The 54,597-nt window shown below is 72.4% G+C and carries 54 protein-coding genes and 2 pseudogenes (1 of these 56 running past the window's edge); 19 read left to right on the top strand and 37 right to left on the bottom strand.

What is annotated here, in order from left to right; genetic code table 11:
• From ACFYVL_RS08850 to ACFYVL_RS08795, 12 genes are all read right to left on the bottom strand, one after another.
• Nucleotides 1-130, bottom strand: partial view of a hypothetical protein gene (locus ACFYVL_RS08850; RefSeq protein WP_389242243.1) — the 5' portion only. Its footprint begins 299 nt before the window's first position; only the first 130 of its 429 coding nucleotides appear in the window; the start codon lies at nt 128-130; its stop codon lies beyond the left edge, outside the window.
• An 84-nt stretch (nt 131-214) separates the two neighbouring features.
• Entirely contained in the window at nt 215-799 is a 585-nt protein-coding gene (locus ACFYVL_RS08845) for a response regulator transcription factor (RefSeq protein ID WP_389242241.1), read from the bottom strand.
• Nucleotides 796-1,368 carry a DUF6624 domain-containing protein gene (locus tag ACFYVL_RS08840; protein ID WP_389242239.1) on the bottom strand — a complete coding sequence of 191 codons (573 nt, stop codon included), beginning with the start codon at nt 1,366-1,368 and terminating at the stop codon, nt 796-798. Before ACFYVL_RS08840 ends, ACFYVL_RS08845 begins: the two co-directional genes overlap by 4 nt.
• Nucleotides 1,365-2,516, bottom strand: a complete 1,152-nt coding sequence (locus ACFYVL_RS08835) for a DUF6082 family protein (protein ID WP_389242237.1) — start codon at nt 2,514-2,516, stop codon at nt 1,365-1,367. Before ACFYVL_RS08835 ends, ACFYVL_RS08840 begins: the two co-directional genes overlap by 4 nt.
• The gene (locus ACFYVL_RS08830) at nt 2,486-3,379 is read right to left on the bottom strand and encodes an aminoglycoside phosphotransferase family protein (RefSeq protein WP_389242235.1); all 894 of its coding nucleotides are present in this window, start codon (nt 3,377-3,379) and stop codon (nt 2,486-2,488) included. Before ACFYVL_RS08830 ends, ACFYVL_RS08835 begins: the two co-directional genes overlap by 31 nt.
• A complete protein-coding gene (locus ACFYVL_RS08825; RefSeq protein WP_389242233.1) occupies nt 3,376-3,957 on the bottom strand; it encodes a hypothetical protein in 582 nt (193 codons plus the stop codon). Before ACFYVL_RS08825 ends, ACFYVL_RS08830 begins: the two co-directional genes overlap by 4 nt.
• 154 nt (nt 3,958-4,111) lie before the next feature.
• Nucleotides 4,112-4,615 carry a winged helix-turn-helix domain-containing protein gene (locus ACFYVL_RS08820; protein WP_389242231.1) on the bottom strand — a complete coding sequence of 168 codons (504 nt, stop codon included), beginning with the start codon at nt 4,613-4,615 and terminating at the stop codon, nt 4,112-4,114.
• Entirely contained in the window at nt 4,612-4,803 is a 192-nt protein-coding gene (locus ACFYVL_RS08815; RefSeq protein WP_389242229.1) for a DUF5999 family protein, read from the bottom strand. Before ACFYVL_RS08815 ends, ACFYVL_RS08820 begins: the two co-directional genes overlap by 4 nt.
• 38 nt (nt 4,804-4,841) lie before the next feature.
• On the bottom strand, nt 4,842-5,279 hold the full coding sequence (locus ACFYVL_RS08810) for a hypothetical protein (RefSeq protein ID WP_389242227.1): 438 nt from the start codon (nt 5,277-5,279) through the stop codon (nt 4,842-4,844).
• A complete protein-coding gene (locus tag ACFYVL_RS08805) occupies nt 5,264-5,836 on the bottom strand; it encodes a GntR family transcriptional regulator (protein ID WP_389242225.1) in 573 nt (190 codons plus the stop codon). The genes ACFYVL_RS08810 and ACFYVL_RS08805 overlap by 16 nt, the downstream gene beginning before the upstream one ends.
• Nucleotides 5,833-6,003 (bottom strand): hypothetical protein, encoded by a 171-nt coding sequence (locus ACFYVL_RS08800; protein WP_389242223.1) that lies wholly within the window; start codon nt 6,001-6,003, stop codon nt 5,833-5,835. Before ACFYVL_RS08800 ends, ACFYVL_RS08805 begins: the two co-directional genes overlap by 4 nt.
• The gene (locus ACFYVL_RS08795; RefSeq protein WP_389242221.1) at nt 6,000-6,596 is read right to left on the bottom strand and encodes a hypothetical protein; all 597 of its coding nucleotides are present in this window, start codon (nt 6,594-6,596) and stop codon (nt 6,000-6,002) included. The genes ACFYVL_RS08800 and ACFYVL_RS08795 overlap by 4 nt, the downstream gene beginning before the upstream one ends.
• Before the next feature lie 309 nt (nt 6,597-6,905).
• Between ACFYVL_RS08795 and ACFYVL_RS08790 the strand changes: the two genes are divergently transcribed.
• On the top strand, nt 6,906-8,246 hold the full coding sequence (locus ACFYVL_RS08790; protein ID WP_389242219.1) for a hypothetical protein: 1,341 nt from the start codon (nt 6,906-6,908) through the stop codon (nt 8,244-8,246).
• A 33-nt stretch (nt 8,247-8,279) separates the two neighbouring features.
• Nucleotides 8,280-8,831 carry a GNAT family N-acetyltransferase gene (locus ACFYVL_RS08785; RefSeq protein ID WP_389242217.1) on the top strand — a complete coding sequence of 184 codons (552 nt, stop codon included), beginning with the start codon at nt 8,280-8,282 and terminating at the stop codon, nt 8,829-8,831.
• A 106-nt stretch (nt 8,832-8,937) separates the two neighbouring features.
• Here ACFYVL_RS08785 and ACFYVL_RS08780 read toward each other — a convergent pair.
• Together ACFYVL_RS08780 and ACFYVL_RS08775 are read right to left on the bottom strand one after the other, a co-directional pair.
• A pseudogene (locus ACFYVL_RS08780) lies at nt 8,938-9,228 on the bottom strand (transposase); the annotation flags it as partial.
• A 25-nt stretch (nt 9,229-9,253) separates the two neighbouring features.
• Complete coding sequence (locus ACFYVL_RS08775) at nt 9,254-9,556, bottom strand: hypothetical protein (RefSeq protein ID WP_389242215.1); 303 nt, start codon at nt 9,554-9,556, stop codon at nt 9,254-9,256.
• Nucleotides 9,557-9,831: 275 nt separating this feature from the next.
• Here ACFYVL_RS08775 and ACFYVL_RS08770 point away from each other — a divergent pair, with 275 nt between their 5' ends.
• On the top strand, nt 9,832-10,431 hold the full coding sequence (locus ACFYVL_RS08770) for a DUF6058 family natural product biosynthesis protein (protein WP_389242569.1): 600 nt from the start codon (nt 9,832-9,834) through the stop codon (nt 10,429-10,431).
• Between the two features lie 99 nt (nt 10,432-10,530).
• On the opposite strand, the pseudogene ACFYVL_RS08765 reads toward ACFYVL_RS08770, so the two are convergent.
• Nucleotides 10,531-10,653 (bottom strand): annotated as a pseudogene (locus ACFYVL_RS08765) (IS256 family transposase); the annotation flags it as partial.
• A 261-nt stretch (nt 10,654-10,914) separates the two neighbouring features.
• Here ACFYVL_RS08765 and ACFYVL_RS08760 point away from each other — a divergent pair.
• Entirely contained in the window at nt 10,915-11,292 is a 378-nt protein-coding gene (locus ACFYVL_RS08760) for a hypothetical protein (protein WP_389242213.1), read from the top strand.
• A 500-nt stretch (nt 11,293-11,792) separates the two neighbouring features.
• Here ACFYVL_RS08760 and ACFYVL_RS08755 read toward each other — a convergent pair whose 3' ends face one another.
• Entirely contained in the window at nt 11,793-12,761 is a 969-nt protein-coding gene (locus ACFYVL_RS08755; protein WP_389242211.1) for a pirin family protein, read from the bottom strand.
• Between the two features lie 100 nt (nt 12,762-12,861).
• Here ACFYVL_RS08755 and ACFYVL_RS08750 point away from each other — a divergent pair, with 100 nt between their 5' ends.
• Nucleotides 12,862-13,362, top strand: a complete 501-nt coding sequence (locus tag ACFYVL_RS08750; protein ID WP_389242209.1) for a carboxymuconolactone decarboxylase family protein — start codon at nt 12,862-12,864, stop codon at nt 13,360-13,362.
• Between the two features lie 4 nt (nt 13,363-13,366).
• Here ACFYVL_RS08750 and ACFYVL_RS08745 read toward each other — a convergent pair whose 3' ends face one another.
• Together ACFYVL_RS08745 and ACFYVL_RS08740 are read right to left on the bottom strand one after the other, a co-directional pair.
• Nucleotides 13,367-14,098, bottom strand: coding sequence for a DUF1275 family protein (locus tag ACFYVL_RS08745; protein WP_389242207.1), 732 nt, complete (start codon nt 14,096-14,098; stop codon nt 13,367-13,369).
• Between the two features lie 213 nt (nt 14,099-14,311).
• The gene (locus ACFYVL_RS08740; RefSeq protein ID WP_389242205.1) at nt 14,312-14,998 is read right to left on the bottom strand and encodes a TetR/AcrR family transcriptional regulator; all 687 of its coding nucleotides are present in this window, start codon (nt 14,996-14,998) and stop codon (nt 14,312-14,314) included.
• A 130-nt stretch (nt 14,999-15,128) separates the two neighbouring features.
• Here ACFYVL_RS08740 and ACFYVL_RS08735 point away from each other — a divergent pair, with 130 nt between their 5' ends.
• Nucleotides 15,129-16,058: a TIGR03620 family F420-dependent LLM class oxidoreductase gene (locus ACFYVL_RS08735; RefSeq protein WP_389242203.1), complete on the top strand. Its 930-nt coding sequence runs from the start codon at nt 15,129-15,131 to the stop codon at nt 16,056-16,058.
• 23 nt (nt 16,059-16,081) lie between these two features.
• On the opposite strand, the gene ACFYVL_RS08730 is transcribed toward ACFYVL_RS08735, so the two are convergent.
• The 6 genes from ACFYVL_RS08730 to ACFYVL_RS08705 all read right to left on the bottom strand — a co-directional run bounded on the left by ACFYVL_RS08730 (nt 16,082) and on the right by ACFYVL_RS08705 (nt 23,855).
• On the bottom strand, nt 16,082-16,885 hold the full coding sequence (locus tag ACFYVL_RS08730) for a hypothetical protein (protein ID WP_389242202.1): 804 nt from the start codon (nt 16,883-16,885) through the stop codon (nt 16,082-16,084).
• Between the two features lie 107 nt (nt 16,886-16,992).
• Nucleotides 16,993-17,499 carry a SigE family RNA polymerase sigma factor gene (locus tag ACFYVL_RS08725; RefSeq protein WP_389242200.1) on the bottom strand — a complete coding sequence of 169 codons (507 nt, stop codon included), beginning with the start codon at nt 17,497-17,499 and terminating at the stop codon, nt 16,993-16,995.
• A 123-nt stretch (nt 17,500-17,622) separates the two neighbouring features.
• Entirely contained in the window at nt 17,623-18,288 is a 666-nt protein-coding gene (locus ACFYVL_RS08720; protein WP_389242198.1) for a DUF5825 family protein, read from the bottom strand.
• A 39-nt stretch (nt 18,289-18,327) separates the two neighbouring features.
• Nucleotides 18,328-20,298 (bottom strand): RiPP maturation radical SAM C-methyltransferase, encoded by a 1,971-nt coding sequence (locus ACFYVL_RS08715; RefSeq protein ID WP_389242196.1) that lies wholly within the window; start codon nt 20,296-20,298, stop codon nt 18,328-18,330.
• A gap of 499 nt (nt 20,299-20,797) precedes the next feature.
• Nucleotides 20,798-22,576 carry a prolyl oligopeptidase family serine peptidase gene (locus tag ACFYVL_RS08710; protein ID WP_389242568.1) on the bottom strand — a complete coding sequence of 593 codons (1,779 nt, stop codon included), beginning with the start codon at nt 22,574-22,576 and terminating at the stop codon, nt 20,798-20,800.
• 7 nt (nt 22,577-22,583) lie between these two features.
• Nucleotides 22,584-23,855: an MFS transporter gene (locus ACFYVL_RS08705; RefSeq protein ID WP_389242194.1), complete on the bottom strand. Its 1,272-nt coding sequence runs from the start codon at nt 23,853-23,855 to the stop codon at nt 22,584-22,586.
• 227 nt (nt 23,856-24,082) lie between these two features.
• Here ACFYVL_RS08705 and ACFYVL_RS08700 point away from each other — a divergent pair, with 227 nt between their 5' ends.
• Nucleotides 24,083-27,043 (top strand): BTAD domain-containing putative transcriptional regulator, encoded by a 2,961-nt coding sequence (locus ACFYVL_RS08700; protein ID WP_389242192.1) that lies wholly within the window; start codon nt 24,083-24,085, stop codon nt 27,041-27,043.
• Nucleotides 27,044-27,081: 38 nt separating this feature from the next.
• Here ACFYVL_RS08700 and ACFYVL_RS08695 read toward each other — a convergent pair whose 3' ends face one another.
• Together ACFYVL_RS08695 and ACFYVL_RS08690 are read right to left on the bottom strand one after the other, a co-directional pair.
• A complete protein-coding gene (locus ACFYVL_RS08695; protein WP_389242190.1) occupies nt 27,082-27,759 on the bottom strand; it encodes a response regulator in 678 nt (225 codons plus the stop codon).
• Nucleotides 27,735-28,952, bottom strand: a complete 1,218-nt coding sequence (locus tag ACFYVL_RS08690; RefSeq protein WP_389242188.1) for a sensor histidine kinase — start codon at nt 28,950-28,952, stop codon at nt 27,735-27,737. Before ACFYVL_RS08690 ends, ACFYVL_RS08695 begins: the two co-directional genes overlap by 25 nt.
• A 186-nt stretch (nt 28,953-29,138) precedes the next feature.
• Here ACFYVL_RS08690 and ACFYVL_RS08685 point away from each other — a divergent pair, with 186 nt between their 5' ends.
• The gene (locus tag ACFYVL_RS08685) at nt 29,139-30,608 is read left to right on the top strand and encodes an alpha/beta hydrolase (RefSeq protein WP_389242186.1); all 1,470 of its coding nucleotides are present in this window, start codon (nt 29,139-29,141) and stop codon (nt 30,606-30,608) included.
• Between the two features lie 54 nt (nt 30,609-30,662).
• Nucleotides 30,663-31,316: a hypothetical protein gene (locus ACFYVL_RS08680; RefSeq protein WP_389242184.1), complete on the top strand. Its 654-nt coding sequence runs from the start codon at nt 30,663-30,665 to the stop codon at nt 31,314-31,316.
• Here ACFYVL_RS08680 and ACFYVL_RS08675 read toward each other — a convergent pair.
• Nucleotides 31,283-32,428, bottom strand: a complete 1,146-nt coding sequence (locus tag ACFYVL_RS08675) for a sensor histidine kinase (protein ID WP_389242182.1) — start codon at nt 32,426-32,428, stop codon at nt 31,283-31,285. The genes ACFYVL_RS08680 and ACFYVL_RS08675 overlap by 34 nt on opposite strands.
• 264 nt (nt 32,429-32,692) lie before the next feature.
• Here ACFYVL_RS08675 and ACFYVL_RS08670 point away from each other — a divergent pair, with 264 nt between their 5' ends.
• Nucleotides 32,693-33,073 (top strand): peptidoglycan-binding protein, encoded by a 381-nt coding sequence (locus ACFYVL_RS08670; RefSeq protein WP_389242180.1) that lies wholly within the window; start codon nt 32,693-32,695, stop codon nt 33,071-33,073.
• Between the two features lie 71 nt (nt 33,074-33,144).
• On the opposite strand, the gene ACFYVL_RS08665 is transcribed toward ACFYVL_RS08670, so the two are convergent.
• Complete coding sequence (locus tag ACFYVL_RS08665) at nt 33,145-33,528, bottom strand: hypothetical protein (RefSeq protein ID WP_389242178.1); 384 nt, start codon at nt 33,526-33,528, stop codon at nt 33,145-33,147.
• Between the two features lie 101 nt (nt 33,529-33,629).
• On the opposite strand from ACFYVL_RS08665, the gene ACFYVL_RS08660 reads away from it, so the two are divergent.
• Nucleotides 33,630-34,124 (top strand): MarR family transcriptional regulator, encoded by a 495-nt coding sequence (locus tag ACFYVL_RS08660; RefSeq protein WP_389242176.1) that lies wholly within the window; start codon nt 33,630-33,632, stop codon nt 34,122-34,124.
• Between the two features lie 216 nt (nt 34,125-34,340).
• Here the strand turns inward: ACFYVL_RS08660 and ACFYVL_RS08655 are convergent, their stop codons facing one another.
• Nucleotides 34,341-35,705: an alkaline phosphatase gene (locus tag ACFYVL_RS08655; RefSeq protein WP_389242174.1), complete on the bottom strand. Its 1,365-nt coding sequence runs from the start codon at nt 35,703-35,705 to the stop codon at nt 34,341-34,343.
• A gap of 256 nt (nt 35,706-35,961) precedes the next feature.
• On the opposite strand from ACFYVL_RS08655, the gene ACFYVL_RS08650 reads away from it, so the two are divergent.
• A complete protein-coding gene (locus ACFYVL_RS08650; protein WP_389242172.1) occupies nt 35,962-36,843 on the top strand; it encodes an aminoglycoside phosphotransferase family protein in 882 nt (293 codons plus the stop codon).
• 22 nt (nt 36,844-36,865) lie between these two features.
• On the opposite strand, the gene ACFYVL_RS08645 is transcribed toward ACFYVL_RS08650, so the two are convergent.
• Both ACFYVL_RS08645 and ACFYVL_RS08640 read right to left on the bottom strand, forming a co-directional pair.
• Entirely contained in the window at nt 36,866-37,063 is a 198-nt protein-coding gene (locus ACFYVL_RS08645; protein WP_389242170.1) for a hypothetical protein, read from the bottom strand.
• A 234-nt stretch (nt 37,064-37,297) separates the two neighbouring features.
• Nucleotides 37,298-41,527, bottom strand: a complete 4,230-nt coding sequence (locus tag ACFYVL_RS08640) for a S8 family serine peptidase (protein ID WP_389242168.1) — start codon at nt 41,525-41,527, stop codon at nt 37,298-37,300.
• A gap of 91 nt (nt 41,528-41,618) precedes the next feature.
• On the opposite strand from ACFYVL_RS08640, the gene ACFYVL_RS08635 reads away from it, so the two are divergent.
• Nucleotides 41,619-42,572, top strand: coding sequence for a hypothetical protein (locus ACFYVL_RS08635; RefSeq protein ID WP_389242166.1), 954 nt, complete (start codon nt 41,619-41,621; stop codon nt 42,570-42,572).
• 40 nt (nt 42,573-42,612) lie between these two features.
• Here ACFYVL_RS08635 and ACFYVL_RS08630 read toward each other — a convergent pair whose 3' ends face one another.
• The gene (locus tag ACFYVL_RS08630; protein WP_389242164.1) at nt 42,613-42,789 is read right to left on the bottom strand and encodes a hypothetical protein; all 177 of its coding nucleotides are present in this window, start codon (nt 42,787-42,789) and stop codon (nt 42,613-42,615) included.
• A gap of 168 nt (nt 42,790-42,957) precedes the next feature.
• On the opposite strand from ACFYVL_RS08630, the gene ACFYVL_RS08625 reads away from it, so the two are divergent.
• The 4 genes from ACFYVL_RS08625 (at nt 42,958) to ACFYVL_RS08610 (ending at nt 46,778) form a co-directional block, all read left to right on the top strand.
• Complete coding sequence (locus tag ACFYVL_RS08625) at nt 42,958-43,785, top strand: HAD family acid phosphatase (RefSeq protein ID WP_389242162.1); 828 nt, start codon at nt 42,958-42,960, stop codon at nt 43,783-43,785.
• Between the two features lie 237 nt (nt 43,786-44,022).
• Nucleotides 44,023-44,817 (top strand): VOC family protein, encoded by a 795-nt coding sequence (locus tag ACFYVL_RS08620; protein ID WP_389242566.1) that lies wholly within the window; start codon nt 44,023-44,025, stop codon nt 44,815-44,817.
• 83 nt (nt 44,818-44,900) lie between these two features.
• Entirely contained in the window at nt 44,901-45,407 is a 507-nt protein-coding gene (locus tag ACFYVL_RS08615; RefSeq protein ID WP_389242160.1) for a hypothetical protein, read from the top strand.
• A 153-nt stretch (nt 45,408-45,560) separates the two neighbouring features.
• A complete protein-coding gene (locus tag ACFYVL_RS08610) occupies nt 45,561-46,778 on the top strand; it encodes an MFS transporter (protein WP_389242159.1) in 1,218 nt (405 codons plus the stop codon).
• 119 nt (nt 46,779-46,897) lie between these two features.
• Here ACFYVL_RS08610 and ACFYVL_RS08605 read toward each other — a convergent pair whose 3' ends face one another.
• From ACFYVL_RS08605 to ACFYVL_RS08595, 3 genes are all read right to left on the bottom strand, one after another.
• Nucleotides 46,898-48,385 carry an alpha/beta hydrolase gene (locus tag ACFYVL_RS08605; RefSeq protein ID WP_389242157.1) on the bottom strand — a complete coding sequence of 496 codons (1,488 nt, stop codon included), beginning with the start codon at nt 48,383-48,385 and terminating at the stop codon, nt 46,898-46,900.
• Between the two features lie 283 nt (nt 48,386-48,668).
• The gene (locus ACFYVL_RS08600; RefSeq protein ID WP_389242155.1) at nt 48,669-48,863 is read right to left on the bottom strand and encodes a hypothetical protein; all 195 of its coding nucleotides are present in this window, start codon (nt 48,861-48,863) and stop codon (nt 48,669-48,671) included.
• Between the two features lie 294 nt (nt 48,864-49,157).
• Nucleotides 49,158-49,952 carry an SDR family oxidoreductase gene (locus tag ACFYVL_RS08595; RefSeq protein WP_389242153.1) on the bottom strand — a complete coding sequence of 265 codons (795 nt, stop codon included), beginning with the start codon at nt 49,950-49,952 and terminating at the stop codon, nt 49,158-49,160.
• Nucleotides 49,953-50,107: 155 nt separating this feature from the next.
• Between ACFYVL_RS08595 and ACFYVL_RS08590 the strand changes: the two genes are divergently transcribed.
• On the top strand, nt 50,108-51,013 hold the full coding sequence (locus tag ACFYVL_RS08590) for a helix-turn-helix domain-containing protein (RefSeq protein WP_389242151.1): 906 nt from the start codon (nt 50,108-50,110) through the stop codon (nt 51,011-51,013).
• An 88-nt stretch (nt 51,014-51,101) separates the two neighbouring features.
• On the opposite strand, the gene ACFYVL_RS08585 is transcribed toward ACFYVL_RS08590, so the two are convergent.
• Complete coding sequence (locus ACFYVL_RS08585) at nt 51,102-52,787, bottom strand: CocE/NonD family hydrolase (protein WP_389242149.1); 1,686 nt, start codon at nt 52,785-52,787, stop codon at nt 51,102-51,104.
• 262 nt (nt 52,788-53,049) lie between these two features.
• Here ACFYVL_RS08585 and ACFYVL_RS08580 point away from each other — a divergent pair, with 262 nt between their 5' ends.
• Entirely contained in the window at nt 53,050-53,796 is a 747-nt protein-coding gene (locus tag ACFYVL_RS08580) for a MerR family transcriptional regulator (RefSeq protein WP_389242147.1), read from the top strand.
• Here the strand turns inward: ACFYVL_RS08580 and ACFYVL_RS08575 are convergent.
• Nucleotides 53,778-54,203: a response regulator transcription factor gene (locus ACFYVL_RS08575; protein ID WP_389242145.1), complete on the bottom strand. Its 426-nt coding sequence runs from the start codon at nt 54,201-54,203 to the stop codon at nt 53,778-53,780. The genes ACFYVL_RS08580 and ACFYVL_RS08575 overlap by 19 nt on opposite strands.
• Nucleotides 54,204-54,597: the final 394 nt, after the last annotated feature.

Here is a 54,597-nt window from a genome sequence, read left to right as displayed (position 1 = left end):
GTTGTGCCGTGGTGGCCGGCTGGCATCCGGCGGTGAGGGCGAGCCCGGTCACGGCGACGAGCAGGGTCGGCCAGTATCCGGCATGCGGTTGTCGGTGCTTGGGCGTCGTGTGCGGGACGGGGATCGGCATGAGTGCCTTCGGGTTGGGGGAGGAGGGTGTGACTGCGGTACGCGGCAGGGGCGCCATGCGAGCAGGAGGCAAGTCGTGTGGGGATTAGGGAGTGGTGGCCGTCGGGAGGAGTACGCAGCCCGGGAGCGGAGGGGTGGTCAGCAGGCGCCATTCGTAGAGCAGGCTCACCGCGTGCGCCTGGTTGTCGGCGGCGAGGATTCGGCGGCTGGCATGGGCCCGCATATTGACTGTTGAGTAGGGGAGCCCCGTGCGGTCCGCTGTCGCGGCCAGGCTCAGTCCGGCGGCCTGCAAATGCATGAGCTGGGCTTGCCCGTTGTTCAGAACGGGGGGCGCCCCGTCGGGTTGGTCCGGGATCGGTGCGAAGGCCAGCTGATAGGCGGCGTGGACCAGCGCTGGGCGGGAGGTGATGTTGAACTTTGCGCGCAGGCGGCCCAGATAGGCGTTGAGCGTTGCGATGGAGATCGGCAAGTGGTTGAGGATCAACGTGTTGGAGTAGCCCCGCGCGACCAGGTCCAGGACGTCGTACTCGCGCGGTGACAGATCAGGACGCGGGTGGGGCAGCTGTGCGGTGAGAGGGGCATCGGCCGCCGGGAGGGGCAGCGACTGGCACGGTGCGCAGACGAGGCAGTCCTCGGCAGGGCGGTGGCCCACTTCCTTGGGCGACGTCATGCCGCTGCGCTCCCCGCCAGTACGGTGCCGGAGACAGGTACAGCCAGCTGCGCGAGGCGTTGGTGCAGTGCCCGCTGGGCGGTGTCGGCGGGCGGCAGGCCGACGCTGGCGCGGCGGGAGTCCAGCAACTCCGGTGATCCCACCGGCAGGCGGGTCAGTTGGCCCTGCTCCAGGCGGTGCTGTGTGCCGTATACCTGCTGCTGGCCGGTGACGACGCGGTACCGGTCGTAGAGGTGGGCCCAGTGCGAGAGGAGTTCCGCGTCGAGGGAGGCGGCGGTGCCGAGGGCTTGGAGTGCCCGGTATTGCAGGTGTGGTGTGCGGTCGGCGTGCAGGGCGAGGCGCCAGGCGGCTGTTGCGCCGTCGGCGCCGACCAGGGGGCGGGTCGGCCATCCGTGCTCGGCCAGGATGCGGTCGAGGACCTGAGCGTCGGCCTGGTGCTGCAGCATGCCGTGGGCCTGCTCCTGGTCGGAGAGCTGCCCCAGGAGCCAGCGCTTGCGGAACCCTTCGTCGCTCTCGGCGCGTTCGACAAGGCTGCGTGCGAGGTCGGGGCGCAGTGGTCGGCCGGTCATGCGGTGCCCTCCTCGGGGGCGCCGCAGTTCAGCGCGGTCACCACGTCGCGTGCGGTGGGCACGGAGAGCGCCCCAAGGACGACGCGGGCATCTCCGCAGCCGCGGGGGCAGTAGGGCTCGAACTCCAGGACCGGGGCGTCGCGCCCGCGGGTCACGGTGCGAAACGCTGCGGTGAGCCGGTCGAGGAGAGGCTCGGCTTCGAAGTGCTCCCCGAGGTCTTCGGGCACGACGCCGTCGGGGAGGGGCGGTGCGCCCAGGAGAGTGGCCAGCCGATCGGCGGTGACCACCGGCATCGAGCCGGTGTGAATCTCCCCGTCGATGACTTGCGCGGTCGGGAACCTCGCCAGCTTGTGGAGTTCGGCGACCCGATCGAGTTCTGCCGCCACGTCGTATGCGGGACGCAGTGCCTGGTGCACGAGGTGCGTGAGGTTGGTCGCTTCCGTCAGGCTGAGGCTGTTGAGGGCAATCGGCTCCGCCGGGTCGCCGGTCGGCACGCCGAGGTCGAGGAGGGACTTCAGGCCGGCGGCGTCCAGCTCCCGGCGCAGCGCAGCGGTGATGCCGGCGCGTTCCTGCCGGGCCTCGGGCGACGTGAGGCGGAGGTCGGTCATGTCCGTGTTTCCTTCTGCGGAGGCGGAGGCGGAGGCGGAGGCGGGGGCGGGGGAGTGCTGGGCGGTGTCGCGGTGTTCCTGCGCCAGGGCGCCGTACACGTCGTCGAGTGCCTCGTGGACACGCAGGTCCCGGTATCCGTAGGGCAGTCCGGTGTTCCAGGTGCAGGCCCACTGCCAGAAGTCGGAACCCGACGCGGTGGCGAACAGCAGTTGCGCGGCGGCTCTGATCTCGCCCAGCGACAGCAGTTGGGCCTGGTAGCCCGCCGTCCACAGCTCCACCTGCGCCTGGTGGTGTAGCAGCTGTGCCTGCCGGTCGGGGGCCACCCCCTGCAGCGGAGTCCAGCCGACGCGCAGTTCGGGGCGCTCGATCTGGGCGGCGAGCAGTTGCTGGCGGTGCGCCGCGAAGGCGAGTACCGCGTGCGCACGCTGCTGGCGTGTGTGGAGGCGCAGAGTGTGCACGGTGGCGGCGCCCAGGGCGAGGGCCAGCAGACGGCCTCGGATGTGCCGGATCATGCCCTGCTCCGGGTGGTCGTGTGCCACGACTCGTACTGGTCGGCATGGAGGTGGTCGATCATGGTGTGGGCCTCGGCGACGGCGGCATTGTCGTGGTGGGTGCGGCCTTGGCGCAGGGTGTGCAGTGCGTCCAGGGCCGCCGAACGGCGCATTGACTGGTGCTCGGCCCGGGAGAAGCCGCGGCCGTAGCCGTGACGGAAGGAATCGTCGAGGTCAGGGTGGCCGCGCAGGATCCGGTACCCGAGCCGGGCGAAGTCGGTTCGGCGCCGCGGCGCCGTACCGGTCTCTTCGAAATCGATGATCCGCAGACGCGAGCTGTCGTCGTCCCAGAGCCAGTTGTGGGGAAGCCAGTCACCGTGCGTGGTGATCGGTGGCAGTGGTGGTGGCCCCTCGGCGAGCAGCTTGTCCAGCATGAGTGCGGATTCGATCGGCAGAGTCGTCAGGAGCGGTGTCACTTGGGCAACCTCGTCCTGCCAGGTCACGCCCCCGGGCCCGGGAACAGGGGCGGCGAGGGCATGCAGCTTCGCCAGCAGTTCACCCGCCTGCCGGAAGACCTCCAGCTGTTCGTCGGCGTCGAGCCTGAGGCCGGAAACGAGGCTGCCGGGGATACGGGTGAGCACCAGAGTCCGGGACTCCTCGCACGTGGTGACAAGATCCGGCGTCCGGTCCTCGCCCAGCGCACGCGTGACGTGCTGGTAGGCGGCGACCTCCCGCTGGTAAGCGGTCGTGGTCGCATGCTGTTTCACGATCAGTCGCACCGTGACCGTGGCAGGCTCAAGCTCCCAGAGCCGGTTGCGGGCCGGGTCTGGCCAGGAGTGCTCCGCGACGATCCGGCACACCCCGGCCGCACGGGTCACCGCCGACCAGACCTCCACCGGCATCGTGTTCATGTGGCCCTCCCCGCAGGGACGGGACCGGTATTGGCCCAGCGGAACGGAGCGCCGTCACCGGCTGGGCAGGCGGGCGGGAGCAGGAGAGTGCGGCCGTCGCTCATACGGACCAGGGAGTCGTGGAGGACGCCGTGGCTCCACCCCCGGGCGACAAGGTGGGGCCGGGTGGCGCTCAGGGTGGCCTGGCGCAGCTCTTTGATCCGGAGCGTGATGGTGCTGACGCTGCGGTCGAGGACGCGGCTGAGACGCTCGTTGGTGGCGCCGCCGGCCAGCTGCCGCCACAGCTCCAGATCCTCCCGGCCGAGGTCGAGGCTGAACTCGGCCAAGTCGGGACGGGGCAGGAGTTCGGCGAGGAAGCATACGTGGATGGCCGCCTCCAGGTTGGGCACCCGCAGGCGCCTGAGGCACTCGGCGGCATGGACGTACAGCGTGTTGGGAGTGCACCGCAGCCGGGCGGCGGCGCTGGTCACGGTGTGCCCGCCGGCACGCAAGGAGAGCAGCTCCAGGTGGACGGAATCGAGAAGCGCCGGTGCGTGGGCACGGCCCCGCACGTCTGCTCTGCTGGCCTGGGCGGTCATGGTGACTCCTTGATCACGTGCATGGTCGACAGGGGGCTGTAGGGGTGTTGAGGGCCGTCCCGCGGTGCGGGTGTGGGCCACCGCACGGCGGGACGGCCGGACGAGGGGGCTACGGGCGGCAGGCATGCTTGCGTCGCTCCGCGGCGAAGGCGGTTTATGCGTTCGCCCCGCGGGCTTTACGTGGTGCTGGCCTGGGGGCGTACGCCGAAGAGGCGCTTACGTACAGCACCCGTTGGGACGTGAGGGGGCTGCTCGTGAGATAGCCCTCGTGGCGGGCCCACGAGCATCCGAGGAGAGCCACCGGGATGCTGACCTCCTCCTGGACGGCGAGATCTGCTACCGAGATCGGGTCGCCGGGACGGTAGGTGCCGTCAGCCACCCCGGTCCGCAGGAGCTGGGCAACATGGGCGACCGGGCTCGGCGCAGCGGGTGTGATGGCCACGCACGGGCGCTTCCCGCCGCGGGCCCGCACGATCAGTCCCTCGGCCCGGAGCCGGTTCAGCGCCTCGCTGAGGGACTGCGTGCCAACGCCGAGGTCCGCAGCGAGGGAGCGCAGCAACGGCAGGGCCGTACCCGGCTTGTACCTGCCGGACGCGATCCGAGCCCGGAGGGTGGCAGTCGCCGTGCCGACCTTGGTACGGGAGTCCGTGGCGCTCACGCTGCCATCTCCGTGGGCCGGTGCGGGGCGATGATCTGCCCGTTGGGCAGCAGCTCGCCGGTGTCCTCGAAGAGCAGGACACCGTTGCACAGCAGGCTCCAGCCCTGCTCCGGGTGCTGGGCCATCTGGAAGGCGGCCTCCCGGTCGGAGGACTCGGCGGACGGGCAGAGAGGCTGATGCTGGCACATGGGACACGTCCTGGGAGAAGTCGAAGGAACGGGCAGGGTCAGACGGGGGCCAGGTGGCCTCCGGGGGAGTACTCCTGCGCGCCGGAGGCCGGAGGGCAGCCGTCGCGCAGGTGGGCTAGGCGTTGGAGTTCGAGGCTGATGAGCCGGATGCAGCCGGTGCAGGCGTACAGGTCGGCCGAGGCGTGCGGTGGGTCGCGGGGGCCGGCGGCGATCTCCACCCGGCCCACCGAGACGGCGGGGCTACCGGGCACGGGGTGTCCGCCGCACCACAGCCAGCACCGTCCCTGCTGACCGTAGGTTTCGACGTGCGCGGCGGTGCGGTGCACGCGCTCCAGGCACGGTGCGCAGACGTACAGCGATGCCATCCAGCCGTGGTCCTTCACCACGCCGACGTACTGCACCTCGACGAGCTGTCGCGGGCACCACAGGGCGCACACCGCCCACACCCGCACCCCCGCACTCATAGGTAGCCCCATCGGGGCCGCACCTTTCGTGCGGGTACACAAGCTGGTGCGGTCAGCGGCAGGCGTGTGAGGAGACCGCGTCCCGAGGCGACCAGCCCTTCCTCCGCCAGCCGTTGGGCGGCCAGGCTGACCGTGCTGGGCGAGACCCCGATCCGAGCGGCGAGCTGCCGCTGCGACGGCAGTCGGTCGCCGGGAGCGATCCGGGCGAGGCGCCGGCGCAGGTCGGCTTCCACGAGGTCGGTACAGGAAGGGCTGGGAGGCAGCGCCTTGCCTGTCGTGGCGACAATCAGAGTCTCTGCCCTGGACGCCAGAAGCAGCACCGACGCGCGGGCCCGCCGGCTGAGCGGGCGCACCAGGTCGTAGCGGGCTGCTACCACCTGGCGCCCCAGGCGCTCGCGGGCGGACCAGTCGTCGGATGCGGCCCGCACCGCGGTCGCCCAGGAGATGAGTGCCGTGATGTCCCGGCGCAGGACCGCCTGGTCCTGGCGGCACTGCCCGCCGGTCGGTGACCGGCGCCGGCGGACCAGGTACAGCCCCAGCACGATCGCGTGCAGATCGAATGCGGTCACGGTAAGTCCTCCTGCACGCTGTCGGCAGAGGTGTCGGGCTCGGGGAGTTCCGGGTCGCCGGAGGTGAGGGAGGACTGCGGGTGCATCAGCAGCATCGCCATCGCCACCAGCAGGAAGATGCCGATCCCCAGGACCCAGCCCGAGCCGCCGGAGAGCGTCTCGGTCATCGCCCAGCCCTCTGCGAAGCCCGCACCTGGGCGAGAACGGCACCAGATCTCCCCGCCACGATCATGCGGTTGGACGCGGGGGCGACGTTGGGCCTGGCGGACGGGCCGTATATCCGTAGCCCCTCGGTCAGCGACGCGCACACCCGCTGGCCGTCCGTCAGCCCGAGCGGAGCAGGATCGGTGTCCGACCACGGCACGTTGTCCCAGCGGACCCCGGCCGTCGGAGGCAGCAGCACGCAGGCCCCGGCGCCGGACGCGACTTCCACCCCAGGCAAGTCGCCGAGTGGCACACCCGTGCCGGGCGCCACCAACATCACCACCTGGTCCGCCGCGAGGAGGCTGGGCACAAGCAGGTCGCGCCGGTCCAGACGAAGCAGCGCATCCCGGCCGGCCGCACGCGGCACCGAGACGGCGTCGAAGGCCGTGCACTCCGTGTGCACCAGTGCGGCTTTGTCATCAGCGAGTTCCCGGGCGGTGTGCTCGGTGGCGGCGTGGCCGTTCACGGAGAGGGGCCAGCGCAGGACCGTCGCATAGGCGTGCACCAGACTCGCGTGGTCATGGGTGGTGGGGGGCCAGACGGCGGTGGTCCTCATCGTGTCCTCCAGGAGGAGTGGCGAGCGGAGCGGTCGGTGCGCGGTAGGGGGCGAGGGAGACAGGGAGTACCGGCGGTGCACTCTCCGTGACCGGTACTTCGATCCTGACGAGTCGTCGGGCGCATCTCCAGTCCCAACCCGCCCCCGGAAGGCGGGGGAGGTGCGAGGCGGATCCCCGGACCTTCTTCGGGTCTTCCTCGGAACGCCTTCGGAATGGGCAAGTACCCTCTGCGCAGGGCACATTGAGGGTGTTGGCGTTCTACCGTCGGAGGAACGGACGCACTGGCCACAGGGCACACGGGAGGCGCGATGCGCACGTTGTTGCGGCACCTGCTCGACACCAGCGGGCGCTCGGACTACGCCGCGTTTTTGCCCGACTTCAAGAAGGCGGCCCGGGAACGCGCAGCGATCGAGGAGAACCCGTCGCTGTGCAGCCTCGTGCCCGCCCTGTCGACCTGGGAGGGCTGGTACTACGGGCAGCGCCAGCCGCAGAAAGACGCCCGCCGGGTACTCACGCACATGCTCGGTTACAGCATCGAGGAACTCTGGAGCCCAGCTCCCGAAGGAACTCCATCTCCCGCCCCGGCCGGCGCGTCCGCCGACCTCCGCGCCGACAAGGGCGCGGAGCACCACGAGATGAGAAGGACGGCAGCCATGGCCGCACGACGCGCAGCAGACTTCGCCCTGGGGGCAGAACGGGGCCAGATCGGGCCCGAGACCCTCGGGCTCCTGACCGACACCGTCGCCGACATCGTTGACCAGTACCCCAAAGTGCCGCTCGCCGAGATCTGGGACAACATCGCGGAAGCCCAGGACGACACCTTCCGCCTTATCGAAGGCGGCCGGGCACGCCCCTCCCAGACCCGCGACCTCCACTTCCTGGCCACGGTCCTGTCCGTCCACATGGCCAAGGCCAGCCACGACATGGGCGACGAGAAGTCGGCCATGGTCCAGGCCCGCGCCGCCGGTGTCTGCGCCCAGCAGGCCGAACACGGCGGGCTGATCGCGCTTACCTACGGCCTCAAGTCCCTGATCACCTACTGGTCGGGCAAGGGCACCCAAGCCCTGCACTACGCCCGCCAGGGGGCCGCCGAGCAGCCCGATCTGCGAGGCACCGTCGGCGTCTGGCTCGCCGGCCTCGAAGCACGGGCGGCGGCACTCCTTGGCGACGAGCAGGCAGCCACCACCGCCCTCCACCGGGCGCAGAGCCTGCGGGAACGGGTCACTCCCGACGACCTCGACGCCTACGGCGGCCTGCTGACCTTCCCCCAGCCCAAGCACCTGTACTACGACACCGAAGCCCGCGTGCTGCTCGGCCGCGGCGACAGCGAAACGAACACGCTCGCCGAGCAGGCAGTGGATGCTTTCGCTGATCCCAGCGCCCCGCACTGGGCCTTCGGCGACCAGGCCGGCGCGCGCTGCAACCTCGCACTCATCCGGCTGCACGGCGGGGAAATCGACGGTGCGGCCGAAGCACTGCGCCCCGTCCTGGACCTGCAGACCGGACTGCGCAACCGCGGCATTATCGTCTCCGCGGAACGCGTGGGCCAGGCCCTGCTTCATGGCCCCGCCCGCGACGCGACCCTCGCACGCGACCTCCACGAAGAGATCGAGGCGTACGGGCCCACCCGCCCCGCACTCCCGCGCTAAGCGGCTGCGGCGGCCCCGGTAGAGTCCGCTTCCATGTACCCGGTCAGCCGCCGCAGCCAGCGCCTGGAGCTTCGCGAACTCGCCGTCGACGATGTGGATGCCGTCCACGCGATCTATGGAAGCGAAGTCGCCACCGAGCACCTCTCGTTCACACCCCGAACCCGCGACCAGGTCCACGACATCGTGACGCGCTCGATCGCCTCCGCCACCATGCAGCCGCGCACTGAGTACGCACTCGCGGTCGTTGAACGCGGCGCGGGCGAACTGGTCGGCTTCGGGCGCTTGGCCATGGACCCGCACCAAACAAGCGCCGCCACCATGGGCTTTGCCCTCCGCAGCAGCCGCTGGGGCAAGGGATACGGACTGGAAAGCGTCCAGCTCCTGCTCGGCCTCGGCTTCGAGGAACTCGACCTCCACCGCATCTGGGGTGCGCGCTCCCCGTACAACGCGGCCTCGGCCCAGACCATGCACAAGGCAGGAATGGTCGAGGAAGGCCGCATCCGCGAACACATTTCCAAGGCCGGCCAGTGGCGTGACTCCATCGTGCACTCCATGCTGGAGCGCGAGTGGCGCGGCACCCACTAGGACTTGTCCGGTCGATCATGGCTGTGGACAGTCGGGCATGATGCCCGGGTGAGTCGAGTTGGCCCGCCGCATTCAGTTCAGTGAGCAGGATGCGGTGCAGCCGGTCGAAGACGCCAGCCTGCTGCCACCGCTCCAGTCGCCGACAGCAAGTCTGCCCGGAGCCGAACCCCAGCTCCAGCGAGAGGAGTTGCCAGGCGATGTCCTGGTGCAGGACGAACAGGATGCCCTGCAGGCACCGACGATCGTCCACCGGCTTCGGAACCGGCGACCGCTTGGGCCAAGGCGGCAGCAGCGGCTCGATCAGTGCCCACAAGTCGTCGTCCACAATCCACGGTCGAGTGCCCACACCCTCCCGAACGGCCGAATCATCACACCGGTCACGGCTGTGACGCTGCATCCTCGCCAAGGTCCCGGTACGAGCTCTACGGGCCGACAGATGCCGTCGGCTCATAGACGGTGAGGGCGAGACGGCCGCCGCCCCGGGCCGCAGCAACGTTGACCAGGATCTCGCTGCCCTCGTCGAAGTGAAGGGTGAAGACAGGATCGGCCTGCATCAAGAGATCGAAGACCTCCTGTTGGTCTGCCGACAGCGGGCCATCGAGAATCGCTTCGCACGTCCAGTCGCTGCCGGCAGCACAGGCCGTGACCCGCACGTCGAACCCTCCCAGAATCGTCGAGCGATTGGCCCACCACTCAAGCCGCGCACGACCCTCATAGGTATCCATCCCCCCCAGTATCGCGGGGAGCTGGATGGTCACACGCAGTGGTCCATCACCAACATCGGCAAGATCGTGTTACGAGCTCTAAGGGTTTTCCCGTGCCAGCCTGTCAGGGACGAGTAATTGTCAAGAGCTGTGGATCCGTGGGCGGGACGAGGGCGAGGTGCACTCGTGCTGTCGTGGTTTCATCGATGGTTCGGTGAGTGCCGAACCGTCCGGGCGGTAGCGTGTCGAGTCCTGTGCGGGAGATGCCCGCGCTGGTAAACGCCGGAGGCGACCCGATGTCCGAGACGGATCTGAAGCAGCAGCTCGCCGAGCGATTCCGCGAAGTCAACGGCGACCATCCGATGACCGGTACCGATGACGCATACGTCAGCGCGCAGTTCGTTGCCCTGGAGGTACTGTGCGCACATCATGGCCGCGATGCCGATGCGGTCCGCCGGCTGATGCTGGGGCAGTATCTGCCGCTTCCGGGATATCTGCGCTCCGACGGTGCCGAGATGGTGCCGGCCGACCTGTTCGCTCTCGCCGACGAAGCCGGCGGCGTAGAGCTGCTCGAAGCGTGGTTCACCGCTCACTGGGCCGACCCGATCACCGGGAAGGCGGAGTGGAATGCGTATCTCAGCGGACAGTACGTGTGCTTGCACTCGGTGACCCCGGCCGCCATTCAGCGCAAGGATTACCTGACGACCGCGATCAGCGCTGCGGCGAACGAGCCGGATGCCGGTTCAGCACGGTGGTCTGAGTGTTTGCACGCGCTGGTCGATGAACTCGACACGCTGGAACCGGCGTTCACGGCCTACGACCGTCTTCGGTTCGGCGGACCCACGTCCCGGGAAACCTGCATCGACGCCCCGCGCACCCGCTTCCCGCGTCCGTGACCCGGATCCATGGGTAGCGTTCTGCGGATCGGTTGCGATCGCTCATGCCGCGCGGGCTTTGGGACGACGAGATGGCCGCGTTCAAAGCGGGACCGTGCAGACGAGTGCGACGAGGTGGGGCGCGGTCACGGCCCGCCACCGGGCCTGGGTGGACTCAACAAGCTTGAAACCCATCGTCAGGGCTGCAGTGCGGGAGCCGGCACCATGGGTGACCACACAACGCGGCTTTGGTATGCGTCCTTGCCGACGGGCCGGCGCTCCCCGCCGTCCCTGCCCGTGGGTGAGGGCGTGCGCGGCGAACTCCTTTTTTGGGGGAGGGAGAGAGACCCGCGCCCCGGCCGCCGCCCGCAGCGAACACGGCGGCGGCCGGTCCCACACCGGGGTGCGGGACCTCCGCCCCGGGGTCTGGGGGCACGCACAGCGCGCGGCGGGTGGTCGCCGGCCCGTCGGGTACGAGCCCTCTTCGATGTCGGCGACCACGAGATGCTGGTCCTGGCTCTGCCGGACCTTCTCGCCACCGGCCACGCCTGCGCCGAGGGCGGCGAAGCGGACAACTACGTGCGGCTCGCGGTCTGCTACGACCTGGCCACCGAGGCCCTGTCGAAGATCGGCCGCTACTCGGCGAGTAGGATCACCGCCGACCGGTCCAACATCTTCTCCGGGCTGTGCGGTTCGCCCCTGGCGGCTCCGGCCTCCGCCCGCGCGTTCAGCATCGTCCTGCGCCACGAGGACCGTGGTGCGACCGTGCAACGCGTCACCCTTCACGCCGCGGCGAAGGTGGAGGCCACCGGACTGAAGACTCCGGTGCAGGCCGCGACGTTCGCGCAGATGCTCTGCACGGCGGCCTACGCGTCTTCGTAGGCCGGGGACCACGACTGCGCAGTGGAGATGATCGGTGCCGCTGCACGCGCGGCGAAGCTCCTTCCCGACCGGCATGAGCGTCCGCAGACCTTCAGCGTGACTCCCGTATCCGTCGCCCTCTACAAGGTCGGAGTCCTCTGGGGTCTCGGTGACGCTCCAGCGGGCCGGAACTGGCGACTACCAGGGCGCACCAACAGCCTGTGCTGATCTCGGCTACGCCGGATCTTCGTAGTGCTATGAGTCTTCGCTCGTCGGCGCGGCCCCACTGGGGCGCTGGGGCCGCGCAGATAGCATCCCATTCAGATCTGACGCTCCGTCGGAAGAGTCAGCATTGGGTCAGCATTGGGATTGCTAAACACTCCCAAACTTACTCGCACACTGAGCCCCACTGGGTGTCGCCAACCCCGAACGAGGGGGTGGGTGCAAGGCATTGAGATGATTTCTCTTGCGTTAGGTTGCTCGTTGTGGATGCGCCGAGCTTGTTGTCGAATGAGTGCAGGTCAGCGTGCGTTGCCCCGTGGTTTCAGGGGCGTTCGCGGGAGTTCGGGGGCCGGAAGGGGGGAGCCGTCGTACCCCTTCACCTCGCCGAAGCGGGAGCCCGTCATCCAGTCTTCGCGGGCCTGTGCGATATCGTGGTGGGAACGGCCGATGAAGTTCCACCACATCACGATCTCCTCCTCGAAGGGCGGCCCGCCGAGCAGGACCGTCCGGGCTTCCCGGTCGGACTCGTTGGTGAGGGTGAGGGTGGTGCGGCCGGGGGCGGCGTAGCCGAGTTCGGCCCGGCGCAGGAGGGTGCCGTCGAAGCGGACGTCGCCCTCGTCGACGAGCAGCCCGTGCTCGAATTCCGTGTCGACGTCGAGAGTGACGGTCGCTCCGGCCGCGATGAGGATCTCGACGCCGAGGAGCGGCGAGAAGGTGCGCACGGGGGAGGTCTCGCCCGCGAGGGAGCCCAGGAAGACCCGCAGCGTCGCGCCGTCGACGCGGACCGGCCCGGGTGCGTGGTGCTGGAAGTCGCGCGGGGCGTGGCGGTGCTGGTCGGGGAGGGCCACCCAGAGCTGGACGCCGTGCAGCACCGTGGTGCCGGGGGTGGAGACCTCCGTGTGGCTGATGCCGTGGCCGCCGGTCATCAGGTTGAGTTCGCCGGGCCGTACGAAGGCGTGGCTGCCCATGCTGTCGCGGTGCTCGATCTCCCCGCCGAACAGCCAGCTCACCGTCTGGAGCCCGGTGTGCGGGTGCGGGGCCACGTCCATGCCGCCGGAGTCGGCGACCCGGTCGGGGCCGTAGTGGTCGGCGAAGCACCAGGCCCCGATGAGGGTCCGGGACCGCTGGGGCAGGGTGCGCCGTACCGTCATCGCGCGGGGTCCGCCCAGCGGCACGTCCCGGGGGGTCAGGACCTCGACCGAGGCCCCGGCCGAGGCCTCCGACCCGGTCCCGGTACCGACCTCGACCCCGACTCCTGCGTCACCCATGTCCGGACCACTCTCCCCACCCGTGTAGTTTCATTTTCAACAACAGTGGATGATCATAGTCTCGAAGGCGATTATCGACAACATGACGAAGGAGCACACGATGAGCGAGACGGTACTGGTCACGGAGTCACCCCGGGCCGCCGGCCGGATCTACCTCGACAAGCAGAGCCCCGAGCCGTACCAGGCACTGGTGGGGACGGCCGATGCCGTACGCGCGACGGCGGCGGAGGCGGGCCTCGACCGCATCCTCGTGGAACTGGTCAACCTCCGCGTTTCCCAGCTCAACGGCTGCGCCTTCTGCCTGGACGTCCACACCCGGGCCGCACTGCGCGCGGGCGAGACCACCCGCCGCCTGGGAGTGCTGCCCGCCTGGCGCGACACGGAACTCTTCACCGCCCGCGAGCGCGCGGCCCTGGCCCTCGCCGAGGCCACCACCCACCCCGCCGACGCCCTCGCCCAGGAGCGGGCGTACGAGGAGGCGGGCGCCGTACTCGACGACGCCGAGATCTCCGCGGTGATCTGGGTGGCCATCGCCATCAACGCCTTCAACCGCGTCTCGATCCTGAGCAAGCACCCGGTACGGGAGACCTCCGCCCGCTGAACCCCTACGGCGCCGCCGCCCACACCGCGTCCGGTGCGGAGAGCCGCCACAGGGCCACCGCACCGGCGACGAGCAGGGTCAGCGCCACGGCGAGGACGAGGGAGGGGCCGACCCTGAGGAGCAGGGCTCCGGCGAGGGCGCCGAGGAACATCGCCAGTACCGACAGGATGCGGCGGCCGGGCCGGGGCCCCGTCCCTCCGGCCGGTCCCGAGTCGGCGGCGAGCCCGGTCAGGGTGAGGGTGAGCACGGTCGTCGTGAGGTCCGGCACGCCGAGCCGTCGGGCCACCGCGTTCTGCAGCCCCATCGCGAGCGCGAGCAGCACGATCAGCGGGTAGGTGACGGAACCGGCCGTGCCGTCCTGCCCCGCGAGCGCGGTACCGAGGGCTGCGGCGAACAGCACCGCCTGTACGGCCATCGCCGAGGCGAGCAGGCGGCCCCGGTGAGCGGCGAACCGGACGCCGAAGCGGCCACCTGCCAGGGCGCCGGCGAGGAAGGCCGCCAGAGAGACGACGGAGGCGGGCGCGGACAGCCCCTCCGCGCCCGCCAGGGCGAAGCCGAGGAACACCACGTTGCCCGTCATGTTGGCGACGAAGACGTGGCCGAGCGCCAGATAGCTCACCGCGTCCACGAGCCCCGTCACCGCGGTGAGGGCCAGCATCAGGGGCGGCAGCGGACCGTGCCGGTCCCCCTTCGGAGGCACCAGCGTGCGGGCCGCGTCCACGAGCAGCTTGCGCATCCTCGGACGTTCCCTTCGTGACGGGCCCGACGGCCCCTGTGCGTGTCCTGGGTTCGCGCGTGTCGTGAGTGCCCGGCGTGTCCTGCGTGTCCTGCGTGTCCTGCGGGAGGGTCCCCGGCTTGTCCGGCGGGGGTGCGATGCAGCAGCGTACGCGTGGACGGGCCGTGGGCAGGGCGGCGCGCGGAGATGGCGGCGCGCGGCGGGACTGCCGTCCTACCGGGGCGGGCCGTCGTGGCGCGGCCCGGCGTGTACGGCGTCGAGCACCAACTCCAGCAGCCGCTCGGCCTGTTCGGACTGCTCGGCTTGCTGGGCCCGAGCGGCCTGCCCGGGTTGAGAGGTCCGAGGGGGTTGCGGGGCCCGGGGTGCCCGCTGGGGGCCGTCGCCGGGCACGGTGGACAGGGCGATGCCGGTGACCAGCCGCACCAGGTCCGGGGCCGCCAGGTCGGGGCGCGCCGTGCCGTGCCGCTGGGCCCGCGCCAGTACGCCGTTCGCCGCGTCCTGGATCATCCGGTGGCAGTCGATGCCCAACTCCTCGCCCCCTTCGACCAGCAGGGCGCTGCCGATGCCCTGCTGGTCGCGGGCGTGGGTCAGGAAGGCCTGCGTCCACTGCGCCAGTGCCTCGTCGGGGGTGACCTGATCGCTGGTGCGCAGTTCCTCGGCCTTCGCGCACAGCGCCTCGACCCGGTCCCTGAGCACCGCGGTCAGCAGCGCCTGGCGGTGGGGGAAGTGGCGGTACAGGGTTCCCGGGCCGACGTCCGCGCGGCGGGCGATCTCGTTGAGGGAGGCCCCCGGTCCGAACTCCGCGAACGTCTCCCGCGCGGCGTCCACCAGTCGTTCCCGGTTGCGGCGCGCGTCGCTGCGGCGCGGCGGTGGGGCGTCGGTGCCGTGGCCGGGCGTCATCGCGGTCTGCCTTTCGGTCGGGCTGGGGTGTAGCCAAGCGGAGAACCTCTCCGTATCGTACCGCCAGTGAACCGGAGAACCTCTCCGGTACGTTCTCCCGTCCGTTCGGCGGGACTTCGAGGAGTGAGCCATGTCAGTCGGCACCGATCCCGCGACCGCCCCCGACCTCGGCCGCGTCGGGATCTGGACCCTTGCCCACGACCAGCAGCCCGCGGGGCGCGTACGTCAATCCGCGGCGGAACTGGAGGAGTTGGGGTACGGAGCGCTCTGGTACGGAGAGGCCTTCGGCCGGGACGCGGTGGGCCAGGCCTGGCTGCTGCTGGCGGCGACCCGTCGGCTCGTCGTCGCCTCCGGCATCGCGAACATCGCGTTCCGCGACCCGCTGGCCACCGCCGCCGCGACGCGCACACTGGGCGAGGCGTACCCGGGCCGCTACCTCCTCGGGCTCGGCGGCCACCGGGTCGACGACACCGTGCACAAGGTGGACGGCTACCCGGTTCCGACCCGGGGCAGGGCACTGTCCACGATGCGCGGCTATCTGGACGCCATGGACGCGGCCCCCTCCCAGGGGCCGGTGCCGGACCCCGCGCCCCGCCGCGTACTCGCCGCGCTCGGCCCGAAGATGCTGGCGCTGGCCGCCGAGCGCACCTGGGGCGCGCACCCCTACTTCGTACCCGTCGAACACACCGCGCGGGCCCGCCGGATCATGGGCCCGCACGCGTTCCTCGGCGTCGAACAGGCCGTGGTGCTCGACACCGACCTCGACAGGGCCCGCGAGGTGGCCACGGCGCACGTCGCCATGTACGTGTCCCTGGCGGCCCACCAGGAGGCGAACGTACGGCGGTTGGGCTTCGGCGACGCGGACATCGTCGGCGGACCGAGCCGCCGGCTGGTGGACGCGATCGTCGCGTACGGGGACGTGGAGGCCGTCCGCCGCCGCGTGCGGGAACACCTCGACGCGGGGGCCGACCACGTCTGCCTGCAAGTTCTGACCGCCGACCCGGCCGCGCTGCCGGAGCGCGAATGGCGCGAACTGGCGCCCGCCGTGCTGACCCTGTGACGGGCGGCCGGCCACCGTCCCCGTCAGGCCACAGCCCCCCGCACCGTCGACCACACGGCTCCGGTGAGTGCGTCTACCGCCTGCTGCTCGGAGAGCGGAGGGGCGGAGCGGGTGGGCTTCGGGGCGGTGGTGGCCTCGAAGGGGCCGGCGGTGTTCCACTGCACCAACTGGAGCTGTGCGCCGGTCGACTTCACCGTCAGCGTCACCGTCCAGCGGTGGGCGGTGCCGGCACCGGCCGGCTGCCGCTCCGCGATCCTCTCGGACATCACCAGCGCCCCACCGGGAAGCGCGGTGCTGCTCGGCAGTTCCTTCATCTCGCAGGTGTCGCCCTCGGCGCGCGGAGGCGTCTGCTCCTGTTCGCAGCTGAGCCCGTCCGCGTCCGCGAAGGGCAGCTTGAGCCGCAGGGCGGAAACGCCCACCGAGGACGGGCCGTGCCCGTCGTCGACGACGAGACCGCCGTTGGCGACGTAACCGCCGGACGGATCGGAGGGGTTGTTGCTCTGCCCGGTCACCTGGCTGAACCGGGCCCCGGGAAACGTCTTCTTCAGGGTGTCGCTCATCTGCTTGCCGGTGATCGCGGAACGGGGCGTCGCCAGCGCCACCGTCTCCATGTCGGACCCGGCGGAACGCGTTCCGGCGAGCACCTCGGGAACCACCAGCGCGGTCGCGGTGAGCACGGCGCAGATTCCCGCCCCCGCTCCGATCCGGCGCCGCAGCCGACGCCTGCGCCCGCGGTTCAGGGCTTGGCCGACGAGCGCGGAGAGGTCGGGGTCGAGGTGGTCCGTCGTACGGTCCAGGGCATCTGCGAGGTCTGCTTCGAAAGGCATACGTGTGTCACCTTGTCCGGGGCTGGAAGGGGTTTCGGGGCGGCGCGGGCCGGGCTGACCGGCCGCGGTCGGTGCGCCGGAGGTCGGGCCCTGCGGGCCCGCCGCACTCAGTGCGCCACCAGGTCGGAGAGGCTGTCGCCGAGCAGTGCGCGCACCCGGCCGAGGGCCCGGCTGCCCTGCGAACGGACCGCACCGCTGCTCAGCTTGAGCATCCCGGCGGTCTCCTCGACGCTGTGGCCCTCCCAGTACCGCAGCACCAGCACCGCCCTGTCCCGCGGCGGAAGCTGCCCCAGCGCGTGCATGAGGGTGAGCCGCAGCGCGGTGTCCTGGCCGGGGGCCGCGCTGTCCGGCATGTCGCCGGTGGGACGCTCCCCGGTGCTCCGCCGGCGCCGCAGCGTGAGGAAGGTGCGGATCAGCACCGTCTGCGCGTAGGCCGGCGGACTGTCCGCCCGTGCCACCTTCTTCCAGTGGACGTACACCCGGCCGAGGGTCTCCTGAACCAGGTCCTCGGCGAGATGCGTGTCACCTGCCGCCAGTACGTACGCCGAGCGGTACAGCGCGTTCGCCCTCGCCCTGACGAACTCCAGGTAGGCGTCCTCCTGTGCTGACTTCACTCGGCCGCCGCCCGCTCTCTTGTTCCGTGCTTCCTGTACATACTCCCCTTGACTACGCGAGCGGCCGTTCTGTCGCGCGCCATCGGCGACCAGTTCGGCCGCGTGTGCGCAAGGCCCGGGGCGTCACGCGGCGAACGAGGGCCACGGCCAGCGGTGCACCCGGTACGGCAGCCACCAGGCGAGGTTGCCGGCGCGTCCGGCGAGGCTCTCGCCGACCAGGTCGTCGAGCACCCGGGCGGGTACGGTCTCCGCCGGGCAGCCGGTCGACAGCTGTTCCACGGCCCGCAGGTAGGCGGGGTCGTGGAGGGTGAAGCGGAACAGCGAGCCGCCGGTGCGCCGGTCGCGCACCTGGACGAAGCCGGGGCCTTTGCGGTAGACGCACTTGCAGAGGTAGAAGGTCTCCTTCCACTGCTGCCGGATGTCGTCCGCGTCCGGGGTGTCCAGGACGGCGCTCGGCGGATACAGGTGGTTGAGCGAGCGCCAGATCTCCGGCTCGGCGCCGAGCGAGATCTCCCAGTCGACCACCAGGCCCCAGCTCGTCAGCTCGGCGACGAGCAGCATGGTGGTGACGATGGAACGGGCGCCGGTGCCGCCGGACAGGTCGGCGGGCCGGTCGAGCGCGACCCGCCGGGCCCCGCTCCGGTAGAGCCCGGCCGCCAGCTCCGTCGGCCCCGGTCCCGCCGGGTCCGCCGTGATCCGGGTGGGGGAGTCCATCGAGGGCAGTTGCAGTACCTCCTCGTCGTGGTCGCGCCAGGTGGTCAGGGTGAGTGGGGTGGTGGTCGTGGGCATGAGCGGTGCTCCTCCTCGGGTCCGCTGCGGGCGGCCCGGTCAGGCGGCCGGTGCCGGTGCCGGGCCGGTGGTGGGGGCAGGGGCCTCCTGGGGCGTGCCGGTCGCCGCGGCCGGGTCGTCGGTCTCCTCCCCGTCGGAGGTGCCCTTGCGGCGGGTGTCGAAGATGCGCTCGAAGCGCAGCAGTTCCTGGTTGTTGGCGAAGGGCGCGATGTGCACCCACTGCCCGTCGTCGGTGAACACGACGCCGAGCCGCAGCCACTCCGCCAGCAGCGCGTCCACCCTGGCCCCGGTGGCGCCCTCGCCGAGCCTGCGCACCAGGCCGGGTGCGGTGTGCGGCTGGTCGAGCAGCCGGAACGCGGCGACCTCGAACGGGTCGTGCAGGGTCAGCGTGCTCCAGTCGAAGTCCTTGCGGCGGCTGACCAGGACGATCCGGTCGCCCAGGTCGATCATGCTGAGCCGGCACTGCACGTGCTCCTGCTGCCAGCGCGCCCCGCCCGCCTTGAGCGCGTCGCTCGTCTCCTCGTCGATGCCCTGGTGCGGCGCGGTGAACAGGTAGCCGAAGTCGAGCATCTCCGACTCGGGAAGGTCGTAGTTGCGCCGGTACTGCGCGTCGGGCTTGAGCGGGTGGAACCCCAGCGCGGGGTTGTTGAAGTTGGGGCTGAACCGTTCGGTGACGATCCTGGCCACGCCCTCCATCGGCGCGAGGTGGTGCAGGGCGGGGAACTGCTCGACGATCGGCAGGTAGTCCTCGTTGCGCTCGCCGGGGAACCCGTAGAGGTAGTTCCAGGACACCGACAGGCCGACCGACTCGGCGTCGCGCAGCATCCGGATGTTCAGACAGCCGGAGACGCCCTTGTCCATCAGCTTCAGGACCCGGCTGTTGAGGCTCTCGATGCCGGGCTGCACATTGACCAGGCCCGCACCGTAGAGGGTTTCCAGCTGGTCGCGGCGGAGGTTCGACTTGATCTCGTACTGCAGCCGCAGGTCGTACCCGGACTCGCGCAGCCTCGGCAGCACCGAGGACAGGTACCGCATGTCGAGGATGTTGTCGACGACGTACATGTCGAGCACCTGGTGCTGTTCGACCTGCCGCATCACCTCGGCGTAGAAGTCGTCCGGGCTCTTGCTGCGGAACTCCATGAACGAGCCGTTGAGGCCGCAGAACGTGCAGTGGTGCTTCTCGCCCCACCAGCAGCCGCGCGAGCCCTCGACCACCAGTTTCGGTTCGACCCAGTCGCGCGCCGCCGATGCTTCTAGGCGGGCGAAGTAGCCGTCGTAGTCCGGCGAGACGATCTCGGAGGGGCGCAGCGGGCGGTTGCTCATGGCGTTGACGACGACGCCGTCGGGGCCGCGCCAGCAGAGCCCGGGTATCCCGGCGAGTACCGACGGGTCGGGGTCACCCTTGTCGAGTTCGCGCAGCAGCGCGGGGAAGGAGTGCTCGCCCTCGCCGCGCACCACGGAGTCGACGAAGGGGAAGTTGCGGTGCAGGGCCTCGCCCTGGGGGCCGTCGCAGTTGGCCCCGCCGAAGACGACGTGCGTCCGCGGAGCCGCGCGCTTGACGGCGCGGGCGGTGGCCAGGGCCGCGGTGTTCTGCTGGAAGGTGGAGGTGAAGCCGACCAGGTCGGGTTCGAGGGCGAGGATGCGCGAGGTCAGCTCGGCTATGAACTCCGGTGCCTCCCGGTGCAGTTCGATGCTGAGCTCGCGGTCCGCCTCCTCCAGCGGGATCTCCTCGGTCATCTCGGCGACCCGCCACTCGGGGTCGTCGTACAGGGCGGAGGAGAACACCCAGTCGCCGAGACCGCTGAAGTAGCTGTCCAGGGCGAGCAGGTTGAACTGGGCGAGGCTGAACTCCCGGCGTTCGGTCAGCCAGTCGACGTATTCGAGATTGCCGTGCACGACGGTGACCCGGGCGTCGGGCAGGGTGTTGGCGGCAGTGCGGCGCAGGATGCCGGTCGCCAGGGACGGCACGTCGATGAGGGACCAGGGCATGTTGACGATGACGATGTTCACGTGGACTCCCGGCCTTTCGAGGCGTACGGGGTGTGCGCGGTGCGCGTGGTGAGGAGGGCGGGACGGCCGGGACGGCCGGCGGGCGGCCGTCCCGGCGTCCCCTGGGATGTCAGGCGCTGACGATGATGATGATGATCGGCCGGTTGGCCCGAGCCTGGTTCTTCAGGTCGAGCGGGTCGTTGTGGACGATGGTCTTCCGCATGTCGTTCACCCCCCTTCCCGTGTGGGGACGGTCGGCCGCCGGACCCGCGCCGGGGCGCGGACGGGCGGAGTCGGTGGGCGGGCACGGCGCCCGCGCGGGCGGCCCGCCGCCGGGTACGTCAGCCGTTGATCATGACGACGATGACGATGCGCGGCACATAGGCCCGTTCCTGCGCGTGGGGGCTGCGAGGGTCGTTGTGCACGGTGGTCTTCCGCATGGGTTCACCCCCTTCCCGCGGCGGGGGAACGGTCGGCCGCCTGCCCGTGCCGGGCGCGGGCCGGCGGCTGGGACGGGCGCTCACAGCGCCTCCGCGGCCACCCGGCCGCCGAGGGCGGCACCGAGGAAGGTCACGACCCTGATCAGGGCGGTCGCCTGGCACTGCACGGCCCGGCTCTCGTGCCCGGTGTCCAGTTCCAGCAGCTCCGGCTCGGCGCCGTGCGCGCGCAGCGCGTCCGCGTACGCCACGATCTGCTCCGGCGGGCACTTCACGTCGTTGCCGCCGGCGACCAGCAGGACCGGTGCGCGCACCCGGGATACGTACGTCATCGGCGACGACTCGGCGTAGCGGTGCGGCACTTCGTCGGGCGTCCCGCCGAACAGCCGGGTGTCCAGGGAGCGCAGCGCCGAGGTGCCCGTACGGAACGCCGCGACGCTGTCGGCGACCGGGTGGACCGCCGCCCCGGCCCGCCACAGCCCCGGCTCGGAGCCGAGGGCGAGCAGCGTCAGATAGCCGCCCCACGACCAGCCGGCCAGCGCCACGCGCTCCGGGTCCGCGAGGCCCGCCCGCACCAGGTTGGCGCGGACCGCCGCCAGGTCGGCGACCTGGGTGAGACCCACCCCGTCGTCGAACGCGTTGCGCCAGGCGGGCCCGTACCCCGTGGAGCCCCGGTAGTTGACCCGTGCGACGGCGAACCCGGCGGCGGTCAGCAGGGTGACCGTCGGGTCGTACGCGTCACGGTCCTGCTCGAAGGGACCGCCGTGCACCAGGAGGACGGTGGGCCACGGCCGCGGCCGGTGGGCCGGGGCCGAGAACAGCGTGTGGAGCGGGCCGCCGGGCCCCGGCGTCCACCGGTCGCGGACCCGCACCGCGGGGCCCGCCGCGACCGCCTGCTCGCCCGGCGGCCTGCGCCCCGAGGCGGTGCGCAGCACCGGGGGCGTAGCGGTGTCCGTCCAGAGGTAGTGGAGATCGCCACCGGCGCCGGTGAGTTCCGCGGCACCGGCGGCGACCGGCTGCATCCGGGCGTCCAGGAGGGTGCCCGGCGGCGTCTCCAGCGGGGTCCGGGTCCGCCGCAGCAGGTCCACGACGCTCAGCGTGGAACGGCCGTGCCGGTCCTGCCGCACCAGGACCCGCCCGTCGGGACACCAGCTCGCGGAGATCTCGGTGTCGAAGCGGCACCACTCCACCAGGTGCCTGCCGCCCACCACCGACCAGGTCCCCAGCCGGTAGCAGCCCTCCCGCTCCACGACCAGGAGCAGCCGGGGCGGACCCGGATCCGGGCCGAATCCCATTGCCCACAGCGGGTGCCGGGTCCCCGGCAGGGTGGCGACGGTGCGGCCGGAGCGGTCCAGCACCCGTACCGCCGCCGGGTCCGTCGGCTCTCCGCAGACCGCGAGCAGGGTGCCGTCCGCGGACAGGTCGACCAGCTCGCCGTGTCCGGCGCCGGTCAGCAGCGTGCGTACGTCCCCCTCCGGCGAGCGCACGTGGAGCGACAGGCCGTCCGGGCCGAGCAGGCCCACCGCGGCGGTGCCGTCGGCGGCCATCGCGAGCCCGCCGTGCGCACCCGGTGCGGCCCCGGGCAGCGCGGGCGTGTCCGCGCCGCCCTCCCACGGCTGCCGCAGCCACCGGCCGCTGCCCGTCGGACCGTCCTCGAACCACCAGACGGTACGGCCGCAGGGGTCCACGTCGGCGGTGTCGGTGCCCAGCCCCGGCCGGTCGGTGACCTGCCGGACCGTTCCTCGCGCCAGGTCCCAGGCGAAGACCTCGCAGCGGTCGTCCGCCTCGCCGGCGAAGCAGCCCCGGTCCGGGGCCAGTTCGGCGATCGTGGGCAACAGGGCAGGCGCGACGCGCAACTGCATCTCCACCTCAGTCTCCTCGTCCAGGGGCGGTCGGTGCGGGATCGGCGGACATGTCGGCGGCCGGCTCCGCCCGGTCCAGGCGGCGGCGGCCGGTGTGGGTGTACAGAGCCAGAGCGGAGAGGCAGCCGGCGAGCACCCAGCCGACCGCCGCCGGTTCGAGGAGGCCCGTCAACAGGCCCGCGGTCGCCGGCGCGGCGAGCTGCAGCACACCGACCGCGCCGGTCATCACAGCTCCGGCGCGGCCCTGGAGTTCGGGCGGGACGATCGTGATCGCACGGGTCTGGAACAGCACGCTCAGCACCGGGCCGAGGAACAGGGCCGCGCCGAACAGGGCCCCGTACATCCACAGCGACCCCACCATCCCCAGCGGCGCCACCAGTACCACCATCGCCCAGGAGCAGCACGCGACGAGCCTGCCGGGAGGCACCCGGCGCAGGATCCACGGCGTCACCAGCGCGCCGACGAGACCGCAGCCGCCCGCCAGGCTCAGCATCAGACCGACGGCCGAGGCCGAGGCCCCGTCGAGCCGGGACGCGAGGAGCACGAAGTAGTAGACGGCCGTGAACACCGCGTTCACCCCGGCACCCCAGATCAGGGCGAACCGCAGGAACGGGTGCCGCCACAGGAAGCGCAGCCCCTCCACGGCCGACGCGCGGAACGACTCGGCGGGGCCGGGCGCCCCGGGCGCCGACAGCTCGGTCCTGATCGACCGCACGCACAGCGCCACCCCGACGTAGGACAGGGCGTTGGCGGCGAACGGCGCCCACCGGCCGAGCTGGTAGAGCACCCCGCCGACCAGCGGGCCGAGCAGTGCCGCACCCTGGTCCCTGGCCTGCAGCGCCGCGACGGCCCCGCTGGGGTCCTCGGGCGGCAGCACCGCGCGGATCGCGCCACGGGCCGCGGCGGTGTACGTCGTCGCGGCGGCGCTCTCCAGGACGGTCACGGCGAACAGCAGGGGCAGCGTCACCGCGTCGGCGACCACGGCCGCGGTGAGCACGCCGAAGGCGACGAACGACACGGCGGCCGAGACCAGCATGATCCGCCGCCGCGACCGGCGGTCGGCGACCACCCCCGCGACCGGACCCAGCACGGTCTCCACCGCGACCGCCACCGTGCCGAGCAGTCCCGCCACCGCGGGGCTCCCGCCGACCGTCAGCACCAGCAGGACCAGGACGAGTTCGGCCGCGTGCGAGCCGAGCCGGTCGGTGGCACCCGCCAGCCAGTACAGCCGGAAGTCCCGCCGCCGCACGTCCGCCGCATCCGTTTTCGGCTTGCTCAACGGAGCCCCCGTTCCCGGCGCGGTCCCCGCACACCCCGTGCGGCGACGGTCCGGCCGGACGACGTCTGCGCCCCGGTGGTGACCCGGCGTACGCCTTCCGACTCGTGCCGCGCACCACTGTGTCCGGGACAACGAGGAGAAACCTCGGAGAATCCTTGAATCGGCCCCGGGGAGCCGGTACCACGGAAGGGCGGCGTCCGCAGGCTCCCGGGGGGAGAGCGGTCAGGATGACAGTCGAATTCGGTCTGCTGGGCAGCATCGAGGCGCGCGTCGACGGACGGCCCGCCCCACTGGGCCACGCCCGGCAGCGCGGTGTCCTCGCCGCACTCCTCGTCGACGTCAACCAGCCGGTGACCATCGACCGGCTGGCCGAGCGGGTCTGGGGCGACCGGCTGCCCCGGCAGGCCCGCGCCACCCTGCACGGATACGTCTCCCGGCTCCGCCAGGCCCTGGCCTGCACCAGCGAGGCGGGCATCGGCCGCGGCAGCGGCGGCTACGTCCTCACCGCGGCCGACACCGCCACCGTGGACCTGCACCTCTTCCGCGGTCTGCTCGTCCGGGCCCGCGCCGCCGAGGACGACCGGCGCGCGGTCGCCCTGTACGAACAGGCCCTGCGGCTGTGGCGCGCGGAGGCCTTCGCCGCCCTCGACACCCCGTGGGTCAACGCGCTGCGCGACACCCTGGAGCAGGAGCGCTTCGCCTCCCAGCTCGACCTGGACGACATCAGGCTGCGGCTCGGACTCCACACGGCGCTGCTGCCCCAACTGGCGGCCAGGGCAGCCGCCCACCCGCTGGACGAACGGCTCGCCGGGCAGATGATGACCGCCCTGCACCGCTGCGGGCGCCCCGCCGAAGCACTGGACCACTACCAGTGCATGCGGCGCCGATTACGCGGAGAGCTGGGCATCGACCCGGCGCCCGCCCTCCGCGAGATCCAGGCCGCCATCCTCCGCCAGGACACCCCGCCCCCACCGCGGAACACCGCCCAGCCCTCCGCGTCCTCGCCGCAGCCCGCCGCCCGGCCGCCCGCACCACCGGCCCAACTCCCCCTCTCCGTAGCCGCGTTCACCGGTCGCGACCTCGAAATCTCCCGCCTCGACCACCTGCTCAACGGCGGCGGGCGCGCCCCCGCCCCGACCTCGGTCGTCATCTCGGCGGTGGAGGGCACCGCCGGGGTCGGCAAGACCGCACTCGCCGTGCACTGGGCCCACCGGGTCCGCGACCGCTTCCCCGACGGGCAGCTCTACGTCAACCTCCGCGGCTTCGACCCGCAGGCCGCCGCGGTCAGCCCCGAGGAGGCCGTACGCGGCTTCGTCAGCGCACTCGGGGTGCCACCGGCCCACATCCCGGCCGGACTCGAAGCGCAGACCGGCCTCTTCCGCAGCCTGATGGCGGACCGCCGCGTGCTGATCCTCCTCGACAACGCCCGCGACGCCGACCAGGTGCGCCCCCTGCTGCCCGGCGCCCCCGGCTCCCTCACTCTCGTCACCAGCCGCAACAGACTCACCAGCCTCGCCGTGGCCGAGGGCGCCCAGCTCCTCGCCGTCGACCTGCTCACCCCCGGCCAGGCCCGCGACCTGCTCACCGGCCGGCTCGGCGTACGCCGGGTCGAGGCCGAACCCGGCGCCGTGGAGGAGATCGTCGCCCGGTGCGCCGGGCTGCCGCTGGCCCTCGCCGTGGTGGCCGCCCGAGCCGCCGCCCAGCCCCGCTTCCCGCTCGCCCTGCTCGCCGAGGAACTCCGCCGCGACGGCAGCCGCCTCGACGCCCTGGACGGCGGCGACCCCGCCTCCCAGGTGCGCGCGGTGTTCTCCTGGTCGTACCGCGCGCTCGGCCCCGACGCCGCCCGGATGTTCCGGCTGCTCGGCCTGCACCCCGGACCCGACGTGGCCGCACCCGCCGCCGGGGCCGTCGCCCACGTCACCCGGGGACACGCCCGCGCCGTGCTCGCCGAACTGACCCGGGCCCACCTGCTCACCGAACACGTCCCCGGCAGACACGCCTTCCACGACCTGCTGCGCGCCTACGCCGTCGAACTGGCCCACGCCCAGGACCGGGACCGGGACCGGCGCGAGGCCACCCACCGGATGCTCGACCACTACCTGCACACCGCCCGCACCGCCGACGCCCTGCTCACCCCCCAGCCCAACCCGATCGCCCTGCCGCCCGCCCGGCCCGGCGCCGCACCCCAGGAGCCCGCCGACCACCAGGAGTCCCTGGCCTGGTTCACCGCCGAACACCGGGTGCTGGTCGCCGCCCTGGAACAGGCGCGCGCCGCCGGATTCGCGGCACACGCCTGGCGGCTCGCCTCGACCCTCACCACGTTCCTGGACCGGCAGGGGTACTGGCAGACGCTCGCCGCCGTCCAGACCACCGCCCTCGAAGCCGCCCGCTGCCAGGGCGACGCGGCCGGACAGGCCGACGCGCACCGCGGCCTCGGCCTCGCCCACGACCGCCTGGACCGCCCCGAGGACGCCCACACCCACTACCTGCTCGCCCTCGACCTGTTCAGCGGGCTCGGCAACCGCACCGGACAGGCCCGCACCCACCAGCACCTGGCCCGGATGTGCGAGTCCCGGGGGCAACGCCAGGAAGCACTCGAACACGCCCACCACAGCCTGGAGCACTACCGGGCCGCGGGCGACCCGGCCGGACAGTCCGCCGCCCTCAACCACATCGGCTGGATACTCGCCCAGCTCGGCGACCACCAACAGGCCCTGGACCACTGCCGCCGCGCCCTCGACCTGGCCCAGCGGGTGTGCGACCTCAACGGCCAGGCCCACATCTGGGACAGCCTCGGGTACATCCGCCGCAGACTCGGCCAGTACGACCGGGCGGTCGGCCACTACCGGCAGGCCCTCGCCCTGTTCCACCAGACCGGCGACCGGCACAGCGAGGCCGCCGGACTGGCCTGCCTCGGCGAGACCCACCGCGTCGCCACCCACACCGACGCCGCCCACGAGGCCTGGACCCGTGCACTGGAGATCACCCGGGAACTGGGCCTGCCCGACGCCGACCCGCTGCGCACCCGCGTCCTCGGCCTCCTGCGGCTCCTCGGGCGGCCGGCGGATCCGCCGCGGGGACGGCCCCAGTTCGGCTGGTACGACTCCCGGCTTCCGTCGCCGAGGCAGGGCGGGGGAGCGGACCGGACACCGCCCGCCACCAGTCCGTGCCCCGGCCGCCCCGCCTGATCGCCCCCGGCCGCCCCCGTACTCGGCCGCCCCCGCGCTCAGTCCTCCGCGTCGCGGACCAGCAGCGCGATCTGTACGCGGTTCTCGACGTCCAGCTTGGCGAACAGGCTGCCCGTGTGGGCCTTGACCGTCGCGACGGTGATGCGCAGCCGCTCGGCGATCTGCGGGTTGCCCAGCCCGTCCGCGATGGCCCGCGCCGTCTCCCGCTCCCGTTCGGTGAGCACACAGAGTCGTTCCCGGGCGGCCTCGCGGGAGCGGTCACGGGCGTGCGAGGAGTCCGGGCCGGTGGCCGCGGCGATCACCCGCGCCGTGACCGCCGGGGACAGCACCGGGTTGCCCTCCGCGACGGTCCGCACCGCGTCGAGGATGCGCGGGGGAGGGGTGTCCTTGAGGACGAAGCCGAGCGCTCCGGCGCGCAGCGCCCCGAGCACCAGACCGCCGGAGTCGAAGGTGGTCAGCATCAGCACCCGCGGCGGCGCGGGCCGCGCCAGCAGCTCCCGGGTCGTGTCCAGGCCGTCCCGGCCCGGCATCCGTACGTCCATCAGCACCACGTCGGGCCGGTGCTCCGCCACCGCGGTGAGCGCGGCGTCGCCGTCGGCGGCCTCCGCCACGACGGTCAGATCGGGTTCGCCGTCGATGACGAGCCGCAGGGCCATGCGCACCAGTTGTTCGTCGTCGACGATGACGACCTTCACGGGGTCGGGTCGGCTTTCCACTCGGACGCTCTTTTCGTGACTGTGGGCGGGCCGTCGGGCCAGGGCAGTCGTGCGGTGAGAACGTACCCGCCCTCGGGCGTCCCACCGTGGTCGAGTTCGCCGTCGGCGAGGGCTACCCGTTCGCCGAGGCCCAGCAGGCCGAAGCCGGAGGACGGGGGAGGCGGGATGCGCCGGGGGGCCGGACCGTTGCGGACGCGGATGACGAGGGTGGTGCCCGCGGCGCCGTCGAGAGCGACCCGTACGACCGCGCCCGGCGCGTGCTTGGCGGCGTTGGTCAGCGCTTCCTGGACGATCCGGTAGCAGGTCCGCCCGACCCCGTCCGGCGGGGTTCCGGTCACGGTGTCGGCGAGCACCACGTCGAGTCCCGAGGCGCGCGCGTCCGTCACCAGATCGGGGACCCGGTCGAGGGAGGGCTGCGGCGGCTCCGGGTGGCCGGGGTCGCCACGCAGCACGCCGAGCACCTCCCGCAGCTCCTCCAGCGCCTGGTGGGAGCCCTCGGCGATGCCCCGGACCAGGACGCGGTTCTCGTCGGCCGAGAGGTCGCCGCGGTGGTCGAGCACCCCGGCCTGCATGGCGACCAGGGAGATGCGGTGCGCGAGGACGTCGTGCATCTCGCGGGCGATCCGGTTGCGCTCCTGGGCCCGCGCCTGCGCGGCCCGCGCGCTCTGCTCCCGCTCGGCGCTCTCCGCCCGCTCCCGCAGGGACCGCACCTCGACCCGCCGCGCACCGACCGCCGTCCCGGCGGCCACCGCGATCCCCGCGGTCAGCGCGGGCACCGTGATCCGCACCCACCACAGCGCCTCGGCCGCGTCCTCCACCGGGAACACGCCGATGGCGAGCTGCGACCCGGTCACGTAGGCCAGTACGACGATCCCGATCTCCACCGGCCGGCGGCGTGTGGCGACCGAGCACAGCGCCAGCAGCGCGGCGCCGGTCGCCAGGACCGACACGGTGGAGGCGACCGTGACCGCCAGGGCTACCGCGAGCGGCCACCGCCGCCGCCACAGCAGCAGTACCAGACAGACCAGGGCCACCACCGGATCACCGAGGAGGAGCCAGGAGCCCGGGTCGCCGTTGCGGCTGCGGGCCAGCGCGAGCGTCGAGAGCCAGACGGGCACGCTCACGACCACGGCCAGCGTCAACCGCCAGGCCTGCTGCCCCACTCCGAGCTTCGGCATTGTGTCCGTGTTCACCCGGCCATTGTGACCAGCGCGCGGGACCGGTGGATCAGACCCAGGGCGGATACGCCTTCGACCCAGGTCTAACCGGTGCCTCGCCCCGGGTCGGGTCCCGGCCGGTCCGCGAGGCCGATGTGCGGGCCGCACCCGGCGAACAGACTCGTTCACGTGCCGGTAAAGCCCCCCACAGGAGGTCACCTCATGCGCAGGAGTCTGTCCCTCGCTCTCGCCGCCACCACGTTGGCGGCGACCGCGCTGTCCGCGACGGCGTCCTCGGCAGCCACCACGACCCCACCGACGCCGCGCCCCCTCGCCTGGGGCCCGTGCCCCAAGGGGGCCGACGCGCCCGGACTGCGGTGCTCGACACTCCGGGTCCCGCTGGACTACCGCGATCCGGACGGCAGGCAGATCGAGGTCGCCGTGTCCCGGCTGGCCAGCCGCAAGCCGTCCGAGCGACGCGGCGTCCTGCTGACCAACCCCGGCGGACCGGGCGGCTCCGGCCTGGTCTACCCGGCCGTACTCGCCGTCTCCGGGCTGCCGCAGGAAGTACGCGACTCCTACGACATCATCGGCTTCGACCCGCGCGGCGTCGGCCGCAGCACCCCGGTGACCTGCGACCTGACCGAGAAGCAGCAGTGGCGCGGCAACTTCCCGCCGTACGCGCACACCCCGGCCGACGTCACACGGGAGGTCGGCCACGCGCGGACGATCGCCGCACAGTGCGCGAGTGCGAGCACCGCGTGGATGCTGCCGCACACCAACACCGCCAACACCGCACGCGACATGGACCGCCTCCGCGCGGCCCTCGGCGAGTCCAACCTGTCGTACCTCGGCGCCTCCTACGGCAGTTACCTCGGCGCGGTCTACACGACGATGTTCCCCCGGCGCGGCGACCGCATCGTCCTCGACAGCAACATGGGCCCCGGCGGCTACGACGTCACGGCCATGCGGCTGCTCGCCCGGGGGATGGAGGACCGCTTCCCCGACTTCGCCGCTTTCGTCGCCGCCCGCCCCGAGTACGGCCTGGGCTCCACCCCGCGGCAGGTCACCGCCAAGTACGACGAACTCGCGGCGCGGCTGGACGCCGAGCCGGTGCAGGACCTCAACGGGACCGGGTTCCGCGGATACACCTTCGAACAGCTCTATGCCGACGCGTCCCTGCCGAAGCTCGCCGAGTTCTGGAAGGCGGTCGACACGGGCGGGAAGCTGCCGCTCCCGCAGCTCACCCCGGACACGGAGAACCTCCTGGCCTCCCGCTTCGCCGTGGTCTGCGGTGACTCGCGCTGGCCGGGGAAGGTCCGGCAGTACCAGCGCAACGTCGCCGTCGACCGGTTGAAGTACCCGATGCTGGGCGGCTCCACCGCGAGCATCAACCCCTGCGCGTTCTGGCCCCGGGAGCGGATCGAACCGCCGGTGCGGATCACCGGCCGGGGCCCGTCGAACGTACTGATGGTGCAGAACGAGCGCGACCCCGGCACCCCGCTGGCCGGCGCCCGCGAGCTGCGGCGGGCCTTCGGCGGGCGCGCCACGATGGTCACGGCCGACCAGGGCGGCCACGGCGTCTACCCGTACGGCCGCAACACCTGCGCCAACACGGCGGCGACGACCTTCCTCCTCACCGGGGAACGTCCCGCGCGGGACCTCGCGTGCGCGGCGCAGAAGAGCAAGTGAGCCAGCGCGTGGGTGAGCAGGCAGGCGAGTGAGCGTGTGACGGAGGTGCGGGAGATGTTCGAGGAGATGCGAAGCCGCCGGGCCGCCCGGCGGATCACCCCCGGCGACGGCCGGCCGCTCAAGCGCTTCCGCTGGTGGCAGCTGCCCTACCGGTCCCTGTTCCACCTCCGGCCGGCCGCCTCAGGCACCGGGCGGGCGGACTACACGGTGGACGTCAGGCGCGGGCAGGACCAGACGTCCTCGCAGGCCAGGGCCGACCTGTACCTGGACGGCAGGCACCACGCCCGCTCCAGGCTCCCCGCGGCCTTCCCGGTGCCGGGCGGCATCATCGAGGTACGGCTGAGCAAGTTCGGCCTGCGCCGCTGCCACTACGTCACCGCCGAGGGCACCGAGCGCCCCCTCGTCCCGGACCGGGACTCCGCCGAGGGACGCCGCGCCCGCTTCGACCGCGCGCACCCGGCGCTGAGCCGGGGCATCGGCACCCTCTCGCTGACCGTCCTCCTCGTCGCCCTGGCCGTGCTCGCCGGACAGCTCGCCGAACGGCTCACCGGGATACCCGCGGTGGCGGCACGCACCGGGACCTTCACCACACCGGTCCACCTGCCCGTCTGGGGCAACGTCGCGCTCACCCTGGTCACCCTGGCGGCCGGTACGGAGCGGGCCCTGCGCCTGCGCTACAGCCGGCTGCTCGACGGCGTCGCGGGCTGAGGCGGCGGGCCGCCGTGCCGCTGCCCGCCCGAGTCCGGGGCCGCCGGCAGCTCCACGGTGACGAGGAGACCGCCGGCGGCCCGCGGGGCGAGCGTGAGGGTCCCGTCGTGCGCCTCGGCGATGGTCCTGACGATGGCCAGGCCCAGGCCGACGCCCGCCTGGTCGGTGTGGACGCGTTCGGTGCCGCGCTGGAAGGGTTCGGTGAGGGTCGCGACCAGCTGGGGGCTGAGCTGCTCGCCGGTGTTCTCGACGGTGAGCACCACGCTCCGGGGGCGGACGCCGGTGTGGACCAGGACGGTTCCCCGATGCGGCACGTTGTGGACGATCGCGTTGTGCACGAGGTTCGTGGTGAGTTGCAGCAGCAGCGCGGGCGAGCCGCTCGCGAAGGCGATGTCCCCACGGGTCTCCAGGGACACACCGTGCCGCTCCGCGAACGGGTGCAGCGTCTCGGCGGCTTCCTCCGCGACGAGCGACAGATCGACGGGCTCCCGGCCGAAGGACCGCTGATTGGCGCGGCTGAGCAGCAGCAGCGCCTCGGTCAGGGCGATGGCCCGGGTGTTGACGGTGTGCAGGCGGTCCACGAGTTCGCCGGTGTCGTGGTGCGGATCGGCGCGGGCGACGTCGATGAGCGTCTTGGAGATCGCCAGCGGGGTCCGCAGCTCGTGCGAGGCGTTCGCGGCGAACCTCTGCTGTTCCGCGACGTGCGCTTCGAGCTGCGCGAGCATCGTGTCGAAGGCGTCGGCGAGTTCGCGGAACTCGTCCTTGCGGCCCGGCAGCCGGATCCGGTACGCCAGCGATCCGGCCGCCGCCTCGCGGGTGGCGTGGGTGATGCGGTCCAGCGGCGCGAGCATGCGTCCGGCGAGGACCCACCCGCCCAGGAGGCCGAACACCAGCAGAAACACCAGTACCGCGGCTGCCGTGGGGGCGAAATTGCGCACGAAGAGGGTGCCCGGGGTCACGCGGATGGCGCCCGCTTCGTTGGTCTGCCACCAGCCCTGCTGGAGCAGGAACACGGCCACGGCGACGATTAGCAGGGCGCCGGCGAGCAGGAGGAATCCGGCGTAGCTGAGGGTGAGTTTGAGCCGGACACTCAGTCCGGGCCGCCTATCCACGGCCACCTCCGGCGGCGGTGTCGGAGGTGCTCGCTCCCACCGGACAGGGCCCGTCCTCGACGATCGGCATACGCATGCGGGAAGGCTACGGGGCGGGTCATATCGCCCGCGTATCCGAAATCGACGGGTCCGGGCCGCCGCGGTGGTGCCCGTCGGCCCGGTATCAGTGCCAGCCCTGAGGGTGTGCGGGCCAACTGTGTTTACCGTGTGGGCTGTTCACGTTTCGTACGTCCCGACCGGGTTCACACGCAGGAGGGCACACGGATGAATGTGAAGAGGGCTCTGGCCACGCTCGTGGGAGTCACCGCGCTGATGCTTCCGCTGACCGGCGGGGCCGCGTCGGCTGCGACGCCGGACGCGGCCGTGCTGAAGGTGTCGTGCCGGGGGGTGAGCACCGTCGGCTACTACTGCGGGTACTCCCCGTACGACACCTATCTGTCGAAGGGCGACAACGGCCCGAGCGTCAAGGAACTGCAGGCGCACCTCGTCTGGCGGGGCATCTCGGTCGGCTCCACCGGCATCGACGGCGACTTCGGCACCGCCACCTACAACGCCCTGCGCACCTACCAGCGGACCCACGGGCTCGCGGCGGACGGGATCGCCGGACCCAACACATGGAACAAGCTGCGCACCGTTCGCGGCTGACCCGGTGGGGGCGGGGCAGTCCGGGCCCGCCGCCGCGCGAACGGGGGCGGGCCCGGACTGCCCCGCGTGCGTCAGGCCACCATGCCGGCGACCCCGGTGCGGCCGTCGGGGACGCCGGCCACGGTCACGACGACCTGCTCGCGGACGCCTTCGCCGAGCACGCCGACCAGCGCCTCGGTGGTCGTGGCCACCAAGTGGGCGGGAGCGTCCGGAACCTCGGGCAGGTGGTACGCGGCCTCGCGCATGCTGAGGGTGACGAGAGGAGCGTCGTGGTCGACGGTGACTCCGCCGACGCCCCGGCGGTGCTGCGGGATGCCGATCAGGTCGACCCCGACGAGGCTGCGGAACCGCTCGCCGTAGACGGCACCGACCGCGTCGGCGAGGGCGCTGATCAGTTTCGGTTCCACTGTCCCGTCGAGGGCTTCCTCGCGGATGTGCACGGTGAAGTGCGGCATGGTGGCAACTCCGTTCAGGCCGGTACGTAGGATGGACGGAAGCTTGCTTTGCTAGCAAAGGTAAATAGCTTTGATGGCAAAGGTATGGAGAGAGGGGTGCGATGTCAAGGCTCAGCGCGGGTTCCGCGGCGGACGACGGGAAGGGCGCGGGCACGGTCGACGACGCCGTCCGGGACCTGCTGCTGCTCATGCCCCGGATGGTGGGCCGCGTCAAGAAGATCCCGGTGCCCGAGGCACTGCGGTCCTTCGCGCTGGCGCCGCGCCATCTCTCGCTGCTGTCCTACCTGCTCTTCGACGGGCCGATGACCGTGAACGAACTCGCGGCCAAGCTGCAGGTCGCACCGACGACGGTGAGCCTGCTGGTCGGCGACCTGAGCCGGAAGGGAATCCTGGAGCGGCGGGCGGACGAGGCGGACCGGCGGCGGCGGATCATCCGCATCGCGCCCGACCAGAAACCGTCGATCACCGCCTGGCTCGCCCCGGGAGCTGCCGCCTGGCGCAAGGCGCTGGCGCCTCTGACGCAGGAGCAACGGCGCCTGTTCGTCGACACGTTGCTCGCGTACGAGGCCGCGGTCGGCGGCGAGGAACAGGGCTGAATCGGAATGGCGGATCCGGAACGGTCCCACGGGTGGGGTGCTCGGCGGGGGCGCGCGCCGGGGGTGCGCGCCGGGGTGGGTGCGGAGGGTGTACCTACAAGTCCGCACAAGAGGTGTCCGTACAAAAGGTGTGCGTGAGGAAGGTGTGCGTGAGGAACCCACGGTGCCAGGCCCCCCACCAAGGGGGACCTGGCACCGTCGCCGTTCCGCGTCGGCTCAGCGCAGGTGCAGCGCCTCGCGGACCGTGCCGAACAGGTCCGTCTGGTTGGTGACGCCCAGTACGCGGTACGCCTGCGGGCCCTGCGCCGCGATGCGCACCTGGACGCCGGTGTGCTCCTGGGACTTGCCCGGGGTGTTGGTCGAGTAGTTCACCTTGAGCTGCTGGCCCTCGTCGGTGACCAGCGTCGAGGTCAGGCCGGGCGGGGTGGCCTCCAGCGGGACGATCTGGCTGGTGTGGCCGTGGTCGGCGGTGGTCACGACGAGGGTGTCGGGGTGCTTGGCCGCGTAGTCGCGCGCCACCTTCACCGCGCGGTCGAACGCCGCGGTCTCGCCGATCTGGCCGCACGGGTCGGCGGCGTGGTCCTGCTTGTCGATCGAGGCGCCCTCGATCTGCAGGAAGAAGCCCTTGTCGGTGTGGCGGGAGCGCTGCTTGGCCTCCAGGAGCTGGATCGCCCTGGTCGCCGAGTCCGCGAGGCTCGGGGTGGTGGCGGGGCGCTTGGGGTTGGAGGTGACGCAGCGCTGCGGGTCCGTGCCGCCGACCGCAGCCGCCCTGCCCGTCCACTCGGTGGGCACGTTGCCCGGCGCGAACAGGCCGAGCACGGGCTGCCCCGCCTTGGCGGCCTTGAGGGAGGCGTCGTCGGTGACGACCTGGTACCCGAGCTTCCGCGCCTGCTCGCTGACCGTCAGGCCCTTGTACGTACCGTCGGTGACCTTCTGGTCGAAGCGCTGCTTGCCGCCGCCGAGGAGCACGTCGACCTTGTGGTTGACGCTCTGCTCGGCGATGGAGCCGGGGCCGCCCTTGGCGATCGTGTCGGCGGGGCAGGAGGCCATGTCGGCCGGGCCCTGGCAGGAGCGGTCGGTGACGTGCGAGGCGAGCACGGCGGGGGTGGCGTCGGTCAGCTCGGCGGTGGTGACGCTGCCGGTGGCGTACCCGCCCTTCTGCGCGAGCTCCAGGATGGTCCGCACGGCCTTGTCGGTGCCGGGCGTCTTGGAGATGCGGCCGTTGACCGTCTTCACGCCGGTGGCCCAGCCGGTGCCGCTGGCCGCCGAGTCGGTGACGTAGTCCGGCGTGCCGTCCTTGTGCACGGCGTACGTCGTGTACGCGCCGGTGAGCGGGAACCTGTCCATGTTCAGGCGGCCCGCGGCGCCCACGGTGTAGTCACGGGCGAGGGTGATCTCGGAGTCGCCCATGCCGTCCCCGATCAGCAGGATGACGTTCTTCGCCTTCCCGCCCTTGACGGACCGCTGGGCCTGCTCCTTGGTGTCGGACGCGCTGACCGAGGACGTGACGGCGAGTGCGGCCGCGGTCGCGGCGACCATGGCGGTGGCGACCTTCAGATGACGGCTGGTGGGTCTGTACATCGCGGTACTCCTTGGTGCGCCGGGCGGCGCGGGCGGGGCTGGTGACGGCACGGCACACGTCACCACCCGCCGGTGAACCGCCGGCGAAGTTCCGGGGCCGCCCGGGGGGTCATGTCGTGGCGCCGCGGTTTCCCGTCACCGGAGTACAGCCCCCGGCCTCCTGGACGGGGCCGGCGCCGGACCCGGCATAGAGTTCTGAGCTGCGCGACAGGACGAAAGCGCCCGCTTCCCGCGGGCCGGAGCGAAAGGAAAAGCGGTGAACTCGGTGAACGCCACGGTGCCTGCCGATCTGCTGGAGATCGCGGACGCGCTCCTGCCCGGAACGTCCCTCGACGCGGCCCGGCTCGCCGAGCACGGCAATGTGCACCGGACGGTTCTCGTCCCCGGTGTCGCGGCGGTGCGGGTCAGCCGACGGCCCCACGCGGCCCGTGCGATGCCGCGCCGGACGGAACTGCTGCGGGTCGTCGCCGCCGCCGGCCTGCCGTTCGCGGTACCCGAGCCGCTCACGGAGGTGACCCGGTTCGGTGAGCAAACCGCCGTCGCCGTGTCCTGGATCGACGGCACCGGACTCCCTCCCGGGCAGGGCGACCCGGCGGCCATCGGCCAACTCCTGCGCACCCTGCGAGAATTCCCGCTCGGCGAGGAACTGCGCGCCCTGCTCGTCGCACCGCGCGAGGACAACCGCCCCGACGAGCGGACCGAGCCCGGCTGGGCCACGGTGCTGACGGAGGAGGTCCTGCCGCGGCTGCCGGCCGAGTGGCGTACCGAGGGACGCCGCCGCCTCGACGCGGCGCTGGCCCTGGACCCGGTACCGGAGGCGCTCGTGCACGGAGACCTGGGCGCCCAGAACGTGCACTGGAACGAGGACGGCGAACTGGTCGGCGTCCTCGACTGGGACCTGGCCCAGGCCTTCGACCCCGCGGTGGACGCCGCCCTCATGGCGTGGCACGGCTGGGACACCGTACGCCGTGCCGTGGACACGGAGACGTACCGTCGGGCCCGCGTGTGGGACCGCCTCTTCGGGGTCGAACACCTGGTCGCGGTCCTCGACGGCAAATCCCTGGCGAACGCCGACAGCTATGTGGAGCACGTTGTGGGCTGGCTGGAGCGGAACGCTTCGGGCGACGGTTCGCGGTAACCCGGGGACGCGACGGAATCGGTCATCCCGGTCCTGCGCCCACGTGCGTGGCCCAGACCCGCAGGGGTGCTGCCTCCGGGGCGGTAGGGGGCTCCTCCGCGTCGTCGTTCGCGGTTTCCAGGTCCGGCCAACTCATGGCGCCGGGCTCGCTGTCGGTCAGGAACTCCCCGACGACGGGGCCGAGGTCGTCGGTGATCACGTAGGGGTTGTTGAAGGGCACGACCTTCGGGCCTCCTGCTCCGCGCCCAGGAGCCAGGTGTTGGTCTCCCACTCCGATCGACGGTCGGCCGGATCCAGTACCAGGGGCTCGTCCGCCACCTCGGCGATCCACGTCAACAGCATCACAGCAGTATCCCCGAGCGCCGACCTGGCCAGGACGCCCCGGTCGACCCGACAGGTGTGTCCGTCCGGTACTGCGCGGACGGACACACCTGCCCCTAGTGCCCCAAGTGCCTCAGTGGCGCAGTTTCAGGCGGTGAACGCCGCCGTCGACCGTGCCGACGTACAGCGTGCGGCCGTCGGCGGAGGCCGCCAGTTTGGTGCTGTTGGTGTTCTGCAGGCCGCTCGAAACGTTCTCCCACGTCAGACCGTTGTCGGTGCTGCGCAGTACGCCCCGGCCGCCCTGGACGAGGCCGGACTCCTTCGAGCCGGTCGTGGCCGCGTAGAGCGCTCCGCGCACCCGGAGCAGGTCCGAGACGTGGATCGCGAGCGGGCCGGTGTCCGCGGTGCGGAAGCTCCTGCCGTCGTCGGTGCTGACGCGGATGGACGAGCCGCCGACGATCAGACGCCGGCCGTCGACCGTGAGGGAGGTGACGGGGCCGTCGGCCACCTTGGTCTTGGTGACGCCGCCGTCGTCCGAGCGGTAGAGGCCCGAGGAGTTGCCCAGCCAGAGGCGCCGCGGGTCGCGCGGGTCACCGGCCATCGCGTCGAAGGTCCGCTCGTGGAAGAGGTTCTTCCAGGTCCTGCCGCCGTCCAGAGTGGTGAACAGGCCCTGGCCGAACAGGCTCTTGAAGCTGACCGACACCCGGTCCGGGTCGGCGGGGTGGACCAGCATCGAGGTCGGGACCTCCGAGGAGGTGCCCTTCTTCTGCCAGGTCCGGCCCGCGTCACCGCTGCGGGAGACCTCGAAGAGGCCGGTCGCGGTGCGCCGGATCTGCCACACCACCCTGGTGTCCTTGGCCGAGACGGCGATGTGCGAGGTGAGGCGGCCGGTCCTGCCCTCGGACCCGGACTGCCCCCACTCGGGGCCCGCGACCGGGATCGCGGTGCGGTAGGTGCCGCTCACCGTTCCGGCGAGCAACTGGTCGCCGCTGGCCGCGAGGGCGAGCGGGGTCAGGCCCTGGACGCCGATCCTCCGGTACCCCGTGCCGTCGGCCGAACCGCGGTACAGGCCGTCCTGCTCGCTGGAGACGGTCACCGAGCCGTCGGCCCAGCGGTCGTAGTCCATGGCGATGGCCATCTTGGAGGGGGCGGGCGCGGGCTGCCAGGTCCGGCCGTGGTCCCGGCTCACCTGTCCGGCGCCGAACAGCACCCGCAGGTACAGGTCGCCGCCGGAGGCGGACAGTCCGTTGCCGCCTTCCTTGAGGGGCAGCAGGGTGGACCAGGTGCGGCCCTGGTCGTACGAGCCGCGGACGCCCGTGCCGGGCACGTAGGCCGTCACCACGGTGGCGTCGGCGGCCATGCCGTAGATGCCCTCCACCGGCTCGTCGAGGACGAGGTGCGCCGCACCGGGGTCGCCCTTGCCGACGCCGTCGATCCGCCAGACGCTGTCGAAGGTCGCCAGGTACAGGGTGTTGCCGACGAGGGTCGCGTCGCGGACGGAACCGGTCACGCCGGTGGGGTACGAGGCCCAGCTGTCGCCCGCGTCCGTGCTGACCATCAGCGAGCCGTTGACCACGGCGGCGAGGGTACGGGTCTGCTCGTCCGCGACGAGCTTGTCGATGCGCGCGTCGGGGACGTCGAGCTTGCGCCAGGTGCGGCCGTTGTCGTCGGTGCGCAGGATCGCGCCCCGGCGGGTCGGGTCGCCCGCCGTGTTCACCGCGTACCACCAGCGGTCGGGGCGGCGGCTGTCGACCACGACCGCTCCGGTGCCGTTGCCGTCGGCGACGGGAAGGCGGCCCACTTGGCGCCAGTTGGCGCCGCCGTCGGTGGTCAGCCAGGGCGCGGCCTTGCCGAACTGGGTCACCACGGCCTGCCCCGGCCGGGCGGGCGAGAGCGCGACGTGGCCGGCCTCGCTGTTGGGGCCGATGGGCTCCCAGCGGTCGCCCCGGCTGCCTTCGGGGGTGACCTCGAAGGCACCGCTTCCGGTGATCCGCCGCCCGTCGGTGGTGGTGGCGCGCACCGCCAGCCGGTAGGCGCCGGCGGCCTTCCCCGTCACGTCGGCCTGGTAGTAGCCGGCGCCGTTCATGGTGGTGGGAAGGGTGAAGGGCCTGCCGTGCGGCGGGGTGACGGTGATCTGCGGCGGTGCGTCGAGGGCGGCCGGGGACGCGACGTGCACGGTGGAGCGGCCGTCGCTCGGGTCGGGGGACGCCTGGACGACCAGGTGCCGGACGACGAGCAGGTACGGTACCCGCAGGGCCGGGCCGCGCGAGGGAGTCGCCGTGATCCGGCCGCTGATCTCCGTGTCGGTGGCAGGGCGGCCGGCGCGCAGCGTGACGGTGACGGTCGTGGACCCCTGGGCGGGGACGGTGACCCGGGACGGGAACACGGTCGTCGGGCCGGAACTGCTGAGGGTGGTGGTCAGCGGCTTCTTGCCGGGGTTGGTCAGGCGGACCTTCGCGGTCCCGCCGACGGTCCGGTTCGTCAGGTCGGCGAGGCCGAACGACACGCTCGCCGGGGAGGCGCCGAGGACGGCGGACGCGGCGGCGGCCACGTCGAGCCGTCCGTTGCCCTGCACGGTGGGCCCGGTGCCGGTGAGCGGCTTCGCGCTGCCGACCAGCGCGGACCTGATGGCGTCGGGGGCCTGCTCGGGGCGCAGTTGGCGCAGCAGGGCGGCGGCCCCGGCGACGTGCGGGCTCGCCATCGAGGTGCCCGACATGCGGTAGACGCCGGGTGCGTACATCGAGGAGGGGATCGCCGAGCGGATCTCCACGCCGGGCGCGACCAGGTCGGGCTTGAGGCCGAAGCCGGTGCCGGGGCCGCGCGAGGAGAACGAGGCGATCTCGTCGGTGGAGTCGGTGCCGCGCAGGGTGACGGACACCTTCCCGGCGGCCAGCTCCCGGCTCAGCTGGGCGTACTGCGTGGTGTCGATGCCCATGACGACGAGGCGGTCCATCCGCAGCGAGTCGCCGGAGGCGGCGGTACGGGAGAGGTCGGGCCGGGCGGGGGACGCCGGGACCTCCGCAGTCCCCGGGGTGCCGGCGAGCACCGGGCCGCTGTTGGACGGCAGTCCGCCGAGCACGGCGAGCGCGCCGCGCTTCTCCGCCTCGCGCGCCCAGTCGATGTCGTCCTGGCTCAGCACGTCGGTGCTGGGCGCGACGAGGATGTCGGCCCGCAGGATCTTGCCCCGTACGTCGCCGACCCGCTTCCAGTCCTCGGCGGTGCCCGCGCCGACGTCCACGAGCGGGGCGGTGACCGGCTGCTGGGGCGGGTTCGCGGAAAGAATGCCGCGGTACGTCTGGATCAGTTCGGGCTTGCGGCCCGCCAGGTACGCGCTGGGCATCCGCACCCCGCTGGTGGAGGCGCCGACCGCGATGACGCCGTCCGCCGACGCCGGGGTGTTGACGGTGCCGCTGCCCGGCCCGTCGTTGCCCGCCGCCGCGACGACGACGACCCCGGCCCGTACGGCGGCGGTCGCCGCGCGGCCCAGCGGGTCGGTGCCGTCACCGGGGCCGCCCAGGCTCATGTTGATGACGTCGGCCCGGTAGGGGTTGGCCGGGTCGGCCGCCGCCTCGATGCCGGCAACGATGTCGGAGGTGTAGCCGCTGCCGTCGGCGCCGGTCACCTTGTAGGCCAGCAGCCGCGCGTCGGGCGCCATGCCGGTGACTCCGCCCGCCTTGGCCGCCTTGCCCGCGACGATGCCCGCGACGTGGGTGCCGTGACCGTTGTCGTCCATCGGGTCGCCGTCGCCGTTGGCGAAGTCGAAGCCGCCGACGACCTTGTGGCCCTTGCCGAAACCGCCGCCCAGGTCGGGGTGTCCGTAGTCCACGCCGCTGTCCAGAACCGCCACGACGGTGCCCTTGCCGGTGGCCTTCGCCCCCGACGGGTCCTCGCGCTTCCAGACCTCGGGCGCGCCGGTCAGCGGCACGCTGGTGTCCGTGCGCACCTGGATCCGGGTGTCGGGCCGGACGGCGGCCACCCCCGGCAGCGCGGCCAGCCGCGCCGTCTCCGAGGCGGGCACCGTCATCGCCACCGCGTTGACGAGCAGGCCCAGTTTGCGGGGAGCGGAGGGGTGCAGTCCGGCTTCCCGCACGGTCCCGACGAAGGCGTCCTGCCGTGCCGCCAGGGCCCGTCGGGCGTCGCCGACGGCGGAGACGGTGCCGGCCGCCCGGGACGTGAGCGAACCGCCAGGTGCGGCGGCGACGGCGGCTTGCCCGGACAGTTCGACGATGACCCGCTGGTTCGGGTCGGGGGACTTCGCGGTCGCCGTCGTGGCGCCGGGTATCGCGCTCAGCGTTCCGGCGACCGCGACGGTGGCGACCGTGCAGGCCACCAAGTGTCGGGTTCTTCGTGCGTTCTTGGCCATGACCAGTAGTGATAGCCCCGAAGTCACTCTCCGTACAACAGATCCCGGCGGCCCATTGCTGTCGCTGGCACAAGTGGGCCAGTATCCGCATATGACGAACGAGCTCACCGCCGCAGGCATCGACCCGTTCGACGAGAGCGTCTACCGGGCCGTGCTGACCCGTCGTACGGCGGTCCCGGCCGAACTCGCCGCCGACCTCGGCTGCTCCCCGCTCCGCGCCGCCAGGGCGCTGGACCGGCTGCACGACCACGGCCTGGTCGGCCGCCTCGCCGGTGTCCGCCGCCGGTACGCGGCGATCGAGCCGGGAGCCGCCGTCGAGTCCCTGGTGCGTTCCAGGGCAGCGGAGTTGGACCGGGTCCGCTCGGCGGCCGAGGAGCTGTCCCGCCTCTTCGCGGCGGCCCAGACCGGTGCCGCCGACGAGGACGAGGTGGAGATCGTCGCCGGCCGCGAAGCCCTCGGCCGCTGGTTCGTCCGGCTCCAGCAGGAGGCGCGCGAGGACGTCATGACGCTGGACAGACCGCCGTACGCCCTGACCACGGCCAACCCGGTGGAGAGCACCGCACTGGGCCGCGGGGTGCGCTACCGCGCGGTCTACGCCCCCGAGGCACTGGAGTGGCCGGGGGTGCTGCAGGACATCCGCAACCTCGTACAGCGCGGTGAGCAGGCCCGGGTGATGCCGGGTCTGCGCATCAAGCTGGCGGTCGCGGACCGCCGGCTGGCGCTGATGCCGCTCTCGCTGAACCTCGACGGCGTGCGCGCCGCGGTCATCCGCCCCTCGACCCTGCTGGACGCCCTCACCGACTACTGGGAGCTGTGCTGGAAACAGGCACTGCCGCTCGACGTCCCCGCCGACGACCCGCTCGGAGAGGAGGACCGCATGCTGCTCACCCTGCTGGTCAGCGGTCTCAAGGACGAGGCCATAGCCCGCCAGCTCGGCTGGTCGGTCCGAACGATGCGGCGGCGGATGAGCCGCCTCCTCGAACTCCTCGGCGCGGTCAACCGCTTCCAGGCCGGCGTGGTCGCGGCCCGCCGCGGCTGGATCTGACCAACCGTCACACACGGTGAGCAACACTCCGGTCGGCCGCTCAGTGCGCTGGCACGTCCGGGTCGACGATGCGATACCCCACACCGGGCGTGGTGACGACGACCGGCGGGCCGCCGGCGCGCTGCTGTCCGGCGGCGTACTGCTGCACCGGCGCGACGCACAGCCGCGCCGGGGCGGGGGTGCGGAGCGGCGCGCCCCGCCCCGGCGCACGCCCCAAGTCGGCGGGGACAGCCCCCGTTTCCGGGGAATGCGTGGGCGAGGAAAAGGTAGGGCAATGGCTGTGCAAAGAACCTTGAGGACACGGAAGTGATGCGCGTAGACATGGCGCGACCTGCAACGACCCTTGTAGTTCGGCCCTCGCCCCCTCAACGACGGAGATCGAGTCATGACGCGTTGGAACACCCGTATCGTCGGCGTCGCAGCCACCCTCGCCCTCGCGGGAGGGGCCGCCTACGGCACGGGTGTGGCGAGCGCCGAGGACGCGCCGCGGCAGCCCGCGGCCGCCGCGAAGAGCCGCCCCGGCGCCCACGAGCCGCAGAACATCGCCGACCTCGTCACCCAGATCGACCGCTACTACGGCGGTACGAAGAACGCCGACGGCACCTGGTCCGCCTCCGCCGACAGCCCGTACGCGCACGACGTGCACCGGGTCGAGAAGGCGGCGAAGAAGCACATCGCCGAAGCGGGCAGGAAGGGCGCGCGGCACGGCAAGAAGCCCGCCGTGGTCCTCGACGTCGACGACACCATGCTCCTGACGTACGACTACGAGAAGGCGACCAACTTCACCTACAGCACCAAGTCGTTCACGGACTACGTGAGCAAGGCCGACCGCGGCCCCGTCTACGGCATGCCCGAACTCGTCAACTACGCCAAGGCCCAGGGCGTTGAGGTCTTCTTCCTCACCGGCTCCGCGGAGGACGTGCGCACCCCGTTCGCGCGGAACCTCGCCAAGGTCGGCGTACGGACCCCGCTCGACCACACCCACCTCTTCCTCAAGGACAAGGTGAACCCGCCGGCGTACCTGAAGGAGGCGTGCGGCGCGGGCGACGCGTGGAAGTGCGACGGCGCCCAGTACAAGGCCGCCACCCGCAAGTACATCGAGTCCCGCGGCTACGACCTGGTCGCCAACATCGGCGACCAGCAGTCGGACTTCACCGGCGGCTACGCGGACCGCACCTTCAAGCTGCCGAACCCGATGTACAAGGTCAGCTAGGGGCGCGTCCGCGGGGGGGGTGCCGGACGGTGCGTGCGCCGGCTCCCCTCGTACGCGCTCCGGCTCCCCTCCACACGTACTCCGGCTCCCGTCGTACGCACTCCGAGTCCCGGGGAGCACCGTGCGCGGCCCCCGGGCGGGTGAATTCGGCGGGGGTCCGGCGGCCGGACGCCGCCACTTGCGCGACGGGTGGACAATGTGGACAGCGACCGTGCCGCCCACCCGCTGGAGGACTCCATGCTCGGCACCGCTTTCACCACCGGATCGCCCAACTGGCTCGACCTCGGCAGCCCCGACACCGCCGCTGCCGCCGACTTCTACGGGAGGGTCTTCGGCTGGGAGTTCGTCTCCGCCGGACCCGAGGGGGGTGGCTACGGCTTCTTCCGGACCCGCGGGAAGACCGTGGCCGCCCTCGGCCCGCTCACCGAGGAAGGCGCGCACTCCGCGTGGATGGTGCACTTCCAGAGCTCCGACATCAAGAGCACGGCCGACGCGGTGCGGGCCGGGGGCGGGAACGTGCGGATGGAGCCCATGGACGTCATGGGCGAGGGCTGGCTGGCCCAGTTCACCGACCCGCAGGGCGCCCAGTTCGCCTCCTGGCAGCCCGGGAAGACCGGCGGACTGGAGGTGGCCTCCGAGGAGAACACCCTGGTGTGGGTGGAACTCCACACGGCCGACCCGGCCGCCGCGGTCACCTTCTACGCCGGGGTGTTCGGCTGGCGGTCCGCGGACATGGACATGCCGGGGATGACGTACCGGGTGCTGAGCACCGGCGAAGGGGACCAGGAGGAGGGCTCCTTCGGCGGAGTGGCACCGCAGGGCGAGGGCGCGGGCGGCGGCTCGGCGTCGGTGCCGCGCTGGGTGCCGTACTTCCACGTGGCGGACGTGGACGCCACCGTCGCCGCGGCCGAACGGAGCGGCGGCGCGGTGATGATGCCCGCGGAGGACGTGCCCGAGGTGGGCCGCATCGCCTGGGCCTCCGACCCGGCGGGCGCGGTGTTCGCCCTGCTGAAGCCGGCCCGGAACATGTAGCAGGACCGGAACCCGTCCGGCCGGGCGTGCCGCCCTGCCGGACGGGATCAGCGGCTCGGCAGCCTGTGCCGGACGTGGTCCCGGTGGGCCGCACCGGTCTCCAGACGGTTCTCGTCGAGACCGTTGACGACGCGCAGCCGGCCGCGTCCCCCGGGTACCGGCGGTTCGCCCGCCCCTTCGCCGTGGGCACGCTCGCGAGTCTCGCGTTCCTCCTCACCGCGACGAGCGCGCTGGCCGTCGGGCACGGCCTGCTCCCGCAGCAACTGCGCGAACGCCGACTCGCCCCGCCCAGCGCGCTTGCCCCGTCCATGATGTTCACCCCGGGCACCCGCACCCGGGAACAGGCCTGCGCCGACGGGTGGCACGCGGAGCGGACCATCGACCTGGACTACGCGGCCGGCGCCAACCAGATCTACTACTGGTACGGGACGATCGTCATCGCCTACGGCCGCGCGGCCGATCCAGCCCTGCTGGCACTGGCCCTGTCCGCCAGGTCGCACCTGCTCGCCGGGAGGATGCCGGAGGCGAGCAACGCTCTGGACTCCCTGAGGTTCTACTGCGAGGTCCGAACCACGCCTCCAGCCGGCTGAGTTCAGAGACCCACGTGCCGGCGCCGCCTCCGCACCGGTCGACCCTGGGGGAGGGCTGAAGGTTGGCGTCGGGAACCTGCCGGAGATCGGCGCCCCCGCCTGCTGGACTGGTGGCCGGAATACGTATGTCATGGCCAACTCAGGACGGGGTTCATGCCGACCGCAACGACCGCTTCTGCTCCAGCTCCCGCACCGCCGCACCGCTCGGCCCTGGTCTCCTGGCTGGCCGTCATCGCGGTGATGCTGGGGATCTTCTCGATCGTCACCACCGAGATTCTGCCGATCGGCCTGCTCACCTCGATCGGATCGAGCTTCACCGTCTCGGACGGAATGGCCGGCCTCATGATGACCATGCCGGGATTCCTGGCCGCGGTCTCGGCCCCCGTGGTCACGGTGGCCACCGGGCGCATCGACCGGCGGACCGTGCTGGCGGCCTTCGTCCTCCTCCTGGCCCTGGCCAACCTCCTGGCCGCCGTCGCGCCGGACTACGGGCTGGTCCTGGTCTCCCGCGTGATGGTGGGCGTCACCATCGGCGGCTTCTGGTCCATCGGAGCCGGGCTCGCCGGCCAGTTGGTGCCTGCCGGATCCGTGGGCCGCGCGACCTCGGTGATCTTCTCCGCGGTGCCGCTCGGCTCCGTACTCGGCGTGCCGCTGGGCACGTTCATCGGTGACGTCGCGGGCTGGCGGACGGCGTTCCTGGCCATGGGCGGCTTCACGCTCGCCGTCCTCGTCCTCCTGCTCCTGGTCCTCCCGCCGCTCCCCGCCGAGCAGGTAACGCGCCCCGACGTCCTCGGCAGAGCCCTCCGCAGCGTCCACACGCGCTTCGCCCTGGTGATGACCTTCCTCGTCGTACTCGCCCACTTCGGCGCTTACACCTACGTCACCCCCTTCCTTGAGCAGGTGACCGGGGCGGGCCCGGCGCGCGTCACGGTCTACCTGCTCCTCTACGGAGCGGCCGGAATCGTCGGCAACTTCCTCGGCGGATCGGCCGTGGGGCGCCACCCGCGGGCGACCTTCGCCGCGGTTGCCGCGTTGATCGCCGGTGCGACCCTGCTCCTCCCGGTCCTCGGCCGGTCGGACGCGGGCGCGGTGGCACTGCTGATCGTCTGGGGTGTCGGGTACGGAGCCGTGCCGGTCTGCTCGCAGACCTGGTTCGCCAGGGCCGCGCCCGGCTCGCCGGAGGTGTCCTCCGTCCTGTTCACCGCGTCCTTCCAGGCCACCATCTCCCTCGGAGCCCTGGCCGGCGGGGCCGTCCTCGACCGCTCCTCGCCGTCGACGGTCATGGTGCTGGGCGGCTCGGCCGCGGTCCTGGTGGTGCTGGTGGCCTGGGCCCACCGGGCGGGGAGATTCTCCTGGCCGAAGGCCTCCTAGCCGCACCGGGCCAGGAGGGCGCGCACGGTCCGCCGCGCGGAGGAAGGCGGCCGGAGCGCGCTACGTGCGCCGGTCCGGGGCCGTATCCGTACCGGAAACGGACCCGGACCGGCGGGCCGTCAGCTCGGCACGGCGGGGCAACGGGTGCCGCGCGGTGGCACTTTCAGGCCGGTGAGATAACTGTCCACCGCGTTCTCCATGCACGGACCTCTGGTGACACTGCCATGGCCACCGCCCTCGTACGTGAGGAGCACACCACTGCGGCCGAGCTGCCGGGCCACCGAGACCGCCCACGGGTATCCCGTGGCGGGATCGTGCAGCGCGTTGGACAGCAGGATCGGCGGGGCACCGCGCGCGTCCAGGCGGTGCTGCGGGTTGGCGGTGGGCGCGCCCAGACACGACGCGGTCATCTGCAAGGTCAGCAGGTGGGGCAGATCGGGCGCGGCCTTGTTCATCGTGGCGACGAGCGAGGCGTACTCCCGGTGGTCGCGGACCGGAAGGCGCCAGTCCGAGCAGAAGACCGCGGCGACCGGAGCGAGCGGCGCTGTGGACGGGCGGGACGCGGGCAGGGGCCTGCTCGCGTCCAGTCCCGCGATCGCGGTGGCCAGGCCCGTGTGGTCGACCCGGTAGAACTTCCGGAACGCGATCGTGTTGACCAGGTCCGAAGCCGACAACGCGGTGCCGGGCTTCGCCGGATTCTCCAGCTCGCCCCGTTCGGCGCGCGCCAACAGGCTCTGCCAGACGGCGCGGACGTCACGCCCGTGCAGCGCGCAACGTGCCGTGCCGCCGCACCACTTCACGAACTCCCGGAACGAGTCCTGAGCCGTGGCCGCCCCGGACCGCAGGAAGTCGCGGGCGGTCGGGACGCTGTGGTCCATCACGCTCTCCAGGACCATCGCACGCACGCGGCGCGGGAAGGTCTCGGCGTACTGCGCCCCGAGCAGGGTGCCGTACGAGCTGCCGTGGAAGGTCAACTTCCGCTCGCCGAGGGCGGCCCGGAGGGCATCCAGGTCCTGGACGGTCTGCGCGGTGTCGAGGTGGTCGAACACCGGGCCGGTACGGGCCCGGCAGTCGGCGCGGAGCCGCTTGTTGTACGCCACGGTGGCGTCGAAGTCCGCCTGGCTCCTCAGCTCCGGCGACGGCCGCTCGGCGAGCACCTCGGGGGAGCAGGTCACCGGGCTGCTCCGCCCCACACCGCGCGGGTCGAAACTGACGATGTCGAACCTGCGGCGCACCTCGGGGCTGAAGCGGCCGATCTGGTCCACCACCCTGTCGACACCCGAGTCGCCCGGCCCGCCGGGGCCGAACACCATCGAGCCGATACGTGCGCCGGGGTCGGCGGCCTGGCGGCGGGCCACGGCGAGGTCGAATCTCGGCCCGCTCGGGCGGGCCCAGTCGACCGGCACCGAAAGAGCGGCGCACTCGGCCCCCGGCTCCTCCGGTTCGTCGCACGGCGCCCACCGCAGGGTCCCGGCGAAGGCGGACGGCGACGCGCCGGCGGTGGGAGCGGCGGCGAGACCGGTGAGGCCGGCCATGGCGGCTCCCACGGCCAGGGCCGTGCCTCGCGCCGCGACCCGCCGTAGCGCGGACCTGCCTGGTAAGGGCATGGATCCTCCTGGGAAGAGAGTGCGTTTACGTGGGGAGTGCGGGCCCGGCCGGGGGCACTCCCGTCACGCTAGGCGCACTGTCGCCCCAGTGGTGTACCTGTCAGGGGCTTCTCCGGGGCTCCTCCGGGGCGATTCGGGGACCCGTCAGGGGCGTCCGGCGGTCGCGACAAGCGATCCGCCACCGGGATTTTGCTACGGCCCGACCCGCGCCACGTCCAGCAGCGGAACAGCCCAACACCCCAAAAGCCCAACAGCCCACCGTCCGCACCCCGCCCGGCACTGGCTAGCGGCCGACCTTCGGCTTCTTTCCGCTCTCGCCGACGAAGGCGAGTACGGCGCCGATGACGGCCATGGCGATGTAGACGGCGGTGGGCGGGGTGAACCACATCTGGAGCAGCCCCCAGTCGTTGTCGAACCAGGTGCGCCCGACGAATCCCAGGACGCCCTGGATGCCGACGACCCAACCGATGATTGCCACGATTTCGTTCCTCATGGCTTCCACGGTGCCGTTTCCGCAGCTCCCGCGCGTCCTGCCCACGAGGGACCCCCGCCGCACGCAGTCCTCCGAAGTATGCAGTCGCGCCCACTCCACCTCGGACGACGTCCCGCACCCCGGCAACGGACGGCCGCGGAACTCCCGTCCGGCGGGGCGGGCACGACGTACGCACCGAGCGCCTCGACCGCCGTGCCGACGCGTGCCGTGCCGACGATCGCCGTGCCGACGATCGCCGTGCCGACGATCGCCGTGCCGACGCGTGCCGGAGCCTGTGGTTCAGACGATTCCGCCGTTCGCGCGGACGACCTGTCCGTTGATCCAGTGGCCCGCCGGAGAGGCCAGGAACGCGACGACCTCGGCGATGTCGGCCGGGGTGCCGAGCCGCTCCAGCGGGGGCTGGGCGGCCAGGTGGGCGACGGTCTCCTCGTCCTTGCCGTCCAGGAACAGGTCGGTGGCCGTGGGACCGGGGGCGACGGTGTTGGCGGTGACGTCCCGGCCCCGCAGCTCCCGGGCCAGGATCAGCGTCAGCGCCTCGACGGCGCCCTTGCTGGCGGCGTACGCGCCGTAGCCGGGGAAGGCCAGGCCCACCACGGACGTGGAGAACGTCACGATCGCGCCGCCGGGGCGCACCCGGCGGGCGCCCTGCTGGACGACGACGAACGTGCCGCGGATGTTGGTGCGGTGCAGCTCGTCCAGGGCGGTCAGGTCCAGCTCGGCGATCGGGGCCAGATGCATGCGCCCGGCCGCGTGCACGACCACGTCGATGCCGCCGAACTCTGCTTCGGCCACGTCGAACAGGGCCGCGACCGCCTGCTCGTCGGCGACGTCCGCCCGTACCGCGACAGCCCGGCCACCACCGTCGACGGCCTCCTTCACGGCCGCCTCGGCCTCGTCCTGGCTGCCGGCGTAGCCGACCACGACGGCGTAACCGTCGGCGGCCAGCCGGGCGACGGTCCGGCGGCCGATGCCGCGCGAGCCGCCGGTGACGATCGCGACTCGGGGCGAGGGGGTGGGCCGGTCCTGAGAGGGGGTTCCGACGGAGGAAGGGCCGGGGGAAGCGGGAAGCGGCATGGCTGACTCCTGAGCTGGGTGTGGACCGGGCCGCGACTGCGCCGCCGCCCTGCTTCTTCCACGATCGGCCGGTTCCGGACCTCCAGCCAGGGCTGCGTCCACCCAGGGGTAGCCACCCCCTGGCTACGTCCCGGCCCAGGAGCCACCATGAAGGGGTGAACCTTCCCGAACTCGGCGCCTTCCTCAGGACCCGCCGCGACCGCATCCGTCCCGCCGAGGTCGGTCTCCCGCAAGGCCCGAGGCGGCGCGTTCCCGGGCTGCGCCGCGAGGAGGTCGCCCAGCTGGCCGGGCTCTCGGCCGACTACTACACCGAGCTGGAACGCGGCAGTACCAAGAACGGTGTGCAGCCCTCGTCGCAGACCCTCGCCGCCCTCGCCCGCGCCCTGCGCCTGAACGGGGACGAACGCGACCACCTGTTCCATCTGGCCGAACGGCCGGTCCCCCCGTCGGCGCACGGACCGTCGGCACATGTGCAGCCCGCGCTCCTGGGACTTCTGGACCGGCTGACCGACACCCCCGCGCGCGTCATCACCGATCTGCACGAAACCCTGGTGCAGAACGACCTGGCCCTGACCCTGCTGGGCGAGTCCCCGGCACGCGGCGGCCCGGCGGCGAGCTTCGTCTACCGCTGGTTCACCGATCCGCGGGCGCGCGAGATCTACCCGCCCGAGGACCACCCGCACCACTCCCGGGTGTTCGTGGCCGACTTCCAGGCAGTGGCCGCCCGGCGCGGCCGGGACGCGGAGGTCACCGGGATGGTCGCCGCGCTGCGCCGCCGCAGCGAGGAGTTCGCGGCCCTCTGGGACACCCACGACGTCGCGGTGCGCCGCAGGGACCACAAGCGGATCGTCCACCCCATGCTGGGCGTGATCGCACTCGACTGCCACAACCTCCTCAGCGAGGACGGCCGCCAACGCCTGCTGTGGTTCACCGCACCACCCGGAACCCCGGGAGCCGAGCAACTGGCACTGCTGTCCGTCATCGGCACCCAGGAGCTGGGCGCCACGGAGGACACACCAGCGCGAAGACTGCCGACGGCGGAACCCGGACCGCGGAACTGACCGCATCGCGGGCGGAGGCCCGCCTCCGGCTGCCCCAGACCCTCGGCCGGAGCCGCTCCGAACGGCCCGCGGCGGCGCGCGCCGCGCGTCAGTTCCGTGCCGGGGGGACCGTGAAGGACGGGGGCTGCTTGGGCAGCTGCTTCTGTGTGTACGCCTTGATGTAGGTGTCCAGGTACGGCGAACGCCTGCCCTCGGTGGCCCGGTCGTCCGAGGGGTCGTCCACGGAGAGGCCCAGGCGGGCGTTCGTCACGCTGATGCGGTCGCCGGTCGGGGTGTCGACCCACGCACCGCTCTGGACGGTGCCGATCTCGACGGCCAGGGAGTGCCCGGCCCTGAGCCGCCAGTCGGTCGACTTCAGATCCACGGCGACGCGGCCGGACGGACCCGCGAGGGCCACCTGCTCGTCGAACATGACGGCGGAACCGTCCGGTGCGACGTCGTACAGCTTCACCATGACGTTGCCGCTGCCCTTGGTGTCCATCGCGATCCTGGGCGTTCCGGTGATACGGACGTCACGGGCGACGGGCCGGGACCAGGTGAGGAAGCTCGCCGGGCCGCCGGGCTCCCCCCGGTCCACGTAGGACCCGTCGCGGAGCACGACGTCGGCGGACCGGTCCGAGGCAGGCCAGGTGTCCTGGGCGCGCCAGGTGCCGGTGCTGTCCTGGACGGCGAAGGCCGGGTAGCCGGTCGTGGGTGCGATTCCCTTGAGGTGCTGGTCGTAGAAGGACATCACCTCCTTGAACCAGCCCGCCCGCCCCATCTGGAGCCGCCCGTCCGCGGTGCGTTCGTTGCCGCGCACGTGGTCCCACTGGCCGAGCCAGCCGCGTTCGGGGCCCCGGTGGCCGGCGAGGTACTCCTGCATCGCCTCCGGGGTGGTGTTCGACTCGATGAAGCCCTGTGTGAAGAACAGCGGGGTGTCACTTCCCCGGGCCTGCTTCGCCAGGTCGCGCTGCTGCCAGTACGGGTCCTGGGGGTCGGCCTTGAGGTTGTTGTCCGTGTTGAGGGCGAGGCACTCGGGGTGCTTCAGCTCGTACTGGTTGTTCTTCTTGTAGCGCTTGTGGTCGTCGGGCAGCGGCGGCAGCTGCGCGATCTGGTTGTAGGTGTTGGGGGCGAGGACCCCGCCCACCTTCGGCACCCGGTTGGAACGGATCAGGCGGTACATGTCCCAGACGGGCTCCTGCGCGACGACTGCCCTCAGCGCGTCCTGGCCCAGGTTGTTGCCGACCAGGGCGGTCGTCGCGTCGTACGACTTGCCGTACATGCCGACCTTGCCGGTGGACCACGGCTGTTTAGCCGCCCAGTCGATCGCCGCCCGGACGTCGGCCTGCTCGCCCTTGCCCATGTAGTCGAGGCAGCCGCTGGACCCGCCGAAGCCGCGCAGGTCCACCTGCACCAGGGCGTAGCCCCGGTCGAAGAGGTCGCCTCCCTCGACGAGGTCCTTGAAGCGTGCGGACGGGCCGGCCTTCGGCCACTTCTCGTCCGAGAGCTCACCGGAGTGGCCGAAGTAGGAGCCGACGGAGAGGATGACCGGCACCTTGCCGCCCGCGGGCATCTTCCGCGGCAGCAGGACATCGGCGTGCAGCTCGGTGCCGGAGCCGTCCGAGGAGGGGAAGTAGTGCTGCGTCCACGTCGCGCCCTCGGGGACGCGGTCGTTGTCCTTGGACGTCACGGGGTTCGTGGCGGTGGGCTGTGCGGCGCCGGCGGGGGCGACGTACACGACGGCCAGGCCGAGCACGGCCGCGGTGGCGGCGGCGGGCAGCGGGATCTTCTTCATGGTCTCCTCCGGAAGCGACGTGTGGCCGGCCCTCGGGACCGGCGGTGACGAGGGTCCTGGTGAAACGGGGTCGAGCGGTCGTGCTGGGTAGGGGTGGCATCGAGAAGCGGTACGGGGACGAGGGGACACCGTGCCGTCGCGGCACAGTCAAGCCCGTCCGGAGGGGCGGGCCCGTGCTTGACCATGCCGTGGCGGCATGGTTTCGAATGGAGTGGGCCGGGCGGTGCACCGGCCTCCGAGCGGCCGGACGGAGTGCGCGACCATGGCATGGAGTACGCGTGAGATCGCCGAGCTCGCGGGCACCAGCCTGCGGGCGGTACGGCACTACCACGAGGTCGGCCTGCTCGACGAGCCCGAGCGCCGCGCCAACGGCTACAAGCAGTACACCGTGGCCCACCTGGTCCGGCTGCTGCGCATCAAACGCCTGGTCGACCTCGGCTTCTCGCTGCCCCGGATCGCGGAGATGGGGGACGCGGACGACCACCCGGAGAGTGCACTGCGCGCGCTCGACACCGAGCTGGCGGCCACCATCGAACGGCTGCAACGGGCGAGGCTCGAACTCGGCTTCATCCTGGAGAAGTCGGCTCCGACCGACCTGCCGCCGCAATTCGCCACCGCCGCGGCCGACGCCCCGATGTCCGGGACGGACCGGTCCTTCGTCACCGTGCTGAGCACGGTGCTCGGCCCCAAGGGCATGGCGGCCTGGGTGGACCTGATGAAGAACCCCCTCATCGATCCGGCCGGTGCGGCGTTCGAGTCGCTGCCCGCCGAAGCCGACGAGCACGCCCGCGCCGCACTGGCCGAGCGCCTGGTCGGCTTCGTGCAGACGCTCTACCGGCAGCACCCGGGTCTGAGCACCCTGCCCGCAGACGCCCCACGGGGCCAGGAATTCGCGAAGAGGACGGTTGGCCGCGCACTCCGGGACATCTACAACGAAGCACAGCTCGACGTCCTGAAACGACTGGGCACCCTGCTGGACGCCGGACCTTCTCACCGGTCGCCCGGTTGAACCCTTCCACCTGGGCCGGACACACCCAGGTCGGTGGTGAGGCCCTGTTGGTGGGCGATGGCTGCGGCCTGGGTGCGGGTGGTCGCGCCGAGTTTGGTCAGGATGTGGGAGACGTGCACGCCCGCCGTGCTGGGGGAGATGTGCAGGCGGCCCGCGATCTGGCGGTTGCTCAGGCCCTGGGCGACGAGTGCCAGTACCTCGTGCTCGCGTGAGGTGAGCCCGGCGGGCAGTGCGGCGGCGGGCCGGGACGCCAGGGCGATCTGGCGGTGGAGCAGGGGCGCGCCCAAGGAGGCCGCCAGCTCCGCGGCCTCGTCGAGCCGGGCGGCTCCCGTGGTGAGGTCGTCCGCGGCGAGCGCGGACCTGCCCGCGTACAACAGGCACTGGGCCAGGTGGTAGGGCTGGCGCAATTCCCTGAAGGTGTCCACCGCCAGGGGCCAGCCCTCGTCGTGGAGCAGGGCGTGGAGGTAGACGTGCCACGCCCGGTCGAGTCGGCCGTCCTCGGCGAACCGGGCGTCGAGCGCGACGAGTTCGGTGCGTCGGGTCCTGGCCCTGTCGGTGGCCGTCGTACTGCTCCCGCGACGCAGGCGTGCCTCCTGGACCAGTGCGCCGGTGACCAGGAAGGAGCGGGCCTCTCCCGGGTTCAGGTGGGGAAACTCCGGGTGGTCCAGAGCACGGCCGAGGGCGCGGGGGGCCCCCCCCCCCCCCCCCCCCGGGGGGGGGGGGGGGGGGGGCCCGCCCCCCCCCCGCCCCCCGGGCGGGGCCGGGGGGCCGCCCCCGGGGCGGGTGGGGCCCACACCCCCC

The sequence above is a fragment of the Streptomyces sp. NPDC004111 genome, assembly GCF_042874215.1.
GTDB lineage: Bacteria > Actinomycetota > Actinomycetes > Streptomycetales > Streptomycetaceae > Streptomyces.
This window is presented reverse-complemented; position numbering and strand designations above follow the sequence as displayed.

What these genes read in the sequence shown, in the direction of transcription:
- ACFYVL_RS08845 (WP_389242241.1), bottom strand. Translation starts at nt 799, where the DNA reads ATGACGTCGCCCAAGGAAGTGGGCCACCGCCCTGCCGAGGACTGCCTC.
- ACFYVL_RS08840 (WP_389242239.1), bottom strand. Translation starts at nt 1,368, where the DNA reads ATGACCGGCCGACCACTGCGCCCCGACCTCGCACGCAGCCTTGTCGAA.
- ACFYVL_RS08830 (WP_389242235.1), bottom strand. Translation starts at nt 3,379, where the DNA reads ATGAACACGATGCCGGTGGAGGTCTGGTCGGCGGTGACCCGTGCGGCC.
- ACFYVL_RS08825 (WP_389242233.1), bottom strand. Translation starts at nt 3,957, where the DNA reads ATGACCGCCCAGGCCAGCAGAGCAGACGTGCGGGGCCGTGCCCACGCA.
- ACFYVL_RS08815 (WP_389242229.1), bottom strand. Translation starts at nt 4,803, where the DNA reads ATGTGCCAGCATCAGCCTCTCTGCCCGTCCGCCGAGTCCTCCGACCGG.
- ACFYVL_RS08810 (WP_389242227.1), bottom strand. Translation starts at nt 5,279, where the DNA reads ATGGGGCTACCTATGAGTGCGGGGGTGCGGGTGTGGGCGGTGTGCGCC.
- ACFYVL_RS08800 (WP_389242223.1), bottom strand. Translation starts at nt 6,003, where the DNA reads ATGACCGAGACGCTCTCCGGCGGCTCGGGCTGGGTCCTGGGGATCGGC.
- ACFYVL_RS08795 (WP_389242221.1), bottom strand. Translation starts at nt 6,596, where the DNA reads ATGAGGACCACCGCCGTCTGGCCCCCCACCACCCATGACCACGCGAGT.
- ACFYVL_RS08790 (WP_389242219.1), top strand. Translation starts at nt 6,906, where the DNA reads ATGCGCACGTTGTTGCGGCACCTGCTCGACACCAGCGGGCGCTCGGAC.
- ACFYVL_RS08785 (WP_389242217.1), top strand. Translation starts at nt 8,280, where the DNA reads ATGTACCCGGTCAGCCGCCGCAGCCAGCGCCTGGAGCTTCGCGAACTC.
- ACFYVL_RS08775 (WP_389242215.1), bottom strand. Translation starts at nt 9,556, where the DNA reads ATGGATACCTATGAGGGTCGTGCGCGGCTTGAGTGGTGGGCCAATCGC.
- ACFYVL_RS08770 (WP_389242569.1), top strand. Translation starts at nt 9,832, where the DNA reads ATGTCCGAGACGGATCTGAAGCAGCAGCTCGCCGAGCGATTCCGCGAA.
- ACFYVL_RS08760 (WP_389242213.1), top strand. Translation starts at nt 10,915, where the DNA reads ATGCTGGTCCTGGCTCTGCCGGACCTTCTCGCCACCGGCCACGCCTGC.
- ACFYVL_RS08755 (WP_389242211.1), bottom strand. Translation starts at nt 12,761, where the DNA reads ATGGGTGACGCAGGAGTCGGGGTCGAGGTCGGTACCGGGACCGGGTCG.
- ACFYVL_RS08750 (WP_389242209.1), top strand. Translation starts at nt 12,862, where the DNA reads ATGAGCGAGACGGTACTGGTCACGGAGTCACCCCGGGCCGCCGGCCGG.
- ACFYVL_RS08745 (WP_389242207.1), bottom strand. Translation starts at nt 14,098, where the DNA reads ATGCGCAAGCTGCTCGTGGACGCGGCCCGCACGCTGGTGCCTCCGAAG.
- ACFYVL_RS08740 (WP_389242205.1), bottom strand. Translation starts at nt 14,998, where the DNA reads ATGACGCCCGGCCACGGCACCGACGCCCCACCGCCGCGCCGCAGCGAC.
- ACFYVL_RS08735 (WP_389242203.1), top strand. Translation starts at nt 15,129, where the DNA reads ATGTCAGTCGGCACCGATCCCGCGACCGCCCCCGACCTCGGCCGCGTC.
- ACFYVL_RS08730 (WP_389242202.1), bottom strand. Translation starts at nt 16,885, where the DNA reads ATGCCTTTCGAAGCAGACCTCGCAGATGCCCTGGACCGTACGACGGAC.
- ACFYVL_RS08720 (WP_389242198.1), bottom strand. Translation starts at nt 18,288, where the DNA reads ATGCCCACGACCACCACCCCACTCACCCTGACCACCTGGCGCGACCAC.
- ACFYVL_RS08710 (WP_389242568.1), bottom strand. Translation starts at nt 22,576, where the DNA reads ATGCAGTTGCGCGTCGCGCCTGCCCTGTTGCCCACGATCGCCGAACTG.
- ACFYVL_RS08700 (WP_389242192.1), top strand. Translation starts at nt 24,083, where the DNA reads ATGACAGTCGAATTCGGTCTGCTGGGCAGCATCGAGGCGCGCGTCGAC.
- ACFYVL_RS08685 (WP_389242186.1), top strand. Translation starts at nt 29,139, where the DNA reads ATGCGCAGGAGTCTGTCCCTCGCTCTCGCCGCCACCACGTTGGCGGCG.
- ACFYVL_RS08680 (WP_389242184.1), top strand. Translation starts at nt 30,663, where the DNA reads ATGTTCGAGGAGATGCGAAGCCGCCGGGCCGCCCGGCGGATCACCCCC.
- ACFYVL_RS08670 (WP_389242180.1), top strand. Translation starts at nt 32,693, where the DNA reads ATGAATGTGAAGAGGGCTCTGGCCACGCTCGTGGGAGTCACCGCGCTG.
- ACFYVL_RS08665 (WP_389242178.1), bottom strand. Translation starts at nt 33,528, where the DNA reads ATGCCGCACTTCACCGTGCACATCCGCGAGGAAGCCCTCGACGGGACA.
- ACFYVL_RS08660 (WP_389242176.1), top strand. Translation starts at nt 33,630, where the DNA reads ATGTCAAGGCTCAGCGCGGGTTCCGCGGCGGACGACGGGAAGGGCGCG.
- ACFYVL_RS08655 (WP_389242174.1), bottom strand. Translation starts at nt 35,705, where the DNA reads ATGTACAGACCCACCAGCCGTCATCTGAAGGTCGCCACCGCCATGGTC.
- ACFYVL_RS08640 (WP_389242168.1), bottom strand. Translation starts at nt 41,527, where the DNA reads ATGGCCAAGAACGCACGAAGAACCCGACACTTGGTGGCCTGCACGGTC.
- ACFYVL_RS08635 (WP_389242166.1), top strand. Translation starts at nt 41,619, where the DNA reads ATGACGAACGAGCTCACCGCCGCAGGCATCGACCCGTTCGACGAGAGC.
- ACFYVL_RS08625 (WP_389242162.1), top strand. Translation starts at nt 42,958, where the DNA reads ATGACGCGTTGGAACACCCGTATCGTCGGCGTCGCAGCCACCCTCGCC.
- ACFYVL_RS08620 (WP_389242566.1), top strand. Translation starts at nt 44,023, where the DNA reads ATGCTCGGCACCGCTTTCACCACCGGATCGCCCAACTGGCTCGACCTC.
- ACFYVL_RS08610 (WP_389242159.1), top strand. Translation starts at nt 45,561, where the DNA reads ATGCCGACCGCAACGACCGCTTCTGCTCCAGCTCCCGCACCGCCGCAC.
- ACFYVL_RS08605 (WP_389242157.1), bottom strand. Translation starts at nt 48,385, where the DNA reads ATGCCCTTACCAGGCAGGTCCGCGCTACGGCGGGTCGCGGCGCGAGGC.
- ACFYVL_RS08595 (WP_389242153.1), bottom strand. Translation starts at nt 49,952, where the DNA reads ATGCCGCTTCCCGCTTCCCCCGGCCCTTCCTCCGTCGGAACCCCCTCT.
- ACFYVL_RS08585 (WP_389242149.1), bottom strand. Translation starts at nt 52,787, where the DNA reads ATGAAGAAGATCCCGCTGCCCGCCGCCGCCACCGCGGCCGTGCTCGGC.
- ACFYVL_RS08580 (WP_389242147.1), top strand. Translation starts at nt 53,050, where the DNA reads ATGGCATGGAGTACGCGTGAGATCGCCGAGCTCGCGGGCACCAGCCTG.